A 54552-nucleotide genomic window follows, 5' to 3' on the forward strand; every position below is an offset into this window, starting at 1 on the left:
CTCGCCTAAATACCGCCTTAAAACAAATGGATTTGGAAATGCACAAACTCAAAATGCCGAATCAGCTTTCGGGCGGTCAACAACAACGGGTAGCGTTGGCTCGGGCAATGGTGACTCGTCCTGACGTGATTTTATTTGATGAACCCCTTTCCAATCTTGATGCCAAATTGCGTGAAAGCGTGCGTTTTGAAATCAAACAGCTTTCCCGTCAATATAATTTAACCAGCATTTATGTCACCCACGATCAAGCGGAAGCCTTGGCGATGTCCGATAAAATTATCGTGTTGAATAAGGGCAGTATTGAGCAAATTGGTACACCGCAAGAAATTTATCATCAACCAATTAACCGTTTTGTCGCAGATTTTATCGGGGTGGCGAATATTACGCAGGCGGACGTAGAATCATTGGGTGATAACCGTTATAAAGTGCGGTCGATTTTTGGCGAGTTTATTGCTTATTCTGAAAAAGCTCCCGAATCATCAAAAGTCTATATTTGTTTCCGCCCTGAAGATGCGGAATTATGTGATGCTAATGGTGGCGAAAATCAGTTTACTGTTGAAGTGAAACAAACTGCCTTTATGGGAAATTTAACCGAGGTACAAGCCACCTTGCCCCAACAGCCCGATTATAAGATTCGTCTGCAGTTAACCAAATTTCCCCATATTCCCGAAGATAATAAATTAACTTTTCATTTGCCACAAACGGCGATTCATTTCTTGGAGGCTGTATGAATAAATGGCGAGAAAATTTAAAGGCTTGGTTATTGCTGAGTACGGGGCTGGGTACGATTTTAGTCTTAATGGGATCAACTTTTTATATTGTGGTTTTACAGAGTTTCGGGTTACACAGCAGTTTTGGTGATGAAGTGGCTTTTACTTTGGAACATTGGCAAACCGTGTTATCGGATACAGTATTCCAAAAAGCACTATTTTATTCCATTAAAGTGTCATTGCTGGGAGCCATTCTTTCTATTATTGTCGCTTACCCAATAGCCATGTGGTTACGCAAACCATTACCTGCCAAAGTCACAATTATTACCATGTTACGGGCACCAATGCTTGTACCAGGATTGGTTGCCGCTTTCTTATTTGTCAATATGATTTCTTACCACGGTATTTTAAATGAGGCCTTGGTGTATTTGGGTATTTGGGATCAACCCCATACTTTGCAAAATGATGAATTTGGTTGGGGCGTGGTGATTCTGCAAATGTGGAAAAATATTCCCTTTGCCCTGATTCTGATTGGCGGAGCGGTGAACTCACTGAAATCCGATTTACTTGATGCGGCAGCAAATTTAGGTTCAAATCCGTGGCAACGTTTTCGTTATGTTGTGTTTCCGCTCAGTTTGGGGGCGGTACAGGTTTCATTTATTTTGATTTTTATCGGTGCGTTGGGGGACTTTGCCTTTTACAGCGTGGCAGGTCCGAGAGATACCTATTCATTAGCACGTTTAATGCAAATGACAGCCTACCAATATGATGAATGGAATCAAAGTGCGGTGATGGCGATGATGATTATGCTGACTTCTGCTTTTTTCACTATTATCGTGTCGATGTTGATTAAACCGCTTAGTCGTAAAAAAGGAGAAATCAAATGAATGACGCCGTGCAAACTAAAAATGGTAAATTAATTGGCCGTATCTCATTGATTTTCTTTGCTGTCGCCAATTTAATTTGGTTGGTTGTGCCATTTTTTATGGCAGGACTTTGGTCATTAGTTGATCCTGAACATCCGTGGAGTTACCCTGATATTTTGCCCCAATCGCTCTCTTTTGAACGTTGGGTTAATGTATGGCAGAACACCTCTTTGCCTGAAGCGATGCTTAATAGCTACACTATTGCACCGTCGGTAGCGTTAATTGCAATTACTTTGGCAATGCCAACTGCTTATGCTTTTGGACGAATGGACTTTCGTGGCAAAAAATTTGCCGAATTACTTACGTTAATTCCATTGGTGATCCCTGGGATGATCATTGCGTTGTTTTTCAGCCAAATGTTGCTCAGTTTAAAAATTACCAATCCTTTTATCGGCATTGTGGTGGGGCATACGGTAATGACTTTGCCCTATGCCATTCGGATTTTATCCGCAGGTTTTTCCGCTGTACCACAGGATTTAATTGATGCCAGTCGTGATTTGGGAGCATCAAAATATACAACCTTTAAAGATGTGTATTTGCCAATGTTAAAACCGAGTTTTTTAGCCGCCATCATTTTCTGTTTGGTAAAAAGTATTGAAGAATTTTCCATTTCTTTTGTGATTGGTTCACCTGATTTTATTACTGTACCGACCATTCTATATTCTTTCTTGGGTTACTCATTTATTCGCCCCAATGCCGCCGTGGTTTCTATCATCTTGCTTGTGCCGAATATTATTTTAATGATGTTAATCGAGAAATTGTTAAAAGGAAATTATTTATCTCAATCCACAGGCAAAGCCTAAATTAATAGGAGAAACATTATGCGTAAATTACTTACTTTTTCAACCGCACTTTCTAGCGTATTTTTCGCTAGTTCCGTGATGGCAAATGATCTGAGTCAAAAATCTTGGCAAGAAATAGAAACTCAAGCTAAACAAGAGGGGCAAGTGGTCGTTAGCGTGTGGTATTTACAACCACAATTTCGTACTTTTGTGAAAGACTTTGAAAATCAATATGGTATTAAAGTCAAAATTCCTGAGGGTACAGCAGAGGGTAATATCAGCAAATTGCTCGCTGAAAAAAGCCTAGAAAAAGGCAAAATGGACGTAGTTGCTATCGCATCAGATAGCTACCCAACTATTCAAAAAGGAAATGTGTTTGATAACATTGAATTTATTCCGAACTTCACCAACGGTAATCACTTATTACAAGGGATTCCTTTTGGCAATGAGGCCTTAGGTTTTTGGGGTAATCAAACAGGCTTTGCTTATGATCCGCAACGCATTAGCGAAGATAAATTACCACAAAGCTGGAGCGATGTAGAAAGCTATATCAATGCGAATCCGAAAAAGTTTGGTTATGCTGATCCAAGTGGTGGTTCTTCAGGTAAGGCCTTTATTGAACGAGCATTAATTAATGTGAGCGGTGATTATGATTATGCTAATCAAGAAATTAATGATGCACAGATTAATACTTGGCATAAAACATGGCAATGGTTTGCTGAAAATAAAGCAAAAATGACTCGCACTTCTTCCAATGCAGACAGTTTAACTCGTTTAAATGATGGAGAATTAGATTTAGTCTCTGCGTGGCAAGATCATTTATATAGTATGCAAAAACAAGGGGCAGTTACCCCACGTTTGAAATTCTATGTACCAAAATTTGGTATGCCAGCTGGTGGCAATGTAGTAGGGGTTGCAAAAAACACGGCTCATCCTGCAGCATCACTAGTCTTTATCAATTGGATTACATCTCCTGAATCCCAGAAAAAACTTAATGAACAATTTGGCGTTCGTCCACTAAGCAGCGAATCGGGTAAAACAGATGTATCTTTCTTCCCTGTGAAGTGGAGTAAATCAGCGATGTCCACATTTAGTAAAGAAGTAGTATCTAAATAGTGTGTTATAAAGTTAGGAATTTTTAATAGTCAAGAATTTATTGGAGGGTCGTTTATGATCAAAATATTAGCCGTTTGTGGTTTTGGTGTTGGTAGTTCTATGGTGCTGAGAATGACCTTAGAAAAGGTTGCTAAAGAATTGGGTATTGATGCGGTCGTGGATAATACCGATCTTTCATCAGCGAAATCAATGTCAGCGGATGTTTATTTTACTAGCCATGAATTACTTTCCGAGCTAAGTTCTTCGGTTAAAAATCCAGTTTATCCGATTAAAATTTATATGAATAAAGTGGAAGTTAAACAACAGCTTGAAACCTATTTGAATAGTTTAAAAGGATAAATTATGTTAGATTTTTTGAGTAATCATATTTTAAAAAATCCCCCTGTATTGTTAGGTTTAATCGCTTTTTTAGGTTTAGCTCTACAAAAGAAATCCATATCCGATATTATTAAAGGCACATTGACCGCCGCCTTTGGTATGGTAATCCTAACCACTGGCGTCAATTTAATGTCGGGTACTATTGTGCCTATTAATACTGCCTTTCAAAATCATTTAGGTCTTGAGGTTTCTCAAGGTTTATTAGGGGATAATTTTACGCAAAATTATGGTGGAACAGTAGGCTTGGCGATGTTTGTCGGGCTAATTTTGCACTTGTTAATTGCTCGTTTTACCCCTGTAAAAACCATTTTCTTAACAGGACATATGCTCTGGTGGTTTCCTTTTGTTTTTGTTGCCACAGGCGTTGAAAATGGTTTAACGGGTTGGGTACTAATTACATTTGCTGCAATTTTTTCTGCCCTTTATTGGTCATTGATGCCTTGGATAATGCGTAAATTTGTATGGGATGCCACGGGAGATGATTCTTTTCTTATAGGACACCCAACAGGTATTTTATCTTTAGTTTCTGGTTATGTTGCCAAATGGTTTGGTAATAAAGAAAAATCAACGGAAGATATTAAAGTGCCTGAAAGCCTGTCTTTTTTCCGTGAAATTTCTATTACAGGTGGTATCGTTCTCTTTTTAATCAACTTAATTGTAGGTATTTTTATTCCGACATTAACCCCTGATGGAAATAATCTAATTATGTTTTCTATCAGTGCAGGGATCTCTTTTGGGGCTGGATTATTGGTAATGCTTTATGGGGTGCGTTTATTGATTAATCAAATTATTCCTGCTTTCCAAGGTATTGCTGAAAAACTTGTTCCTGGTGCAAAACCTGCATTTGATGTGCCTATTATCTTTAATTATCGTCCAAATGCGGTGATTATTGGCTTTGTTGTGGCAATGATTACATCTACGTTATTACTCATTTTAGCCAATACCTTTAATATTTTCGGTGTGCTTATCGTGCCATTAGTGATTACCAGTTTCTTTGAGGCCGGTGGTGCAGCGGTAATTGGTGAAGGACAAGGTGGTTTAAAAGGGGCGATTATTGGTACAGCGGTAGCGTCCGTGGTAATGGTTATTCTGGTGGGAATATCAGCTGTTTTATTTAGTACCACTATTCAAAGTTGGTTATTGATTTTTGGTGGCAATGATTTTTCCTTATGGGGTAGTATCGCTCGTCTCTTTGGTGGTTTTTAATGTTTGATTACATAGAGAAAATAAGGGCAATTTTAACCTTAATTGAAGAAAAAGAAAGAATGGCGATAGAACAAACTGTTGAACTTTTTGTTCAAGCTATTACCGAAAAGCGTTCTCTTTACATTTTCGGTGCAAGTCATGCAGGAATTTTAACCCAAGAGCTTTATTATCGTGCAGGTGGATTAATGCTTATTAATCCAATTTTTGCTCGTGAAGTATTATTGGACAGAGAGCCAATTACATTTACTAGCCAAATGGAACGTTTAGAGGGTTATGGCACAGCCATTGCGAGTACGGTTAATTTCCATAAGGATGATATTTTAATTATTCATTCGGTATCAGGACGTAATGCCATTGTTTTAGATTTAGCCTTAGCAGCTAAACAAAAAGGTGTAAAGATTATTGCTTTAACTAATGTTGCTTATTCTCAATCGGTATCGAGTCGGCATGTTAGTGGTCAGCGGTTATTTGAATTAGCTGATGTGGTTTTAGATAACCACGGCGATATTGGCGATGCCACTTGCAAGATACAAGGAATAGAACAAAAAGTTGGTCCAACTTCTACGGTAATAGGTGCTACCATATTAAACACTGTTGTCGTTGAAACTTGTCGCCGCTTGGTTGAACTTGGTGTAACTTCACCGCCTATTTTTTACTCTGCAAATTTAGACGGTGGAGATGAAAAAAATAAGGAACTTTATAATGATTATAAAGAGTCTATTCATTACCAATTTTGAACCTTACACTATTTTGTTAGGGTTAAGCGAGAGTTGATTCCGTAACAGATGTAAGTGAAAGAGGATAAAAGGGATTTAAATCCCTTTTATTTAATAAAAAACTTGCATATTCAAAGCTACTCTTGTATAATCCACCGCACTTTCAATCCGAAAGTCGTTTAATGTAATCATTTATTAAACGTACTGTTACAATAGGTAACAGATAAAATGTTCCCGATTTGGGAGCTAAAATAGGTCTGCTGCACTTCCCTTTATTTAAGTTGTACAAAGGTGATGGTGTCAGTTTTTTATTAGCTAAAAATTATTGGAGCTCTGGTCTAATGCAGAACCAAAGAATCCGTATCCGCTTAAAAGCATTTGATCATCGCTTGATCGATCAATCTACGGCGGAGATCGTAGAAACAGCTAAACGTACTGGCGCACAAGTTCGTGGTCCAATTCCTTTACCAACTCGTAAAGAACGTTTTACCGTATTGATTTCACCACACGTTAATAAAGACGCACGTGATCAATATGAAATCCGTACGCACAAACGTTTAGTTGATATTGTTGAGCCAACAGAAAAAACTGTTGATGCACTTATGCGTTTAGATCTGGCTGCCGGCGTTGACGTGCAGATCAGCCTAGGTTAATTTAAGAGGTTATTACAATGATTGGTTTAGTCGGTCGTAAAGTTGGTATGACGCGTGTCTTCACTGAAGACGGTGTGTCAATTCCAGTTACCGTTATCGAAATTGAATCCAACCGTGTGACTCAAGTGAAAACTCTTGAAAACGATGGCTATTCTGCTGTTCAAGTTACTACTGGCTCTAAAAAAGCAAGTCGTGTAACTAAGCCAGAAGCTGGTCATTTCGTGAAAGCAGGTGTTGAAGCTGGTCGCGGTTTATGGGAATTTCGTACTGAAGGTGAAGAATTCACTTTAGGTCAAGAAATTAATGTTGACATCTTTGCAGATGTTAAAAAAGTTGATGTTACTGGTACATCTAAAGGTAAAGGTTTCCAAGGTGGTGTTAAACGTTGGAATTTCCGTACTCAAGATGCAACTCACGGTAACTCTTTATCACATCGTGTACTTGGTTCTATTGGTCAAAACCAAACCCCAGGTCGTGTGTTTAAAGGTAAAAAAATGGCTGGACACTTAGGTGCTGAACGTGTAACTGTTCAATCACTTGAAGTTGTTCGTGTTGATGTTGAGCGTAAATTATTATTAGTCAAAGGTGCCGTTCCAGGTGCAACTGATAGTAATGTTATCGTGAAACCAGCGGTTAAAGCGTAAGTCAGGAGATAGAGATGGAATTACAAGTTGTCGGTGCTAACGCACTCAGCGTTTCTGAAACTACCTTCGGACGTGAGTTTAATGAAGCGTTAATTCATCAAGTGGTTGTTGCTTATGCAGCAGGTGCTCGTCAGGGTTCTCGTGCACAAAAAACTCGTGCTGAAGTGTCTGGTTCAGGTAAAAAACCTTGGCGTCAAAAAGGTACAGGTCGTGCACGTTCTGGTGATATTAAATCACCAATCTGGCGTTCTGGTGGTATCACATTCGCTGCGAAACCACAAGATCACAGCCAAAAAGTGAACAAAAAAATGTACCGTGGTGCAATTAAAAGCATTCTTTCTGAATTAGTTCGTCAAGACCGTTTGGTTGTGGTGGAAAAATTCGAAATTGATGCACCAAAAACGAAGTCATTAGTTCAAAAATTAAAAGATTTAGCGTTAACAGACGCATTAATCATTACTGCAAGTTTAGATGAAAATCTATTCTTAGCAGCACGCAACTTATATAAAGTTGATGTGCGTGATGTTCAAGGTATCGACCCTGTGAGCTTAATTGCTTTCGATAAAGTGGTGGTTACTGTGGATGCAGTAAAACAAATTGAGGAGATGTTAGCATGATTCAACAAGAACGTTTGCTAAGTGTGCTTAAAGCACCGCTTATCTCTGAGAAAGCAACAAACAATGCTGAAGGCTCAAACACTATCGTTTTCAAAGTGGCATTAGATGCCAATAAAGTTGAAATTGCTAACGCAGTTGCTCAACTTTTCGAAGTGAAAGTAGATTCAGTGCGTACTGTGGTTGTTAAAGGTAAAACTAAACGCCGTGGTGCGAAAGTGGGTCGCCGTAGCGACTGGAAAAAAGCTTATGTTACACTTCAAGAAGGTCAATCTTTGGACTTCGTTGAAGGTGCGACAGAGTAATTAGGAGGAGAAACTAGAAATGGCTATCGTTAAATGTAAGCCGACCTCCGCTGGTCGTCGTCACGTTGTTAAAATCGTGAACCCTGAATTACATAAGGGTAAACCTTATGCACCTTTACTTGATACTAAATCAAGAACAGGTGGTCGTAATAATTTAGGACGTATTACTACTCGCCATATCGGTGGTGGTCATAAACAACATTATCGTTTAGTTGATTTTAAACGTAATAAGTTGGATATTCCAGCGGTTGTTGAGCGTCTTGAATATGATCCAAATCGTTCTGCCAATATTGCATTAGTGCTTTACAAAGACGGTGAACGCCGTTACATCTTAGCACCAAAAGGCTTATCAGTAGGCGATCAAATCCAAGCTGGCGTAAACTCACCAATTAAAGTGGGTAACTCATTACCAATGCGTAATATTCCAGTTGGTTCGACTGTACATAACGTTGAATTAAAACCAGGCAAAGGCGGTCAAATCGCTCGTTCTGCAGGGGCTTATGTACAAATCATCGCACGTGAAGGTAACTACGTTACATTGCGTTTACGTTCTGGCGAAATGCGTAAAGTATTAGCAGAATGTGTAGCAACCATCGGTGAAGTCGGTAACTCTGAACACATGTTGCGTGTACTTGGTAAAGCAGGTGCAAGCCGTTGGAGAGGGATTCGTCCTACCGTTCGTGGTACTGCAATGAACCCAGTAGATCACCCACACGGTGGTGGTGAAGGTCGTAACTTCGGTAAACACCCTGTTACACCTTGGGGCGTTCAAACCAAAGGTAAGAAAACTCGTCACAACAAACGTACTGATAAATTTATCGTACGTCGTCGTGGCAAATAATTTTAATTAAATAAGAGGATAAGCCATGCCACGTTCTCTCAAGAAGGGTCCTTTCCTTGACCTACACTTGTTGAAGAAGGTAGAGAAGGCGGTGGAAAGCGGGGATAAAAAACCAATTAAAACTTGGTCCCGTCGTTCAATGATCATTCCATCAATGATTGGTTTGACCATCGCAGTCCATAATGGTCGTCAGCACGTTCCTGTTTATGTTTCCGATGAAATGATCGGACATAAATTAGGCGAATTTGCACCGACTCGTACATACCGCGGTCACGCTGCGGATAAAAAAGCTAAGAAGTAAGAGGTAAAAGATGGAAACTATCGCAAAACATCGTTACGCTCGCACTTCAGCTCAAAAAGCTCGCTTAGTTGCGGATTTAATCCGTGGTAAGAAAGTAGCAGCTGCACTTGAGATCTTAACTTACACTAACAAAAAAGCCGCGGCTTTAGTGAAAAAAGTTCTTGAGTCTGCGATTGCTAACGCCGAGCACAATGACGGTGCAGATATCGATGATCTCAAAGTCGCTAAGATTTTCGTTGACGAAGGTCCTAGTATGAAACGTGTTATGCCACGTGCCAAAGGCCGTGCAGATCGCATTTTAAAACGTACAAGCCACATCACTGTGGTTGTGTCAGATCGTTAATCGTAGAGGAATAGCAAATGGGTCAAAAAGTCCATCCACATGGTATTCGCCTAGGTATTGTTAAGCCTTGGAGCTCTACTTGGTTCGCGAATACACAAGACTTCGCCGATAATTTAGAAGGCGATTTCAACGTACGTAAATTCTTGAATAAAGAATTAGCGAGTGCTTCAGTGTCACGCATCACTATTGAGCGTCCTGCAAAAAGCATTCGTGTTACTATTCACACAGCTCGCCCAGGTATCGTTATCGGTAAAAAAGGCGAAGATGTTGAAAAATTACGCAACGCAGTAGCGAAAATCGCTGGTGTGCCTGCTCAAATCAACATTGCTGAAGTGAAAAAACCTGAATTAGATGCAAAATTAGTTGCAGACAGCATTGCTTCTCAATTAGAACGCCGTGTAATGTTCCGCCGTGCAATGAAACGTGCAGTACAAAACGCCATGCGTTTAGGTGCTAAAGGTATCAAAGTTGAAGTAAGCGGTCGTTTAGGTGGTGCAGAAATTGCACGCTCAGAATGGTATCGTGAAGGCCGTGTGCCATTACATACACTGCGTGCGGACATCGATTATAACACTGCAGAAGCACATACTACATACGGCGTTATCGGCGTAAAAGTTTGGATCTTCAAAGGTGAAATTTTAGGTGGAATGGCTGCAATTGCACAACAACCAGAACAACAACCTGCCCAGCCTAAAAAGGCACCACGTGGCAAAGGTCGTAAGTAAGGAGAACTGTTAAATGTTGCAACCAAAACGTACAAAATTCCGTAAAGTCCACAAAGGACGCAACCGTGGTCTAGCCGCAGGTACTGAAGTCAGCTTCGGTACATTCGGTTTAAAAGCGGTTGGTCGCGGTCGTTTAACAGCGCGTCAAATCGAAGCGGCTCGTCGTGCGATGACTCGTGCGGTTAAACGTCAAGGTAAAATCTGGATTCGTGTATTCCCTGACAAACCAATTACCGAAAAACCATTAGAAGTTCGTATGGGTAAAGGTAAAGGTAACGTGGAATACTGGGTAGCACTTATCCAACCAGGTAAAGTACTTTATGAAATGGACGGAGTTTCAGAAGAAATCGCTCGTAGTGCATTTGCATTAGCAGCGGCGAAACTTCCAATTAAAACAACGTTCGTAATTAAGACGGTGATGTAATGAAAGCTCAAGAACTAAGAAACAAAAACGTTGAAGAGCTGAATGCTGAGTTAGTGAACCTTTTAGGTGAACAATTCAAATTGCGTATGCAAGCAGCCACCGGTCAGCTTCAACAAACCCATCAGTTAAAACAAGTGCGTCGTAGTATTGCACAAATTAAAACTGTGTTAACCGAAAAGGCGGGTGAGTAATGACTGATAAAATTCGTACAGTTCAAGGTCGTGTAATCAGCGATAAAATGGATAAATCTTTCACTATTGCGATTGAACGCAAAGTAAAACACCCACTATTGGGTAAATTTATCCGTCGTACCACAAAATTACACGTTCACGATGAAAATAACGAAGCAAGAATTGGTGATGTAGTAGAGATCAAAGAATCTCGTCCTATCTCAAAAACCAAATCTTGGACATTGGTTCGTGTCGTTGAAAAAGCAGTTGTTGCTTAATCTTCGATAATCAAAAAATGAAAAGCCTAGCGATTGCTAGGCTTTTTTGTATCAAAAATAATCATTTTTTCAAGGTAGTATACTACCTTTGCTTTATATTGACATATAAAGCAAACTAGCCTGTAAAACTTAATTTCTAAGGAGTTAAAATGAAAAGATTTTTTTTGGTACTTATTAGTGCTTTATGTGTTTTTAATACAGTTAAAGCAGAAGGGACTGCAACAGATAATATGATATGTATTAGTTATAGTCGTTTTATTGATGGTTGCGAACTTGCCTATTTACTTGACAGAGAACCGAGTTTTGATGAATGGCTGAATATGACAAAAAAAGAAGAATTATCACTTCTTGATAATTTAGTTACACATAGTGGAAAGTATTTACCAGAGTATCCGAAAACTGAAAACCGTGCTCCTAATGGCCTTATAGTTCTGAATTCTCAAGCAGTACAAAAAAAATATAGATTTGAATTCAACGAAGCTGATATGTTGAACCTAATAGAACGTATGTTTATTGAATCTAAATATGGAAAAGATTTCTATGTTAGTGAAAAGCTAGCTGAATATATTAGAAATAAGGGGGATAATAGTGGCGTGGTTGGCACTGGGTGCTATACAGACTGGGAAGAGCATTATAAACGTTTGAGTAAGAAAGAACGAGAAGCTCATCAGTCTTGGCTATCTCAAATGTGTAATGTTACTATAAAACAACTTATGCAACCTATGCTAGAACAGCTGAAAAAAGAAGGTGAACTGTAATGTTAGAAGAAATTCAATTCTGGCATATGCAAATGTTCCCTTCTGAAAACCAAGAATTTGTAGAAAATGTTCCTAGCATTCTTCAGCATAAACAAATTATTGGAATTGGCGGAAAAGAAGATGAACGCCAAATTCAAGATTTTTGCTATAAAATGCAAGTGAATGATGTTGTTGCGATTAAAAATGGGAAACAGCTAGTTGCTTTGGTGCAAGTTATTGGTGGTGAATATCTGGTTGCTAATGACGACAGTGAAATTAGCTGGATGAATTATCGTCGACCAATTCGTCTTTTAGATTGGGCGTTAGGTAATGAAATTTTACCCCATTTTCGTAATGCTTTAACTTTTTGCGATAGTGATGATGCGGAGACGACAAAAATCATTAAAGATTGGTGGCTAAGAGTAAAAAAATCTTTTATTGAGCGGAAATTAAATCCGACTGTGTAAATTTTAAAGCTCCTTATGGGGCTTTTTTATTGGAAAAATTTACGATTCTTTACTCACAATTCCCAAAGGAATTGCTCGGGGCTTTGCTCTCATTGCTGAAGCAACGTTGAAATTCCTTTGGAATTTTTCACCGCAGTTTTGGGTTAAATATCAAGAAAAATGGCATTGCAATGAGGTTATTATTTTGCCATAATGTAGTTACATCACTACTTTATTTGGGAAGGGGGAAATATGATGATGACCAGTCGAGAATTTAATCAACATTTGAGTCAAGCTCAAAAAGCCGCTCAAATTGAACCTGTGATTATCACAAATCGTGGTGAACCGAGTTATGTCTTAATGAAATATACTGACTATCAACAACAAATTAAAACCAAACCCTTTCGTAGTGCGTTATCTGCTTTAACGCCGACTATTGAAGGTGTGGGCGATATTGAGTTTGAATTACAGCCACGCAGTACCAAACAACGTCAATCTGTCAATTTTGAGGATTAAAGGATGTATTTGCTTGATACGAATATTCTCAGTGAGATCCGAAAAATAGAGAAAAACAAAGCAAATCAAGGTGTGGTGAATTGGTTAGCCACGATTTCTCAAGAAGATATTTTTATTAATCCTGTGGTATTAATGGAATTGGAACGAGGCGTATTGGCATTAGAACGTAAAGATCCCCAACAAGGGAAACTATTACGAAGCTGGTTTGAAAAAGATATTTGTCGATTTTTCCAAGATAAAACCTTAGTCATTGATAAACGCACAGCTCAAATTTGTGCCAAACTACATATTCCCGATCACGCTCCTGAAAATGATGCGTGGATTGCGGCTACGGCAATTCAATATAATTTAACGTTAGTTACTCGCAATGTGGCAGATTTTTCTCGTACAGGAGTGACGTTGTTTAATCCGTTTGATGAGAATTAATTTTGTATCATTTTTCACTGCACTTTGAATGTGTTATTTCAAGCGCAGTTTATTTCTATAAAGTTTCTGATAGCGAATATTTCCTTGAAAATCCAGTTGATTTTATCTTGCCTTTTTGATAAACTCACCGACCTACTTATCCTAAGGTAAGTAGGTTCGTCCCGCAAGGGTGTTTTTTAACTTAAACGGAGCACTAATATGATCCAGACACAGACTATGCTAGACGTTGCTGATAACTCAGGCGCTCGTAGCGTAATGTGTATCAAGGTTCTAGGTGGATCGCACCGTCGTTATGCTGCTATTGGTGATATCATCAAAATTACTGTGAAAGAAGCAATTCCTCGTGGTAAAGTGAAAAAAGGTGATGTGTTAAAAGCAGTTGTCGTGCGCACTAGAAAGGGTGTTCGTCGCCCAGACGGATCAGTCATTCGTTTCGATGGTAACGCTTGTGTAATTTTAAATAATAACACGGAGCAACCTATCGGTACCCGTATTTTTGGACCTGTGACGCGTGAACTTCGCTCTGAGAAGTTTATGAAGATCATTTCTTTAGCACCAGAAGTACTATAAGGGAGAGATAAGAAATGGCTGCAAAAATTCGTCAAAATGATGAAGTAATCGTTCTTGCCGGTAAAGATAAAGGCAAACGTGGAAAGGTAACTCAAGTGTTACCAAACGGTAAAGTTCTTGTTGAAGGTATTAAAATCATTACTAAACATGAAAAACCTGTACCTGCTTTAGGCAAAGAGGGTGGTTTAGTGAAGAAAGAAGCGCCAATTGATGCGTCAAATGTAGCGATCTTCAATCCAACAACTAACAAAGCTGACCGTGTAGGTTTTAGAATTGAAGATGGCAAAAAAGTCCGTTTCTTCAAATCTAATAATGAAATTATTTAACAAACTGGAGTAATGCGATGGCGAAACTGCATGATTATTACAGAGATCAAGTAGTGAATGAATTGAAAAATAAATTCAACTACGCATCTGTCATGCAAGTCCCACGAATCGAAAAGATTACCCTGAATATGGGTGTGGGTGAAGCATTGACCGATAAAAAATTGCTAGATAACGCAGTAGCGGATTTAGCAGCGATTAGCGGTCAGAAACCTTTAGTAACAAAAGCACGCAAATCTGTTGCTGGCTTTAAAATCCGTCAGGGATATCCAATCGGTTGTAAAGTAACACTACGTGGTGAACGTATGTGGGAGTTCTTTGAACGTTTAATTACAATTGCTGTTCCACGTATTCGTGACTTCCGCGGTTTAAGTGCGAAATCATTTGATGGTCGTGGTAATTACAGTATGGGTGTGCGTGAGCAAATCATCTTCCCTGAAATCGACTATGATAAAGTTGATCGTGTTCGTGGTTTAGATATTACTATTACCACAACAGCGAAGAATGATGAAGAAGGCCAAGCACTACTTGCTGCCTTTAATTTCCCATTCCGTAAATAAGGCAGGTTATCAATGGCTAAACAATCAATGAAAGCACGCGATGTAAAACGCGTTAAATTGGCTGAGAAGTTCTACGCTCAACGTGTAGAGTTGAAAAAAATCATTTCTGACGTCAATTCTTCTGATGAAGATCGTTGGAGTGCGGTGTTAAAGTTACAAACTTTACCGCGTGATTCAAGCCCAAGTCGCCAACGTAACCGTTGTCGCCAAACTGGTCGTCCTCACGGCGTATTAAGTAAGTTTGGTTTGAGCCGTATTAAGGTCCGTGAAGCAGCCATGCGTGGTGAGATCCCTGGTCTTAAGAAAGCAAGTTGGTAATATCCACTTTATTTTGGAATCGGAGTAAAAGCAAATGAGTATGCAAGATCCAATCGCAGATATGTTGACCCGCATTCGTAACGGTCAAGCTGCGAACAAAGTTGCGATCAGTATGCCTTCATCCAAGCTAAAAGTGGCAATTGCCAATGTATTAGCGGAAGAAGGTTACATTGAAAGCGTAAACGTTTTAGAAGGTGTAAAACCTGAATTGGAAATTACGTTAAAATATTTCCAAGGTAAACCAGTTGTAGAAAGTATTCAACGTGTAAGCCGTCCTGGTCTTCGTATTTACAAACGTAAAGACGAATTACCAAAAGTAATGGGTGGTTTAGGTGTCGCTGTGGTTTCTACATCTAAAGGTGTGATGACTGATCGTGCGGCTCGTCAAGCGGGCTTAGGCGGCGAAATCATCTGTTATGTAGCTTAATGGAGAGGTAGGAAAAATGTCTCGTGTTGCAAAAGCACCTGTAACTGTTCCTGCCGGTGTTGAGGTAAAACTTAACGGCCAGCTATTAACAGTGAAAGGTAAGAATGGCGAGTTAACTCGTACCATTCATAACTCAGTTGAAGTTAAACAAGATAATGGTGCATTAACTTTCGCACCACGTGATGGTAGTGTGGGTGCGAATGCACAAGCAGGTACTGCACGTGCGTTAGTCAATGCAATGGTTATTGGTGTTACCGAAGGTTTCACAAGAAAATTACAACTCGTCGGTGTGGGTTATAGAGCACAAGTAAAAGGCAACGTTGTTGGCTTGAGCTTAGGTTTTTCACATCCTGTCGAGCACACTTTACCAGCAGGTATTACTGCAGAATGTCCATCTCAAACCGAAATCGTGTTGAAAGGTGCTGACAAGCAATTAATCGGTCAAGTGGCAGCAGATATTCGTGCATACCGTAAACCTGAACCTTATAAAGGTAAAGGGGTTCGTTATTCAGACGAAGTTGTACGTACTAAAGAAGCTAAGAAAAAATAATTAAGGTAACACTATGGATAAGAAATCAGCTCGTGTCCGTCGTGCAGCTCGTGCTCGTTATATGATGAAAGAGCAAGGTGTCACTCGTTTAGTGGTTCACCGTACTCCACGTCATATCTATGCACAAGTAATTGCACCGAATGGTTCAGAAGTGCTTGCCGCTGCTTCAACAGTAGAAAAAGCAATTAGTGAGCAAGTAAAATATACCGGTAACAAAGATGCCGCTGCAGTAGTAGGTAAAGCTGTTGCTGAACGTGCATTAGCGAAAGGCGTGAAAGAAGTGGCTTTCGACCGTTCCGGTTTTAAATATCATGGTCGTGTCCAATCTTTAGCGGACGCTGCTCGTGAAGCTGGTCTACAGTTCTAATAGAGGAAATTGAGATGTCAAACATCGAAAAACAAGCTGGTGAACTGCAAGAGAAGCTAATCGCGGTAAACCGTGTATCAAAAACCGTAAAAGGTGGTCGTATTATGAGCTTCACTGCTTTAACAGTGGTAGGCGATGGTAACGGTCGTATCGGTTTTGGTTATGGTAAAGCACGCGAAGTTCCAGCAGCGATCCAAAAAGCAATGGAAAAAGCACGTCGTAACATGATCAACGTCGCTTTAAATGAAGGTACATTACAACATCCTGTTAAAGGTGTTCATACGGGTTCTCGTGTATTTATGCAACCAGCTAGCGAAGGTACAGGTATCATCGCAGGCGGTGCAATGCGTGCCGTATTAGAAGTGGCAGGTGTACGTAACGTTTTATCTAAAGCATACGGTTCAACTAACCCAATTAACGTTGTTCGAGCAACAATTGATGCTCTTGCAAATATGAAATCACCAGAAATGGTTGCCGCTAAACGTGGTAAAACCGTTGATGAAATTTTGGGGTAATGAATGATGGCTAAAACTATTAAAGTAACTCAAACTCGTAGCTCAATTGCTCGTTTACCGAAGCATAAAGCCACCTTGAAAGGTTTAGGTCTTCGCCATATTCGTCATACTGTTGAGTTGGAAGATACACCATCTGTACGTGGTATGATTAACCAAGTTTCATATATGGTTAAAGTGGAGGAGTAAGAGAATGCGTTTAAATACTCTATCTCCGGCTGAAGGTGCTAAGCACAGTGCTAAGCGTTTAGGTCGTGGTATTGGTTCAGGTCTAGGCAAGACGGGTGGACGTGGTCATAAAGGTCAAAAATCTCGTACTGGCGGCGGTGTTCGTCGTGGTTTCGAGGGTGGTCAAATGCCTTTATATCGTCGTTTACCGAAATTTGGTTTTACATCAATGAAAGCAGCGGTCACCGCTGAAATTCGTTTGAATGATTTAACTAAAGTCGAAGACAATGTTGTCACGTTAGATTCACTTAAAGCAGCGAACTTAATCACCAAAGATATTCAATTTGTTAAAATCATTTTAGCAGGTGAAGTGAAAGGTGCCGTCACAGTTCGTGGTTTACGTGTAACTAAAGGTGCTAAAGCAGCGATTGAAGCTGCTGGTGGATCAATCGAGGAATAATTAACAGATGGCTAAGCAACCAGGTTATCAAAGTAGAAGTACTCAAAGCGGTAAAGGTGAACTTAAAAGTAGATTGCTTTTTGTATTAGGTGCACTAATCGTTTTCCGTATTGGTTCTTTCATTCCGGTTCCTGGTATTGATGCAGCCGTATTAGCTCAGTTAATTGAACAACAAAAAGGCACCATCATTGAGATGTTTAACATGTTCTCTGGTGGTGCATTAAGCCGTGCGTCAATTTTTGCGTTAGGTATTATGCCGTATATTTCGGCCTCTATTATCATTCAATTATTGACCACGGTTTATCCTGCATTAAATGAATTAAAGAAAGAAGGTGAATCTGGTCGCCGTAAAATGAGTAAGTACACACGTTATGCAACGTTAGGACTTGCGACATTACAAGCGATTGGGATTTCAACCGGTTTACCAAGTATGTTACCAGGCCTTGTACCTAACTTAGGTTTTGGTTTCTATTTCACCGCAGTCATTAGCCTTGTCACAGGAACCATGTTCTTAATGTGGTTGGGTGAACAAATTACAGAACGTGGAATTGGTAATGGTATTTCATTAATTATCTTTGCAGGTATCGTCGCTGGTCTTCCAGCAGCGATTGGTCAAACCATTGAGCAGGCGCGTCAAGGGCAGATGCATCCGTTAGTTCTTTTATTGATTGCCGTCATTGTGTTTGCAGTCACTTATTTCGTTGTGTTCGTTGAACGAGGACAACGTCGAGTGAAAGTAGAATATGCTAAACGTCAGCAAGGTCGTCAAATATTAGGTGGGGGTTCATCCCATTTACCGTTAAAAGTCAATATGGCCGGTGTTATTCCAGCTATCTTTGCCTCCAGTATTATTTTGTTCCCAGCAACAATTACATCTTGGTTTGGTGAGGGTTCTAGTTTGGAATGGTTAACGAATTTATCGTTAATGTTACAACCAGGTCAGCCGATTTATTTGATCGTCTATGCGGCAGCAATTATGTTCTTTAGCTTTTTCTATGCTGCAATGCAATTTAATCCTCGTGATACAGCCGATAATTTGAAAAAATCTGGAGCATTCATCCCAGGAATTAGACCAGGTGAACAGACATCTCGTTATATAGATAAAATTATGACTCGTCTCACATTAGTGGGTGGTCTTTATATTGTCTTCGTATGTTTAGTTCCTTACATTATGATGTCAGCTTGGAACGTCCAATTCTATTTTGGTGGGACATCCTTGTTAATCGTTGTAGTGGTAATTATGGATTTCATCGTGCAGATTCAAAGTCATTTAATGTCAACCAAATATGAATCTGCGTTGAAAAAGGCAAACCTTAAAGGTTTTGGACAATAAGTTGTCCATTTTATAAAGAAAGGATAAGCAATGAAAGTTCGTGCTTCCGTAAAGAGAATTTGTCGTAACTGTAAAATTGTGAAACGTGAAGGTGTAGTACGTGTATTATGTACTGACCCTAAACATAAACAACGTCAAGGTTAATTGATAAATTTTTCTTGCAAAGAACCAGTTGAGCAGTTATACTGCTCAGCTCATTTATGTCCTTGGTATATTGTTTGAGTATCCTGAAACGGGCTTTTCAAGATCAATATACCAATTAGTTAAAAAATAGGAGTGCATAGTGGCCCGTATTGCAGGCATTAACATTCCTGATCATAAACATACTGTAATCGCTTTAACAGCAATTTATGGTATCGGTAAAACCCGCGCACAAGCTATTTGTGCTGCAACAGGTATTACTGAAAGCGTTAAGATCAGAGAATTGTCTGAAGAGCAGATTGATAAACTGCGTGACGAAGTTGGTAAATTTACCGTTGAAGGTGACTTACGCCGTGAAGTAACACTTAACATCAAACGTCTATTAGACTTAGGTTGTTATCGTGGTTTACGCCACCGTCGTAGTTTACCGGTACGTGGTCAACGTACTAAAACTAATGCGCGTACCCGTAAGGGTCCACGTAAGCCGATCAAAAAATAAGTCGGGGTAAAGATTAATGGCTAAAACACCAGTTCGTGCACGTAAACGTGTAAAAAAACAAGTTGTAGATGGCGTAGCTCACATTCACGCATCTTTCAATAACACAATCGTAACTATTACTGACCGTCAAGGTAACGCTCTTGCATGGGCAACCGCAGGTGGTTCAGGTTTCCGTGGTTCTCGTAAATCAACTCCGTTTGCTGCGCAAGTCGCTGCTGAACGTTGTGCTGAAGTCGTCAAAGAATTTGGCTTAAAGAACTTGGAAGTTATGGTTAAAGGTCCGGGTCCAGGTCGTGAATCAACAATCCGTGCATTAAATGCAGCAGGATTTAAAATCACGAACATTACAGATGTGACTCCGATTCCTCATAACGGTTGTCGTCCACCGAAAAAACGTCGTGTTTAATCTGACGTTAGGATAATTGGAGAAAGAAAATGGCAAGATATTTGGGTCCAAAACTCAAGCTAAGCCGTCGTGAAGGCACTGATTTATTTCTTAAATCAGGCGTGCGTGCTATCGATTCTAAATGTAAAATTGATACAGCACCTGGTCAACACGGTGCTCGCAAACCACGTTTATCTGACTATGGTAGTCAGTTACGTGAAAAACAAAAAGTTCGCCGTATCTACGGTATTTTAGAACGTCAATTCCGTAATTACTATAAAGAAGCGAACCGCTTAAAAGGTAATACAGGTGAAAACCTCTTAGTATTATTAGAAGGTCGCTTGGATAACGTTGTTTATCGTATGGGATTTGCTGCCACTCGTGCAGAAGCTCGCCAATTAGTGAGCCACAAAGCGATTGTAGTAAATGGTCGTGTTGTAAACATTCCATCTTTCCAAGTTTCCGTTGATGATGTGATTGCTGTGCGTGAGAAATCTAAAAAGCAAGCTCGTATCAAAGCATCATTGGAATTAGCAGAACAAAAAGAAAAACCAACATGGTTAGAAGTTGATTATGCAAAAATGGAAGGTGTGTTCAAACGTGTTCCTGAACGTTCTGATTTATCAGCAGACATTAACGAACATCTGATCGTTGAGCTTTACTCTAAATAATAGTTAAGCTTACAAGCAAAGAGAGGATAAAATGCAGGGTTCTGTTACAGAATTTTTAAAGCCACACTTAGTGGATATTGAGCAAATTAGCTCAACACACGCTAAAGTGATCTTAGAACCGTTAGAGCGTGGCTTCGGCCATACTCTAGGTAATGCATTGCGTCGTATTCTTTTATCTTCAATGCCAGGTTGTGCTGTCACTGAAGTAGAAATTGAAGGCGTATTGCATGAGTACAGTAGTAAAGAAGGGGTTCAGGAAGATATTCTTGAAGTACTTCTAAACTTAAAAGGCCTAGCGGTTACAGTTCAGAATAAAGATGATGTATTTCTGACACTAAACAAATCTGGAATTGGCCCTGTTGTTGCAGCTGACATCACCCACGATGGTGATGTAGAAATCGTAAATCCTGAACATGTAATTTGTCATTTAACCGATGAAAATGCGTCTGTTAATATGCGTATTCGTGTACAACGTGGTCGAGGCTATGTGCCTGCTTCCGCTCGTGTACATGCTCAGGATGAAGAACGTCCAATTGGTCGTCTGTTAGTAGATGCTTGTTATAGCCCTGTTGACCGTATTGCTTACAATGTAGAAGCCGCACGTGTTGAACAGCGTACTGACTTAGATAAATTAGTTATCGAGTTAGAAACCAACGGTACTATTGATCCAGAAGAAGCAATTCGTCGTGCTGCAACAATTTTAGCGGAACAGCTTGATGCATTCGTTGATTTGCGAGATGTTCGTCAGCCAGAAGTCAAGGAAGAGAAACCGGAATTTGATCCGATTTTACTCCGTCCTGTTGATGACTTAGAGTTGACAGTTCGTTCTGCTAACTGTTTGAAAGCAGAAACAATTCATTATATCGGTGACTTAGTCCAACGTACTGAAGTTGAGTTATTAAAAACACCTAATCTTGGTAAGAAATCACTTACCGAAATTAAGGATGTCCTCGCTTCACGTGGTCTTTCACTTGGTATGCGCCTTGAAAATTGGCCACCAGCAAGTATTGCTGAAGATTAATGGTCAGTTAGGTTAAGATTTTTCTGAGAAGGATAAGGTCATGCGCCATCGTAAGAGTGGTCGTCAACTAAACCGTAATAGTAGTCATCGCCAAGCGATGTTCCGCAATATGGCAAGTTCATTAATTGGTCACGAGATCATTAAAACAACTGTGCCAAAAGCAAAAGAATTACGTCGTGTAGTTGAGCCGTTAATTACATTAGCAAAAGTAGACAGCGTAGCAAATCGCCGTTTAGCTTTCGCTCGTACACGCAGCATTGAAACTGTTGCAAAATTATTTAATGAATTAGGTCCACGTTTTGCTCAACGTGCTGGTGGTTACACCCGTATCTTGAAATGTGGTTTCCGTGCAGGTGATAACGCTCCAATGGCATACATTGAGTTAGTAGATCGCCCTGAAGTAACAGCTGAAGCTGCTGCGGAATAATCTAAAGTTAATACCTAAAAAGCTCACGTTTAGTGGGCTTTTTCTTTTTTAGAATTGAAGTGGTTTGAAATGCGCTTTGCCGATAAAATAGGGGCAAAAATAGTGCGGTGAAAAAAGACATTTTTTTCACCGCACTTTTGCTTATTTTTTCCTATTTGCTTTATGCCCAATATTTTTTCTTTGAGGTTTTACCTAAGCCCGGATTGAAACTATTGGTTGGATCTAACTCACGATAGAATTGACGGAGAGCCGGTTTGGCCTCATATAAATGTCCCACATTATGCTCCGCTGGATATTTTGCGCCACGTTGATCGAGTAGCGCTAACATATCTTCTTCTAATTGATGGCAGTCATGGCCTTTCTTCACAATATAATCTTGATGGAAAACATGGCACATAAAATGGCCATAATAGAGTTTATGACTAATTTTCTGGTTCATCTCCTCAGGCAAGGTTTCAAACCATTGTTCATCATTACGACGTAATGCAATATCCAACGCTACTAAATCTTCTACCTCATCCGCATGAATTGCACGATAACGAATGGCCGCAGAGGCGACAGCAAAACGATGCAACATAGCAGCTTGTGTTTCTTGTGCATTACATTCAAAATAACCGCCTTTGTCGCTTTCTGCAAAATAGTGGGCTAAATATTCTTGTGCCTCCTGAATCCCCTTGCCGCCCATTTTCACAATTAAGTGATGTTCGTATTTATCACGGTATTGACGCAAACTATCAGGCAAATGCTGTGGAATAAATTTTGAGCCGAATTGCAAGAGTTTATCGCTAAAGTCCTGTAATCCTATTTTTTTCGCCAGCCGATCAACTTTGGCTTTTAGCGCAAATAGCCTTGGGAGACGATGCGTGCCAAATTTTTTAATCACCCAGAACGTATCTTTACCGTATTCTGCCGCCACATCAAAGGCATCTCGATGGATATATTCGCCCGAAATTGGCAGTTGTTGAAATTCAGCGAGTATATAGCGACGAATATCATTTAACACTTGGGTTTGATTGGTGCCAATATAAAAAACGGCGGTGTCTTTTTCTAAGGGAAAAGTATCAAGTCGCACTGCAAAAATCGCTAATTTGCCTGCACAACCCGAGGCCTCATAATGGCGGTTGGGATCCGCATTAAAACGGGCAGGACTATCTTCATTGACCTGACGTACATGATGACAATAAGCATGATCATGACCCCGTTTTTCCGTTTGATGTACTTGTTCAGGTTGATATTGTCCCGTTTGTAAATTTTGTAAAATTTCTTCTGGTGTGCTACCCAGATCAATCCCTAAATGGTTATGTAAAGTTAGCTCACCCTTTTCATCCAGTTGAGCAAACAGGGACATTTCAGTATAGGCCGGACCTCGTTGCACCAACGCCCCACCAGAATTATTACAAATTCCCCCGATCACCGAGGCGCCAATACAAGAAGAACCAATCACGGAATGCGGTTCACGTTGATGAGGCTTAAGTAATAATTCCAGTTCATTCAAGGTTGAACCAGGTAAACAGACCACTTGTTCTGCCTGATTAATCAACTGAATGCCACTAATCCGCATGGCATTGATAATCACAATATCCCGATCATAATCATCACCACTCGGCGTTGAACCGCCTGTCAGTCCTGTATTGGCGGCTTGTGAAATCACGATCACATCTGCCTCTACACAGGCTTTGAGTACCTGCCAAAATTCCACTAACGTAGCGGGACGAACGACGGCAATGGCTTTGCCAGAGCCGAAACGATAGCCACTACGATATTGCTCATTTTTGGCCGGATCGGTGATCACATAATGTTTACCGACAATTTGATGAAGTTGCTGAATAAGTTGTGTTGACATAAGGTTCCCTCGTTAAAATAATCACGGCGTATTTTATTTACTTTCCAAATCCACCCCTAAGACTTCAGGGATCAGTTTAATTTCACCATAAAGATGATGCAAGATTTCTTTATCCTCTAAATCTGCTCGTAACACCAATTTAATTTCCCCATGATATAAATCTTTGATATTCATATCTTCAATATCACAATGCTGTTGTGCAAATAAGGCTTTGATTTTATTAATACCCGCCATATCATTCAAGTGAACAGTTAGGGTCGCTTTAATGTCAGCAGGACGATGACGTTGTACATAACGCTGTACAATCGGACTTAAACGAATCGCAATGAAGATCATCATGGTAGCCAAAATTGCATCAAAAAAGAAACCCGCCCCCGAGGCAATACCAATCCCCGCCGCTGCCCAAATAATTGCCGCCGTCGTTAAGCCAGAAATCGCATCATTGCTTTTACGCAAAATTACCCCCGCCCCGAGGAAACCGATACCACTAATCACTTGTGCCGCTAATCGCATGGGATCGGTACGAATATTTTGTGATACTTCCGCATAATATTCCGCCGATTGAATCGACACAATGGTCAAAATACAGGTGGTAATTGAGATAATCACACAGGTTTTAACCCCGACAGGTTTACGTTTCAATTCCCGCTCTAAACCGATAATGCCACCGAGACACATGGCAACGCATAATTTCATTAAAATAATGAAATGTGATGAATTAATCACTGCTAAAAATAATGCTTGTATATTTTCCATTAGATCATCTCTTGTTCTATTAATCTATTCACCTCTGGCATGATACCCCGCCACAAGGCAAACGAATGAGCAGCTTGTCCTACTAACATCCCAAAACCGTCGCTCATGTTTTTCACGCTAAGGGATTTTGCCCATGCCAAAAAGGGCGTATCGCCTTGTTTTGCATATTGCATATCATAAACAGCATGCGCCAATGACAACAGTTCTGGTGCAATGGGTGCCGTTTTTCCTTGTAAGCCCAATGACGTTGCATTAATTATCACATCAAAAGGTTGCACAGAAATGTCGGTTAATTGCACCGCACTTATTTGACCATATTGGCCAAATTTATCGGCTAAATCCTGCGCTTTTTCCAAGGTTCGGTTGGCCAACACAATATGTTGCTTGGCTTGCAACAATGGTAACAATACCCCTTGGGTTGCGCCGCCAGCACCTAAAATTAATAACGTTTGATGGGGTCTTAACCAACCTAAACGTTGTAAATCACTGACTAAGCCCGCCCCGTCCGTGTTATCTGCATAGAGATCGCCATTCTCCAACTTTTTCAGCGTATTACAAGCTCCCGCTGTTAATGCTCGTTCACTGTAAACCTGAGCAAGCTGATAAGCACGTTGTTTAAAAGGGGCCGTAATATTACAGCCTTTTGCCCCTTGCGCAAAGAAGTCGAGGAGCTGTTGTTCAAACTGAACCTCATCACCAAGCAGCGCATCATATTGCATTATTTGTCCCGTTTGTTGGGCAAAAAAGTGATGAATTTGAGGTGATTTGCTTTGTGCAATAGGGTTACCCCAAACCGCATAGCGATCAACGGCGGTAGTATGAGGAGCAATAACGGTATTTTGTGGCATATTTTTATCCCTGTCTAACAATTTGATTCGTCAATAAATCTCGAATTTCTGACGGATTTTTAGCCCCACCCACCGACATATCGACCACTGGAAAATATTCACCAAATTGTGACCGCACTTCTTCGGCTGTTTTACAAGGGGGCAACCCCGTTAAATTGGCACTGGTTGACGTTAAAGCAAAGCCCGTCGCTTGGCATAATTGTACTACCGCCGGATGACGGCATAAACGCACAGCAATGCTGTCAAATTTCCCCGTGAGGAATGCGGGCACTTCGGCACGAGCTGGCACAACCCAAGTCGTTGGGCGAGCATATTGTGCTTGTAATCTTGCCCAATGTTGCGGCGTAAAATCTTTGGTTTCAATAAATGGCAAAAGAAAATCCAACTCTGGCGCCACCAAAATCAAGCCTTTCTCGACAGGGCGTTGCTTTAAAACTAACAACTTTTCCACCGCACTTTGGCTTAAGGGATCACAACCTAAACCAAACACCGCCTCGGTTGGATAAGCAATGACCTGTTCGGATTTTAATAAATTGACTAATCTGTTCATATAATTGTATTGGTTTAAATAAAAAAGAAACGCTAGCACGAACCAGCGTTTCTTTATTCACTATTGTAACTCAGAATGGTTGTTTCTATATAATAATATAATGTAATATATAAAATTCATAATTATGAATAAGTTAAGTTTATTTTAGCTAGCTTGTACACTAATATTGTAAATTAAAGCTCTTTTTTTAATGGTATTTGTTATTTATTTTTACACTTTATAGAATAGCAATAATTTTCCGTAGAAGCTAGTAAAGTTACTACAAATCTTACCACAATATAATAAAGGGTTATCTAAGGTATATCAATTCTGATAATATTTAGATCATTGTTGAAATGTGTAGTGATTGATACTCACCCAAAGGCATTGAAATGTGGAGTAATTGATACTGACAAAAAATGAACAATTTTGCATGCCTAAAAACGTTATTTTATAAAGTTTTAACCAGTCTGTACATGGCTTAAAGCGAGTTGAAAAGTGGAGTAATTGATACTGATAAAAAACGGTACATTAGATGTTCGAGAAGTATTGATTTATCAGATTAGGTTTTATCTTTTACACAAATTTTGTTATAGGCTCTTTACAAATTAAGGTAGCCTAGTTATTTAACTACTCAATCATTGTAGAACACAACCCCAACATACTTATTGACAATTTGGAATTTGTCTGTAAAATCAGCGAATAACGCTGACAGAACAAAAGGCAAGAAACACGTCTTGCCTTTTGTTCTGTCAGTCATATAAGTCAATTTTATTTTTATCGTCGCTCATTAACCGAGAATGGTTGTGGTTATTATTTAGGAGTTTGCTTATGTTAAAATGTATTGATGTAGCCAAATATTTCTTGTCATTATGCAATGCAGAAGAAAGTGGCGATTTAATATCTAATTTAAAAATTCAGAAATTAGTTTATTATGCTCAAGGCTTTTTCTTGGCAATAAATAATAAGCCACTTTTTGCTGAAAAAATCCAAGCGTGGCTACACGGTCCAGTAGTCCCTGAGTTATATGAAGAATATAAAGAATATGGTAGTGGTGCTTTACCTACTGAAAATTTAGATATTGATTTTAGTAAATTTTCGACAGGAGATAGAGAATTATTAGATGATATTTATGCAGTATATGGTCAGTTCTCAGCATGGAAATTACGAAATATGACTCATGAAGAATCGCCTTGGAAAACTTCTTATCAACAAGGTAAAAGCAATGAAATTTCTCATGAGAAGTTAAAAGAATATTTCTCTACATTAGTTCAATAGTATGCCAAAACTCAATAAAAACACGACGACAACACGTAAAGGGAAAATTAATCTTTCAAAGTCCAGTCTTATTCTTTCTGAGAATAACGATAAAAAACCACCAATGTTTTCTTTTCATCAGATTGGGAAAAGATATTGTTTAAGCTCTTGTCAGTCTGGTGAGAAAATCGATCTTATTGATACTCTTCACAAGTTGAGTCAATTGACATGGCAAGAATTAATAAATTCCAACCGACATGGGTTAGGTACAGAAAAAATTGCACACTCCGCAATAAAAGGAAGTTCTGTGCCAGATTTTATTATTGATCAAAATATTACATTAATTGCTTTTAGATTTAGCGGTAAGAAACCAATGGTTGGATATAGGGAGAATCAAATATTCCATATTCTTTGGTTAGATAGAGATTTTTCACTATATGACCATGGTTCCTAGAGTTTATAATGAGCCTATCCCATATTTTGTGTAAAAAACCATTTCACTTAAAGATGATCATTTAAACGATCACCAAATTCTAGCACAAAATGGTTCAATGTTTCTTACCCATTTCGGGTTGGCGTTAACCATTTTTAGACATATTTCAACGGACAAATGGCAACATTTATTCACCGTAAGGGGGCGTAATTGGGCTAAGAATGGACTCAAGAAATTCATTTGGAGAACACGCTCGACATAGTAAGTAGGCTTTATTGTATATATTTCTTATTTCTGCTAAAATATGTAAGATATTTCTCTAAAAAATACTTGACGCTTATAATGAAACACACTAACAATAATTTAAGCAAGCAAGCAAGCAAGCAAGCAAGCAAGCAAGCAAGCAAATCTAATCTATTTAATTGGCTCTTATTCCTTTTGGGAAATTGGGGCAATTCGCATTTTCCTACACAAAATTTTCTTTTTCCACAACAAAAAACATTAATAGCGAACGCTATTAGTGCCTTTTTCATTTCTATTTTTAACCACACTCAATGTTTTTTTCATTTTAACTCCTTAAAATATGCAAAATCCCATTAATTATAACACTTAATGGGATTTTGTCTTAGTTAGTTTGATTGTGATTGATTTTCTGAATTGTTTGTTGTGTTATCGGCATTAGCAGTGGTTGCTTTTGCATTAACATCATCTTGATTTTCAGTCTCTGCTTGTGCATTTGTGTTAGCATTTAAGTTCGATGTATCTTCTGTGTTAACTACATCTACAATATCAGACTTAGTTGTTTCAATATTTTCAGATTTACTTTTTTTCGTCATCAAATATTGTCCTTTGTAAAACATCTTAACAACGAATTTTACCAAACCCTTAGTATGGTTATCTAACTTTGGCAATGCAACATCACCAAAAACAATCGTTGTGCGTTCACGCATTGACAGTAAGGTATCGTGATAATAACCAACTGCACCACGAGCAAAAATCATTACAAAGAAAAATTGGATAATGATTTCTGCAAGAGAGAGTAGAGTATAAATCGTTTCATTATCACCCCATAATGTTACACCTCTTACAAAAACCTGACTCCATGTTGCAGTAGCCCGATAGTCATTTGTAGTAATACCAAGTAATTCAGTTACAAAAACAATCGCCACAACGGCCAGCAGCAAACCTATTGTGTATTTTTTGATTTTACTGATAAAAGCAAATTCTTTTTTAACAGTTTCTGAATCATCAACATGTTCTAAAGCTGTTTTTTGTTCTTCATTCATGAGTTGAATAGCTTCTTTTTGCCCTGTATGGTAGCCCATAAAAACTGTTTTAAAGCGTTTTTTATCTTGTCGGTCTTGAAACCAACCAAAAATACCACGCACAAATAACGTGCTACTAAATAACCAAATACCTAAATGAGATAATGATAGATATTCTTTTTCAGTATAGCGAGCATTTGTTAGTAATATTGAGTCCGCCCACATAGTGATAACTAATGATGCACCGAGTACTGCTAAGATCATAGTGGTTTTGGAATAAGTTTTTTTAGTCATTTTAAGCTCCTAAGCCATTAAATATAGTAGGATAATAACATAAAACAATTATTTTTTCAAGGTATTTATTCATAAATAATACTTCATAATTCATATTTAATACTTCATAATCATTTATTCCTCACTGAAAATTTATGTATAGGCTCAAAACATTACTTACTATCGCTTTGTTAAGCGCATTTTCAGCAACTGTTATGGCCGCAGACACGCCAACGCTATAACCCAAAGATATGGAAAAAACGGCGGTAAGCGTACCAGAAAATTCAAAAGCGACTATCAATCAATATGGTGGCTATGATAATGTTGATTCGCTCTCACCTGATCAACTTGAAAAATTACAGGCTACACCACGCTATAAAGAAGTGATGACAGGTTTGAATAACCAAATTCAAAGCTATCAAAAACAAACAGATATTGCCATGGAAACAGGTGATTTTTCTAAAATCAAACCTATCCCTGCATTAACAGACGAACAAAAATCTTTCATGACTAGCACTGAAATTAAAGGTTGGGATGAAATGAGTAAAAAATTAAGCGAGCTTAATGCCATGGTTGCTAAAATCAACGAGCGTGCAGAAGCAACTAACGCAAAAGCAGAAGCGTTGAAAGCACAAACTGGTAAAGTGACAGAAGAAGATAAAAAAGCGGCTTCAATGGAATTTATGCCAGGACAATTTGATAGCAACTTTAAGCGTGATGCAGACGGGCGTTTAGTATTCGATCCAAAAGTAGATTTAAGCAAACTCCCTGACTTTAAATTGCCTGAATCTAATTGCTATTTGCTCGATGGTAAGCTGTATAACGCTCCCCCTTGTCAAGACCACAAAACCACAAAAATTAAGATAGTTTAAGGTTACTAAAATCCAGATGTAGTTGCCTAACTAGCAGACTAATACACCTGGGCTGGGGTGCAATAATCAAGTGACTGATGCAGTCGTTCATGATTATAAAATTCAAAATATTGCTTCAAACCTGTCCTTACCCCCGCCACGGTTTCAAACTCTTGCAAGTACACACATTCATACTTCACCGAACGCCATAAACGCTCAACAAAGATATTATCCAATGCTCGTCCAAGACCGTCTATACTCACTTGAATGCCACATTCTAACAACGGCTATACAAAGCGTGGACTAGTAAACTGCGAGCCTTGGTCGGTGTTAAAAATATCACATTTCAACCCGTTATCCAATAGTCTTCCCACCGTGTCAATGCAAAAATCCGCTTCCAGTGTGGTGCTAAGCGACCAATCCAACACATAGCGACTGTACCAATCAATCACCGCTGTTAAGTACACAAAACCGTGTTTTAGGCGGATATAGGTGATGTCTGTACTCCACACCTGATTGCACCGTTTAATCGCCACATTACGCAGTAAATATGGATAAATCTGATGCTCACTAGGGGCGTGTCTATCCTGTGGCTTTGGATATACTGCTTCCAAATCCATTTCACGCAGCAACCGCCGTACTCGCTTAGGTGGGTTATCTTTTTATGCGTTGATTTTAGGTTCTGTTGCGCCTGATACACTCGAATTTTCCAGATATGATGAAACGCATTATTTTAAGCGTAGTTCACTTGTTCCACATCGTACATATACACATTGGACCTTGTTATGGTGTATTTTATTGATTGTATCTATTATCGTGTTGCAATTTACTTATTGGGGCTATGTGTTTCTAGCTTATTGTATTGGTGGTCTTTGGCATTTAGTTGGTGATCTACCAAATCCGAGCGGCATTCCCGTATGGCATCCTCGTAAACGGCGTAAATCATTAAAATGGTGGAAAAGCGGACAATACGAAACAAGCATCTTTTTTATGATGCTTATAACAACGTTGTTTGTAATGTGTTTAATGAATCAAGATAGCGTAAGTTACCATTTTACACAATTTATGCAAAATCCATTTAGTGTGTTGAAAGCCTTTTTTGATAACCTTGTGGAACGTTGTTTTTCTGAATTTTGCAATCTGATACGAAATCATAATTATGATTTCATAAGAGACATTTCATACTTCATATTCATACTTCATACCCATATACCAATTATGCCATACTGTGTTGCATGCGTTGTCCATACTCTTATGAATATTCATAAATATAAATTCATATTTATAAAAAAATAATTCATAAAATTATTGATATAAACTATTATTTATGAAATAATACTTATGAAATATGATTTAATACATGGATAAGGAGTCTTTATGATCGTAATCGTTGGCTGTAACAAAGGTAGTGCAGCTAAAACAACAACCACTAATCCAATTTTGAAAGACAAAGAGCGAGCGGAATTTTTAGAGTTTGTATCTGAATTTGAAAATTTTGGGATTTTAGAATCCATTGCGCATTACAGAAAAGTGTATCGTGATGTTATGGCTGAAGGTAAGTCTGTTATTGAAAGCAATAATGAATTAGCCAGAAATGAAGTGTTATCGTTAGTAAGTGAGGTGTTTTAATGGCTTTAAATATGAAATCAATTCGAAAATCGCCAGAACAACAAGCAGAAGAATTAGCGGTAAAACTGGCGGATAAGCCTTATGGTCAATCAGCAGAAAAGACAGTTGAAATTGAAAAAGAAAGTGAGCAAATTGTACGAACATCCTTTGCCTTACCAAAATCTGTTTTATTGCAACTTGAAGATCAGGCGTTAGCAAACAAACGAAAAGGCGTTGAACCAAAGACTGTTAGTCAGATATTGCGTGATGCCCTTGCAATGGCTGGTTACAAATAATATCTTATATTTATGAAATAATAAGTATGATTTCATATTTATTATTTTACATTATGAAATCATACTTATACATCATCAAAACAAAAATACAAAATCCTACAAAATAGGAAATTTTAGTAAAAGCAACTAAAATAAAGAAAAAACAAATAAAATTTAGCGAGCAGTATTCAAGACAAAGCTGGTGTATTTGAGCTTGATATGTTGTTTCAAGAGTTCAATATTCCGCAATTTGCTCAACGCAAAATTAAAGAACGATATGGCTTGTCTGCCTATGAAAAAATTAAACGTAATCCATATCAATTAGCAAATATTCGTGGAATTGGATTTAAGATGGCGGACGACATAGGTTTGCGTTTTGGTATCGAAGATTTAGCTTTTGAGCGAGTTATTGCTTCAATGGATGCTTTCTATCGTCTAAAAACGGAGCAATCAGGTGATACATCTATAAACTGCCGTGAATTTTTAGATGAATGGATGGCTGACATTACTTTTCCATCTATTCCTCTTGGGCAAGAGAAAGAAAAGAAAATGTTATTAGCAGCAGTAATGGTAAATGAATTTAGTAAAACAGGAAAAGATGCCCGTTTTATGCAATTTCCACGATTAGATGTTAACCATCAACCTATGATAGATGAAAATGGTAAACCTATTTTATGTTTTTCATCAGCAAGAGACATTAGTGTAGATTTAAACATTTTAGATCATCTTCGCCGCATCTATAAACATGCTAGAGCTTTTAATGAGCAACAAATTACTAAATTAAAACCACTCATTGAAAAAGTTGAAAATGCGAATGGCCGTCAAATCACTTTAGATAACAGTCAAATCAATGCGGTTTATACCGTGTTGCGTAGTCGAATTTCCTGTTTAACAGGTGGCGCTGGTTGCGGTAAAACAACTATCTTAAAACGAATTATTGATTGCGTAAGTAGTTTAGGTCTTCGTGTTGTGCTTTGTTCACCGACAGGTAAAGCAGCAAAACGAATGAGTGAATCAACAGGGCGTAACGCAATGACAATCCATAGCCTTATTCATTACAAAAGTAAAGGGGATGTGATCGCTGAAAATTATAAGGCAGTTGAAACAAATGAAGTGACTTCTGATTTCATTAAGGCAGATTGGGTATTTGTCGATGAAAGCTCAATGATTGATGCTGATTTAGCACGAGCATTGTTAGCAAAGGTACAAAATGGCACTCGAATTACTTTTATTGGCGATCCAAATCAGTTGCCGCCAGTTTCAAAGGGTTGCTTTTTTTATGACATTATTGATAGCAACAAAATTCCCGTAGCAAAATTGACAACTGTTCACCGTCAAGCTAATGGAAATGATATTAATGATGTCGCACATTTAATTTTAGGTGGTTCTCCACGTAGTCTTGAATTGGGTTCTCGTAAAAACATTATTTATCATTCGTTCGACCATTTAAAAAACACCACACAAGGTGGTAGTTATGAAAGTCGAGAAATCAGTGAAATTATTCAAAAACAAATTGTCAGTAAATTTGCAACGTTAGCCAAAGAACATGGTGTTAATGATGTGATGCTTATTACCGCTAAACGTCAAACAAGTGCATTAAGTTCTGATGTATTAAATGTTCGTATTCGACAAGCATTATATCCTAACGCAGGTACAGTGCCTTATCGTTGTTTTTTGAAAGGCGAACGCATTATGGGGATTAAGAATGTACGCCGTCAAGATGATGATTTAGACGATACCATTTTAAATGGTGAAATGGGGACTGTGATTTTGGACGATCAGAAAGAAAAGTTAATGGTTCGCATAGACGGTGAAACAGGTGTGCGCAATTTAAACGGTATTCGTGAACATTTAACATTAGGCTATGCTATGACAGTTCATAAATCACAAGGTAGTGAAGCAAAGTATGTTTTAACAACGGTAACATCAGGGGATTATGTTTTACTCAATCGGGAATGGTTTTATACAAATGTAACCCGTGGAAAACAGGAAGTGCATATTTACGGTCAAGCACCAGCAATCAATCGTGCAGTGAAACATACACAATCTCGCCGTAATACGTTGTTACGTCATTTTTTAAACGATTTAAAACCTATAAAATCGGAAATGACAGAAAACTTAACAACTCAAATCGCAAAATTACGAAAAATTGAATTGTTTAATTAGTGCTTTACGAAATTTTAGCAAAAAAACAAATTTAAAAGAAAAATATTGCATAAAATAGCAGATTGTGCTATTTTATAGTTAGGAATAAACATGTGAGGTAATCAATATGGGGCTTATTTTTTCGCCATCTAATGCAATTAAATCTGATGAAAATGGGCATTACTACTCAACAGGATTTCGTGTACAAGGACAACAGAAAGTTGTTTCCAGAATACTAAAAGATGAACAAGCTCTATTTTCAAGTCATAGCTATAATAAAGATGAAGGTTTAGATTGTTTTCATACTCAATCATATAATGATTGTGGTCATGACTATATGATTCACATCTCAACACAAGCGATTCACCCCATCGGTATTATTCACACGTCAATGTACCAAATGCCGATTGTTGGGCTTATGGCTGCATTGATTTTTATTGCAGGATTTAAATGGTTACGATTTAAAAAAGATTTGCGAGTTATTGAATGAAATTCATAATTCATAATTCATAATTCATAAAATATATTTCATAAAATATATTCGTAGTACACTGTTTTTTTCACACAAAACAAAGGAAACATCTATGACAACACAAATTAAAGGCCCTGTACGTATAACGCCTTGCTAACTAGAGGGATAAATTATGGAAATCAAAGATACTTTAATGGCAAATCAAGCTGGTATGCCTAAACAGAAAAGACGTAAAAAAGATCGGTGGGATAATGAGTTGGTAAAACTTAATATTTCATTACGTCCTGTTATCGAAGTTGAACGAATTATGATTGAAGCGTTTTCTCGTATTCCATCTAATGAATTTCCGATGTATTTAAAAGGCTTGTTAATGTTGGGCTTTAAGCAAGTGTACAACATTAAAAAAGGCAAAGAAGCGGTAACAGATAAAAACATTTATGATGTGTTTTTTGATGCCAACGATGCCATTGCTGAAATTACAGGTGAAAATGGTTATGGAGTGAATGTTGAAGAACAACATAGTACGCCTGTTGTAAACGCACAACAAGTTGTATCACCTGTTCCACAACAACAAATTCCTGCGCAACCTAATGCAGTATCACCAGCTCAACTTGAAGCAATGATGCAACAAATTCTTGCGATGCAACAAGCACAATTACAGCAACAAATTGCTTTAACAGGACAAGGGGTGTATCAGGCTGCACCACAAGCAGTTGCACCACAAGCCGTTGAGCCATCATCATAATATATGCAATAGGCGGTACAACCACAACAATTTGGACCAACCACACAAGTTCAGCCAGCACCAGAAACACAAACGATTAAGCAAGATGTTGAATCGGAGCGTGAAGCAAAATTTGCATTTTTGCGTAAGCAAGAGAAACAAAATAATGCAGAATCAGCAGGTTTTGCAGGACCTAAAATCTCATTTTAATGTAATTTTGACAAAAAACTTTAAAAAGCACAAAGAAATTCACTTTGTGCTTTTTTGGTTGGTTTTAATTTAAACTAGGTTGAAAATAATAGGAGTTTTATTATGCGTAAACATAGTTTTAAACGAAATCTAACCCTTGCTATTGGTGCAATATCACTTTTGGGCTTTGTTAGTCAAGCAAATGCCATTCTTTTAGAGCGTTCCAATCAAGGTAGTTATAACACTCGCCCTGCCCCTAAAGTCAATATTTTGATTCGTTTTCTGTATCTGTTGTGGTGATGTTTTGTTCGGTAACTTCAGCATTTTGTTGTTCTGAAACTGTTGCTGTTTCAACAGTTTCAGCTGTTTCTTTGGTTACAACCACACTTTCAAAACCAAAATTTTCAAAGCGTTTATCAAAGAAGTAAATAACAGGATAAAGCGCTGTTAATGCGACAAATAAGAAACCACGCCCATCAAGATAGAACCAAGATTCGCTGTGTAATGGATTATCTAAGTAATACACACCCGTCATAGTTGATATATCAGTTAAGAATGTAGCATTATTTTCATTGATAAACAATAAGATGTTTAAAGCGAAAGCTACAATAATGAAGAATGACCAACCTGTATGATTTAACTCTTTGCGAGTCATTTCTGTTTTAACCAATGCTTCACGGCATGTTGCGATACTACGTTTTAATGGTTTAAAGAGTAAAACTGCATAGATGACGTGCAAAACAACAGCAAAATGATAGAAATTTTGCCCTGCTGGTCGGCCAACAATTTGATTGATTAATGGTTCATCATCTTCCCATTTGTTAGTTTGAAAGAAAGCACTAATTTTAGAGATATAATGCAAGGAATCATAACTATCTCCCCAAATGGTAAAGTTATACCCTAATGTACATAAAAAGAGCATTGTACCTAAAAAAATGAATAGAGCGTGTTTGCGATTTTGTTTGTCTGCAAGTACCTTTAACATACTTCACTCCTAGAAATTTCGTGTAACGGCAATTTTCTTTGCCAAAAGAGAATCAATAACTTCATCGGTTTGCTGAATCAACTGACTGTCAATCATAGCTTTTATTACACTAAGATGACTCACGTTAAAGAGATCGATAAATTCATCAGCAAGCATTACAGCAGTTTCATAATCAATATTGTGCGTAATAACAATTTTCAATGATGTTGCTTCTGTAAGTGCAAGATAGACTTGTTTATCAAAATACTCCACACCGATAGTGAACTCAATCGCTTTCTGTTCAAATGTTGTTAGCGCAGAAATGAGAGCATAGTAATTTTCATCATAATGGCAACGTGGAATATAACGCTGTTCCAAATCAAAAAAAAGCTTTCTTGCTTCTTTATCATATTCTAGCGTTATCTTTCGTAACGGCACCATTGTTGATTGAGATTCTGAAAGTGTTATAACCACTCCCTCGTATAGATGTTAAAACTGATTGATGATGCAAAAGTGTGTGTGAATATGCGTCCATCTAAATAGAAGGAAAATCATCAATCAACCTAGCATTAGCCTACCAAAAAGTTCATAAATGTCAACCTATTTCATCTATATAAATAGAGAAAAATAGAGAGAAAGGGTAAAAAAAACAATAAAAAAACAGATTTCAATCTAGTGGTTTACTATTTTCCACGCTAATAAAGTTCTTTGGCGACTTTTATATGTTTTTTTAGATTTATTAACTTATATATATCTTATAAAAAGATGTCTTAGTGCGCTCATTTTTCGATTTTACGATTTTATACTAAAAAACAGGAAATTTTAGGAAAATGATTTTTTGTGTTTGTGGGCGATACTGGAAATAGGTTAAAAAACAATGTTAAATCTCGCATTTCAGACCATTCCGCTAGATAGAATGCGATAGAAAAATCACAAAACAATGAGCTGATGTGTGTTTTATGGTTGGTTTAGCTTATTTAATTATGTAGTAGACTGATACATTAAAAGTGAAAAAGAAAGCAGAATAAAACTACAAATATTTATTGCGCACGATAATACATAAAGAAAAAAGAGTTTTAGTTGGTTATTACAGTGGTTAAATTTTTACATCTACAACAATTCCTAAAGCAATAAAAATGAATAGTGTAAATGTCATATGATACATACATAAAAGCAACTGTGAAATACATTCATATTTACTGATGAATAATTTTTATATTCTTCCGTTGTTATAGAAAGAGTCAAATCATTAATTGTAAAATCATCTGGTAGCTTATTAATAAGCAATGTAATTAAAATGGTTTCCTTATTGGTTAAGTCATATTTACTTACCAAAGTTTGATTTTTTATATTTGCTATTAGACTGGACATTTTACCCCCTTGTTTTAGAGAACCCATACTAAAATTCTTGTATAGGCTATTTTAAAAATCGGTATTTACACAAATTTTATTATAGGTTGACAGATTTCTACCTACCTTGTCGATTAACAGCAACTATCGGTTTATTCAATTCTTCTTCAGTCATACCGTGCATATAGCTATTATATTGCCATACAATAAATTGTTGTTTATATCGCTCATTAATTTCTTCTAATCGTTGGATTTGAGCTTTTAGGCTCTTTACCTGTTTAATGAGATAATCTATGTTTATATTAGGTATAGGTTCGACCTTATGTGTCTCTTTTATTTTTAACTTTTTTTTACTAAATGCTTGTTGTATATCAGGATAATTGGCTAAGGATTGTCTTTCTATACTTTTAATGTTAAGTAATTGTGCAACTTTTTCGCACAATAAATCCCATGTTAATTTTCCTTCCCATGTATTAATTAAATATATAACTTCTTCTAAATTTTCTTCTGTTATAAGAATCTTAGGCATATTATAACTCCATTAAACGATATAATTCATCATTTAATTTTACTGTTTCTGGCTTGGTAACCTCTATATCCATACCTTTTTCTAATAAAGCTAATTTTGTTGGAGATGGATCATATTCATCAGGCATTCTTAATAATGTATTGTTAGGAATGTTTTCATTTTCTAAGAAAGCTATTTTGTTTCTTATATGTGTTAATCGCCAACCTAAATGACTGATCCAACGATCTACTCCGAAAGTACCCATTCGGTGATGTTTCGTTGCTCGCTCAAATTGTTCAGTAAGCTGAATTTCACGTTTTTTCAAAATTTCTAATGATGAATTGAGCCCTTTTACACAAACAAGTTCTTTACATGTTTCACAATCACCATAGCGTGAGCATGGTGACATGGCATAATCATGCTCACAAATGCCTATTTCTGTAACAATAGCAACCCCCAATTTATTTTTGCCTAATTCTTCATAGGTAACGGGAAGATTGAGATGAATTTTATCTAGAATTGATACATGTTCTGGAATAAGTAAGTTTCTAGCTTCCTCACTTTTTTCTGTTTCTGTTCTATGGTCGTAAGCCTTGTTATCTGTAATTCTGGCTCGCCCAGCCCAATTAGCGAGAGTGAGTTCATCCATTCCTCCACTTTCAGCCTTGGTACTTAACCAATGACGTGCATTATGAGAGGGTAACCATACAAATTCACCTTTTTGTGTAACTATACCATGTTTTTCCCATAATGATTTTTTGGGTTTTGTTTCAGAATAACAAAATCTATCATTAATTTGATTAACGGTTGGTAAGATAAATGAGAAATTTTTAGGTAAAAAGTCGTCATGAAATTCATTTTCCCTAAATAACAGCAATGCTTCTGACGCTTTTACAAGTTTATTCTTATCAATATATGGCCAATAGTTAAATCTTGAGGTGTATTTTTGATAGATAAATTTACCTAGTGCATTTAAAGTAATAGCGCCATTATTTTCTTCTAGTAAAGATTTAAACCATTTTGTTCTGATTCCATAATTTCCGTTAAATGCTAACAACTTTCCAATTTGATTTTCATTTAATACTTGATTCGGATCGTAGGTTTCTGATGATTCTAACATTAATTGATAGGGATGTTCTTCTGCAAATTTAGCCGCAGTTCTAGCAGGTGCACCAATATTTATTAAGCGATTCACTGCTTCTACAATGACTTCTTGCATACTACTAGGTACCCATTTTAATCCAATCTTTCCATTCTTAGCAGGTTGCCATTTTATCCCCAGTTGCTGATTACCTACACTATCTTCTTCCCATTCTAAACAATTTATGGATAAGCTCATTAATTCTGAACACCGAGAAGGCGCAACCATTAATAAGGCCATAATGGCAGTATAATATTCAGTTTCTTTATCCAAATTAGGTGCATCATGAAATAATTTGGCTACTAACATCATTTCTTCATCAGTAGGCATTTTACTTGAGCGATATTCTTTCCCTTTTTCATTCAGTAGAATAGTAAGATCTCGAGGTCTTTTATAAGGGCTTTTCCATAAAGGTAGGTCTGGCGTAATCTGACTTTCTCTACAAAAATCAAATAATCTTTCTAATTGATAGCCTAACTTATTCACGGACTCAGTATTTTTCTTATATTTTGTAGATACAATATTTTTTACTTCATGAATGACTAAGTAATCGAGTTGTAATATATTTGCGTTTTTTTTAACATTATATAAAGCCATTTCAACTATACGCAATGCTTCTATATGCCTTGCTAATTGACGAATTGGGCGTATTGAATAAGTATATCGAATATACCCTTTAGCAAATTCGATAAAAGTGGGTGATAGAGGTTCATATTTATAAGGTGTAGAAGGAACCCGATCAGTAGAGAAACGAACTTGAACCGAATTTACACTTAATTGCGTTTTCCATTGATTTTGCGGCCAACAGTCTGGCCCAAAAGCAGTTAGTTTATTTTTACAAAATGTAATAAATTGATCTAAGTTACATTTAGGATTATTAGAGGTCGGAGCAAAAAGGATATTTTCCATAACTAATGAACTCCATGAGTATTTTTAATTTCTTCACAAGCCTGTACTACATATTCAACAGCCAAAATAATACGATCTTTTGAATTAGCATAGTCAATATTTTTAGATGTCTTAATTCGTTCTTCTTTCTCTTTATATAATTTATTCAATATTTCTTGATGAGGTCCGTCAAGTAATGGTCTAAATTTAGAGCATAAATAGCATGCCTCATGCCCTTTGATACAAAAGTCATTAGTACCACAAGCGCCAATGGTACTCTTACCATCATTTGTTATAAATGATTTAGGATCATAACCTCTTTCACTTTCGCTTAAATTAGAAATTATCTTACCTGTAAATGCTTGAGCTAGTTTCCCCATATCAGCCCCCATAACTCGATCGATATACTGTACTGTATCAGCAGTATTTTCGGTATATACTTTTACATTTTGTGTATCTGAATGATCTAAAAGTTCGGCTATAATTACGGCACCAACCCCTTTTCTTCCTAAATTAGTTCCTCGGGTATGGCGAAAACGTCTTGCGTTTACATGTATAATATCTCCTGTTCTTTCTGAAATAGCTTCTTGTTGGATACAGAATGGCTTTAATATATTATACTCTAGAGAGTTAGATGAATGATGAAAAATGTCTTTATCTAATAAAGAAATATCAAAACACTTATTTTCTATATTTTCTTTTAAGCAATGCCAGTCTATGAATATAGGTAGTTTCATTTTATGAGCAGAAATAACGGATTTTTCAACTAATTTAAGTAGTTTTTCATATTGATATTCTATGAAATTTAATAAAATTAAGTATAAATCTTCAGTGATTGACAGAGTTTTAAATGAATATCTAAAAGAACCATTTCTTTTTTTAGCAGAGGGAATATCTAGATAATAGTTCCATGTGTTATTTGACATTTCTTTTCTTAGATCTTTGAATTTTAGGTGGCGAAATTGGATAGGGCGTCTTGCCGTAGATTGCAGTAAATTAATATACACATATGTTTCAAATGTAATTAGGTTTTCTTTCCACAGTCTATTTAATTCAGACATTAAAGCCAAAATTTCATTATTAGTAAATGCTCCTGTATAGGGACATCGCATTAGCACAGCTTTACCTTTAGTATTCCCACTTAACTTGAAACTTTCAAGTAATAATACAACTGATTTATCAATACCATAATATCCATATTCATACCAAGATAATAAGAATCCTTTTAAAGCACCTAAGTACCATTCATATTCTTTACCTAAAGAAGATTTCCAATTTAAAATGGAAGATGTATCAATATTTCTAGAATTATTGTTAATTACTAATCTTTGAAACTGCTGGTACATGTGAGTAACATGGGAGCTAGAATATTTTTCTGCATATATAGCTAATGTTTTTTTAAATCCATGTAATAGAGGTTTATCTAGTTTAAGAATATACGAAGAGAAGTTGATTACATGATCTTTACTTATACGCCAAGAATTTTCATCTTCATAAAATTCATATCCATCTTTTGATTGTCTAGCAATTTTTACTTGATTCATAGTTTTTCATCCTATCTTGAAATTCAGTTTGGATTTCTAATGATATTTGATTGGCTTTTTCTCTAATATAACGTTGATTGTAAATATTACCAGATTTCTCAGATGAATGCCCCATAATATCTTGACGAATTTTGGCTTCTTTTTCAGGGGAAATAAAATTCTTATGAGATTTATTATTATTCAAACTATTATTATTTTTATCAATTTTTCTGGAAAAATCTAAATTCCATGCATGGCGAAAAATATGTGGATGAATAATTGAAAACCTAGAATCCATTCTTTTCATCGTGGGTACAATAATATTATCAAATGAACTTGTACTAATGGGGTGTCCCTGAGTTTTACCTTTCCTATGTGTAACGAATAAATATGGATGTTTATTGGCGTAAGGAATTTTAGAACGAAAATTCATAATATAATCATTTATAAGTTGGGCTGTTGAATGTGAAATTGGTAAACGTCTTTCTCTCGTTTTACTTACTGCTTGAACTTTCCTTGTATCTAATTTATCATCATGCGTCCGACGGATTAAAATTGATGGTTTAGATGTTCCTATATCAATAAATGGGATCTGAATAGAAAGTAGCTCTCCCCTTCTAATTCCTAATTCTCTTAATAATATAAACATTAATTGATTTCTTTTTCTGATACCCGTGTCTTGAAATGGATTATTAGGATTAGAATAGTTAGCAATAGACATAAATTCATCTAATAGCCCATCAGGTAACTCATTCTCTTGTTTGTAGGATAATGAATGATTAGTTTTGTATCTTATTCCCTTAATTTTTGAAATCAATTTGATAACTTTTTCTTGGTATACATCACTAATATTCATTATTTTTGCCAGAAATAGAATATAGTCAGAAAGGGTAGTTAGTCTATTATATTGATGATTTGCAGAAACAGATGAATAGGTATCAATAAATTGGGGACGGGGACCACCGGCCCAAATTTTCTTTTTCGTATTACGATTATTTTTTTGTTTGGTCGCATTAATTCTCATATGTTGAATGAGAGACTCTAATGTAGCATCTGATAATATTTCGTTATTCTTAATTACTTCACTAAGCATTAGATTATTAGCTTTCTCCCATTTCATTAACCAAAGAATGGTATTCAATTTATTTCTAATTGTATTTACTGCGCTTTGATTACGTAGCTCAATTGTTACCCATAAGCTAGAGTAAAAATCAGGAATCCCTGTTTTTCTATTGATAAGTAATGGATAGCGTTCTCCATCAGAGAAAATAAGTGTTTCTAGTTTATACATTACATTTATTTTTACATAATTAATATATGTAAATACTACTCCTATTTAATAGAGGGTGTCAATAATAATGTAAAAAAAGAGAAGTCTTATGGGATAAGTCTTCTCTCAGTTTTTTTGATCTATATTTTACAGTTTAGGATTATACGGAATTCAGAATGGAATATCATCATCAAACCCATCCATTGGCGGTTCGTTAGATGATACTACATTTTCTGTTTTCTTAGGTGGGCGTGGTGTTTGAGTTGGGCGTGAGTAGCCACCAGATTGTTGTCCAGCAAACCCGCCATTATCTTGATTAAATCCACCTTGGTTAGCATTACGGCTATCCAACATTTGCATAACATCACCTTGAATTTCCGTGGTGTAACGATCTTGCCCGTTTTGGTCTTGCCATTTACGGGTTTTTAAACGTCCCTCCACGTAAATTTGGGAGCCTTTGCGTAAATATTCACCGACCACTTCGGCTTGACGGCGATAAAACACAATGCGGTGCCATTCCGTGACTTCACGGCGTTCGCCGGTATTTTTATCGTTCCAACTTTCACTGGTGGCGACGCTGATATTCGCCACGGCTTCACCATTTGGCATTGTCCGAATTTCAGGGTCATTTCCTAAACGACCCACAATAATAACTTTGTTTACTCCAGCCATAATTTCCTCGATTGACTATTAAATTACTCTGTATTTTGCCCTAAAATAAAAAAAAAATCTAGATTTTTTACTGGTTATTTTAACAGATTCTTAATTTTGTGATATGCTTTCCAAAATTTCACTTTTTATTGATACTCACAATGAACAAAATCGACATCCGAGGGGCAAGAACCCATAATTTAAAAAATATTAATCTGACTATTCCACGGGATAAACTGATTGTCATTACGGGGTTATCTGGTTCGGGGAAATCCTCCCTAGCTTTTGATACGCTTTATGCAGAGGGACAACGCCGTTATGTGGAAAGCCTATCGGCTTATGCCCGTCAATTTTTATCCTTAATGGAAAAGCCTGATGTAGATAGCATTGAGGGGCTTTCGCCAGCGATTTCTATTGAGCAGAAATCCACTTCCCACAACCCCCGTTCTACGGTGGGGACAGTCACGGAAATTCACGATTATTTACGCTTATTATTTGCCCGTGTCGGTGAACCTCGCTGCCCAACCCATAACGAACCGCTGACAGCGCAAACTATTTCGCAAATGGTGGACAAGGTGTTGAGCTTGCCCGAGGAAAGCAAAATGATGTTGCTCGCCCCTGTGGTGCGAAACCGCAAAGGGGAACATGTTAAATTGCTCGATCAAATTGCGGCACAAGGCTATATTCGAGCCAGAATTGACGGTGAGATTTGTGATTTATCGGATCCGCCAACCTTAGAATTACAGAAGAAACATACGATTGAAGTGGTTATCGACCGTTTTAAAGTCCGAGCAGATTTAGCCACTCGCTTGGCAGAGTCTTTTGAAACGGCACTGGAACTATCAGGCGGTGTTGCCGTTGTGGCCAGTATGGATGACGATAACGCCGAAGAACTGGTATTCTCGGCCAATTTTGCCTGTACACATTGTGGTTATTCCGTGCCAGAATTAGAACCGCGGTTATTTTCTTTCAATAATCCAGCGGGGGCTTGCCCAACTTGTGATGGTTTGGGCGTGCAACAATTTTTTGATGAAAAAAGGGTGGTACAAAATCCGTCTATTTCCTTGGCAGGCGGAGCAGTGAAAGGCTGGGATCGCCGTAACTTCTATTATTATCAAATGCTCACCTCTTTGGCGAAACATTATCATTTCGACGTGGAAATGCCGTTTGAAAAATTGCCTAAAAAAGTACGTGATATTGTGTTGCATGGCTCTGGCAAAGAAGAAGTTGAGTTCACGTATTTAAATGATCGTGGTGATACGGTGGTTCGCCGTCATGCCTTTGAGGGTATTTTAAACAATATGGCACGCCGTTATAAAGAAACGGAATCCATGTCAGTACGAGAAGAATTGGCGAAAAATATCAGTACACGTCCTTGTGTGGATTGTTGCGGATCCCGTTTACGCCCTGAGGCTCGTCATGTTTATATCGGACAAACTAACTTGCCTGATGTGTCAGAGATGAGTATTGGCGAGGCCTTGGCCTTTTTCGAGAAAATGGCGTTAGTCGGGCAAAAAGCCCAAATTGCCGAGAAAATTCTCAAAGAAATCAAAGAACGCTTGTCTTTCTTAGTCAATGTTGGCTTAAATTATCTTTCCCTTTCCCGTTCCGCTGAAACCCTGTCAGGCGGTGAGGCCCAACGGATCCGTTTGGCCAGTCAAATCGGTGCAGGTTTAGTGGGCGTGATGTATGTGTTAGATGAACCCTCTATCGGTTTGCATCAACGAGATAATGAACGCTTGCTTAATACCTTGATTCATTTACGAAATTTAGGTAACACGGTGATCGTAGTGGAACATGACGAAGATGCGATTCGGGCGGCGGATCATATTATTGATATTGGCCCCGGCGCAGGTGTTCACGGCGGTGAAGTGATTGCGCAAGGCACCGCCCAAGAAATTATGGCGAATCCGAATTCCATTACAGGGAAATATTTATCGGGAACGGAAACGATCGAAATTCCGAAAAAACGCACCGCACTTGATCCCGATAAGCTCCTCCGTTTAAACGGTGCGACGGGCAATAACCTAAAATCGGTGAATTTAGAAATTCCCGTTGGCTTGTTTACTTGTATCACAGGCGTGTCTGGTTCGGGTAAATCCACCTTGATTAACGATACCTTGTTCCCATTGGCACAAAATGCGTTAAATCGGGCAGATAATATTCATTTTGCCCCTTATGAATCCATTGATGGTTTGCAGTATTTCGATAAAGTGATCGATATTAACCAAAGCCCGATTGGACGTACCCCACGTTCAAACCCAGCGACTTATACGGGGTTATTTACCCCTATTCGTGAGCTTTTTGCGGGCGTACCCGAGGCCCGAGCAAGGGGCTATAACGTGGGGCGTTTTAGCTTTAACGTACGAGGTGGACGCTGCGAGGCCTGTCAAGGGGATGGTGTGTTAAAAGTGGAAATGCACTTCTTGCCGGATGTCTATGTGCCATGCGATCACTGCAAAGGCAAACGTTACAACCGTGAAACCTTGGAAATTCGTTATAAAGGCAAAACCATTCATCAAGTGTTGGATATGACGGTGGAAGAGGCTCGGGAATTTTTTGACGCTATTCCAGTGATTGCTCGCAAATTGCAAACGTTGATGGATGTGGGATTGTCTTACATTCGCTTAGGGCAATCTTCTACTACCTTATCAGGTGGTGAGGCTCAACGAGTGAAGTTAGCCACTGAATTGTCTAAGCGAGATACAGGCAAAACCTTGTATATTTTGGATGAACCCACTACGGGCTTGCATTTTGCTGACATCAAACAGTTGTTGGAAGTCCTACACCGCTTACGTGATCAAGGCAATACGATTGTGGTGATTGAGCATAATTTAGACGTGATCAAAACGGCTGACTGGATTGTGGATCTCGGGCCTGAGGGCGGTAGTGGTGGCGGTGAGATTATCGCTGTGGGGACACCAGAGCAAGTGGCGAAAGACAAAAAATCCCATACGGCGAGATTTTTGAAAGATATTTTGAAAACTGCCTAGTGATAATAAATAAACTGGTTAGTAAAAAAGGGATTAAAATCAAATTTTAATCCCTTTTTAAGATTACATATTAGATTAATTCTAACGCTTTCTGCACAATATGCTCTGCCGTTAAACCATATTCTTGCATTAAAAAATCCTGTGTTCCCACTTGTCCATAACGCTGTTGAATCCCGATTCTTCGCATTGGTGTTGGACAATGTTCTGCCAATACTTCTGCGACCGCTGAACCTAATCCATTGGTAATGCTATGGTTTTCGCAAGTGATAATTTTACCTGTACGTTTGGCACAATCAATCACACAATTCACATCTAGCGGTTTTAAGGTGAACATATCCACCACCGTGGCTTCAATGCCTTGTTCTGCCAATTTATCGGCGGCATCTAAGGCTTCGGCGACCATAATGCCATTGGCAATGAGCGTAATATCCTTGCCTTGGCGTAACACTTTGGCTTTGCCGATAGTAAATTGTTCATCCTCTGCATAGAGTTTGACTGCTTGTTTACGAATCGTACGTACCCAATAAAAGCCGTTTAAATCCATTAATTGATTAATGATAGCTTTCATCATTGTGCCGTCTGACACTTCCAATACGGTGGAATGAGCCAAACCACGCACAATGCCCATATCTTCAAAAGACATATGTGTACCGCCATTATGCACCGCAGTTACCCCTGCATCCGAAGCAATCACTTTGACATTGGCTTTTTGATAATCCAACGCCATAAATAATTGATCAAAACAACGGCGACTGGCGAATGCGGTAAAGCTATGCACAAAGGGGATCATACCTGCTAAGGATAATCCTGCTGCCATACCGACTACATTGGCTTCCATAATACCGCAGTTAATCACCTGATTTGGCAAGATTTTTTGCACTTTATCCATTGTCATACAACTCATCAAATCCGCTTCTAATTGCACGATATTGGGATTTTTTTGCATGGCATTGAGCATGGTTTCCGCATAAATTTTCCGCATTTCTTGCGGATCTTTTTCTCGCTTACTCATCGGCTCATCTCCAACTGTTGAATGGCATTTTCAATTTCCGCCCGACTTTGTTGATCTAAACGCAAATGGTGGCAATTTGGCAAATTCTCCAAATAAGGTACACCTTGCCCTTTTTTGCTGTCTAAAATCAAGGCTAATGGTCGATCCGTTTTTTGTGTTAGCACTTGATAAAGTCGTTCAATATCCGTCCCTTTTACGGTTTCCACGGCAAACCCAAAACTACGGAATTTTGCTTCCAAATCAAAGGGATTGATAATGTCACAAAGCGAACCATCTAACTGTTGTTTGTTGTAATCGACAATGACGGTTAAATTGGTTAACTTACGGTGAGCGATAAATTGAAAGGCTTCCCAGCATTGCCCTTCGTTGAGTTCGCCATCCCCCACAATACAAAATGTGCGGTTTGGTAGTTGACGTAATTGGTGCGATAAGGCAATACCTGTGGCAATGGAAATCCCTTGCCCGAGCGATCCTGTGGTGGCATCGACTCCAAGAGTTTTTAAGCGATCAGGGTGGCTCGGAAAATTGGTGCCGTTTTGGTTTAAGGTCAATAAATCCTGTGCAGGGAAATAGCCTTTCAATGCCAATGTGGCATAAAGGGCAGGACCGCCGTGTCCTTTGGATAGCACGAAATAGTCCCGTTCTTGCCAATCAGGGCGTTTTGGATCAATTTTCATCACGCCACCATAGAGTACTGCTAACACATCTGCAATGGATAGACTACCGCCGAAATGCCCGAAACCAAGATGCGTGAGTGATTTAAGCAAGGCGATGCGAATGTCTTTCGCCAACGCCTGCATTGCTTGCGTGTTCATTTACGCTCCTTTTTTGCTGGGTTTGACAGCATAGTTGTACGCCACCAACGCCACAAAGATCGCCACAATCACGCCCATAATCATTTCTTTAGACAAATATTGTGCCATATAGCCTAACAAAATACCGACCCCACCGAAGTCTGCATCACTGAACGTGGTGTTGGCAAAGCCGAGATTGCCTAATACTGGCAATAAGAATACAGGCAAGAACGTAATCAATAAACCGTGTGCAAATGCTCCAAGCACAGCCCCCCGTCTGCCCCCGGTGGCATTACCAAATACGCCTGCAGTTGCACCACAGAAGAAGTGTGGTACGACACCAGGTAAAATCAACACCCAATTCAATTGACCTAACAACGCCAAGCCGACAATACCGCCTACAAAGCTAGAAAGGAAACCGATTAACACCGCATTCGGGGCATAAGGGAACACAATCGGACAGTCCAACGCTGGACGTGCATCGGGAACGAGTTTTTCAGAGAACCCTGTAAAGGCTGGCACGATTTCCGCTAAAATTAAGCGAACCCCTTGTAAGATAATGTAAACACCAGCGGCAAAGGTAATGGCTTGAATAGTGGAGTACACTAAGAAATGTTGACCGCCACTTAAGTTTTGTTCCACATATTGACTGCCTGCAGAAATCGCTAAAATGAAATAAATGACCAACATTGTCAATGAGATAGAAATGGAACTATCACGCAAGAAACTCAAGTTTTTCGGTAAATTCATTTCTTCCGTCGATTTGGAATTTTTGCCCACTGCTTGACCAATCACCGCAGATAAGAAATAACCGAGCGAGCCGAAATGCCCAAAGCCCACATCATTGCTGCCCGTCACTTTTTGCATATAACGGTGCATTAAAGCAGGGAAGAACGCCATCACCAATCCTAACGCCAATGAGCCAACAAACACCAGTTGCACGCCTTCAAAACCCACCACGGTTAAGATAATACCGATCATACAAGCCATATAGAATGTGTGATGACCTGTTAAGAAGATAAATTTTAACCGCGTAAAGCGAGCCACGATAATATTTGCCGCCATACCAAACGCCATAATTAACGCTGTCGCTGTACCGTATTTTTCAATCGCCATTGACACAATGGCCTCGTTGTTTGGAATAATGCCTTGCACATTAAAGGCGTATTCAAACATACCGCCAAGTGGGGCGAGAGATCCCATTAACACAGTGGCACCGCCACCCAAAACTAAGAAACCTAAAATCGTTTTTACGGTGCCTTTAATAATATCAGGCGCAGATTTTTTCTGAGCGATTAAACCGACCAAGGCAATCAAACCCACCAATACAGAGGGTACTTTAAGAATATCTAAAACAAAAAAGAGTACGCTGTCCATCATAACCTCCTAACGGTTAAAATATGCGGTTAATTTTTCTTCAAATTCGTTTAATCCCACGATATTTTTTACAACGATAATCCGTTCGGGATCAATACTACTGCTGGCGGCAATATCACTTGCCATCACAAATACATCGGCATCATTCGGGGTGACCGAAGATAAATCCGTATGATTCACCTCCGCTTCAATACCTAATTTTGCCAACACTTTTTTGATGTTCATTTCCATCATAAAACTGCTGCCCAACCCTGAGCCACAGACTGCCATTATTCTCATAGGAAACTCCTTAGTTAATAAAAATCAGTGTCACTATATAATTCAATGTTAACGCTATCAATAAGCAAATTTCAAAATTGTGATAGCGTTAACATTTTTTCTTAAATTTATGTTCAAAAATGTGATCTTGATCACAAAATATCAGTAAGAAAAAAATGAATTTCAGCAAAATCGATGGCTTTTCTGTATAATACCCAAGACAAAATTAGGGTAATAACATGGCAGAAATAACAAGATCACGTAAAACAACAGGAAAAGTCACTTTAGCCGATGTGGCAAAAGTCGTGGGTGTCGGGCAGATGACAGTTTCACGAGCGTTACGTCAGCCAACGTTGGTTTCTGAGGAAATGCGTGAGAAAATTGAGCAAGCCGTGCAACAACTGGGCTATGTGCCGAACTTTGCCGCTCGCCAATTAGCCTCTGCCACCTCTCGTAATTTGGTTGTGGTGACGCATTCCTTGATTTCTCGTGAAAATGCCTTGATTTTATCCGCACTTCAAGAAAATATTCGTGATTTAGATGTGCAATTAGTGATTCTGATTGCAGATAATAAACACTGGCTACGAGAGTTAATTAATCATTCTCCGTTAGCGATTGTGTTGCTGAATTTAACTTGCCCAGACAATGCTAAGGAATGGATTACACAAAGTGGCATGCCTTGTTTAGAAATTGGTTCTATCCAACAAGATCCCTTGCATATTAATGTCGGTATTGATAGCAAACAAGCCATGAAAAAAATGGTGACTTTCTTGGTTGAAAAAGGCTATCAAGAAATTGCGTTGTTATCAGCAACCCAAGAACTGGCTATTTTTCAGCAATACCTTGCCAGTTGGCACACGACGCTGTTAGCCAAACATATCAACCCCCATTTAATGTTGCACAGTGCTGAACCGATTTCATTTTCCGCAGGAGGAAAATTATTCAGCGAATCCTTGTTGTTATGGGGAAAAATTGATGCCTTAGTCTTTGTGTCGGATGAATTGGCTTGTGGCGCCCTATATGAGGCACAACGACGTCATATCTCCGTACCACAAGATATTGCTATTGCCAGTCTTGGTGGGCTAGACGTGGGAACGGTATCTTATCCAAGACTTACGACGATTTCGATTCCTTATGAACAAATTGGCTATCAGGCAGGTAAAATGCTTAAACGTTTATTACAGGATGATGTGCCGAGTTCTCAGACAAAAGTGATTGAAATACCAACAAAATTGGCGGTAAGAGAGAGCTGTTAATATTGTCTCTCGATCCCATCGTAAAATCATTCTTTAATGAGATTCATACCTCAAAAGCCCAAAAGATGATTTAATTCTGTCTTTATACTAATTTTCACTGTAATTACTGTCGATTTTTTGGTACATTACGCATAATTTTTCTATCTCTTATTTAACGAACATTTTATTAGCGGAATTCTTATGTTATTCAAAAAAATTCGGGGATTATTCTCCAACGATCTCTCTATTGACTTAGGGACAGCCAACACTTTAATTTATGTGAAAGATCAAGGGATTGTACTTGATGAACCCTCTGTGGTGGCTATTCGTCAAGGGCGTGCGGGGCAGCGTAGTATTGCGGCAGTGGGTAAAGATGCCAAAATGATGCTCGGTCGTACTTCAAACAATATTGAAGCCATTCGCCCAATGAAAGACGGTGTGATTGCGGATTTCTTTGTGACTGAAAAAATGTTGCAATATTTCATCAAACAGGTGCATAGCGGTAACTTTTTACGTCCAAGCCCACGTGTATTAATTTGTGTGCCAGCCGGAGCAACCCAAGTAGAGCGTCGTGCGATTAAAGAATCGGCTATCGGTGCCGGTGCGAGAGAAGTGTATTTAATTGAAGAACCGATGGCGGCAGCGATTGGTGCGGGTTTACCTGTATCTACACCAACGGGATCAATGGTGATCGATATTGGTGGTGGTACCACTGAAATTGCGGTCATTGCGTTGAATGGTTTAGCCTATTCTTCTTCCGTGCGTATTGGGGGGGATAAATTTGATGAGGCGATTATTTCTTACGTGCGTAAAACCTTTGGTTCAATCATTGGTGAGGCGACAGCAGAGCGTATCAAGCATGAAATTGGGGCGGCCTATATTGAATCGGATGCTGATGTGTTGGAATTGGAAGTGCATGGTTTAAATCTTTCTGAGGGCGTGCCTCGTCCATTCACGTTGACTTCTCGTGATGTGTTAGAGGCGATTAGCCAACCGTTAAAAGGGATTATTGATGCCATTCGTTCGGCCTTGGAAGAATGTAAGCCTGAACATGCTGCCGATATTTATGAATACGGTATTGTGTTAACGGGTGGTGGCGCCTTATTGCGTAATATTTCGCATTTAGTCAGTAAAGAAACGGGCGTGCGTGTGGTGGTGGCCGATAATCCATTAACTTGCGTGGCCTTAGGCGGCGGCGAGGCCTTGCATATGATCGATATGCACGGTGGCGATATTTTTAGTGATGATATTTAATAACCTGTGATAAAAAAAGTGCGGTGATAAATTTTCCATTTTTGCACCGCACTTTTTGCTTTGTATTGGACTGGCAATGAAACCTATTTTTGGAAAAGCTCCTCCCCTTGGACTGCGTTTATTTTTCGCCGTGATGGCCTCTATTGCGCTGATTCTGTCAGATGGGCAAAGTCACGCTATGATTAAAGTGCGTAGTGCCATGGAAACCTTGGTGGGCGGCTTATATTATTTAGCCAACACCCCTCATACGGTGCTAGATAGTGTTTCAGATAATTTAATTGATACCAATAAATTACAAATTGAGAATCGAGTTTTAAAAGATCAATTACGAGAAAAGAATGCGGATTTGTTATTATTGGATCAGTTAAAAGTGGAGAATCAACGCTTGCGTTTATTGCTTAATTCGCCCTTACGCACGGATGAATACAAAAAAATTGCCGAAATATTAACCGCAGAAAGTGATACTTATCGTCAGCAAGTAGTGATTAATCAAGGACGTGGTGCGGGTGTGTATGCCGGTCAGCCGGTGATTGATGAACGTGGCGTGGTGGGGCAAATTATTTCCGCCGGTGAAGACACCTCTCGTGTGCTATTGTTGACGGATGTCACGCATTCTATTCCTGTGCAAGTGTTGCGTAATGATGTGCGAACCATTGCCAGTGGCACGGGCCGAGCGGATGAACTGAGTTTGGATAATGTGCCACGTTCGGTCGATATTGTGAAAGGCGACTTGTTAGTCACCTCGGGTTTGGGCGGACGTTTTCCCGAGGGGTATCCCGTTGCGGTGGTGGACAAAGTTTCTCGTGATGGTTCCAATTATTTTGCCACGATCAGTGCCAAACCCTTGGCCTCATTGGAGCGTTTACGCTATGTGTTGTTAGTTTGGTCCAGTGCGGAAGATATGCACAAAGTGCAAGCCTCATCACCAGAAGAAGTGCGCAATGCGGTACAACAACGATTACGCAATATACCACAGAAAAAAGAAAAACCGCTTGAAGAACAAGAACAAGCAGCCCCCCATGCAACGGAAGAAAATGGCACGGAAACCTTACCTGTGGAAATGAACTCAAATGATACGCAACCAGATCCAGAGTTAAAAGAACATCGGGAGGAAGATTAATGAATACCCGTTTTATCATGCAAGTGATGACGTTGCTATGTATTTTTGTGGTGGCATTGGTGTTGGAAATTGCCCCTTGGCCGGCCGGTTTTCAGAGCTTTAAACCTGCTTGGCTAGTATTAGTCTTAACTTACTGGTCATTATCCATCCCCGAAAAAGTCAGCATTGGATCGGCTTTTGTGTTAGGGGTCATTTGGGATTTAGTGCTGGGTTCGGTGATGGGTATACATGCCTTGGTTCTCTCGGTTTTTATGTATGTAGTAGCTAAAAATCATGCGTTACTCAGAAATTTATCCCTGTTACAGCAGAGCTTGTTGATCGTGCTATTGGTGTACTGCATTCGATTAGGTATTTTCGTGATTGAGCGCTTAATTCACAATGCCACTTTCCAATGGCAAGAAATTTTTGGTGCCTTAATCAGCGGACTACTTTGGCCTTGGGTGTTTTTATTATTACGTAAAATTCGCCTGAAATTACAAATTAATGAATAGCCGTAAAATGGGATAAGGTAAAATTTATCCTATTTTTTAGCCTATTTCATCGAAATGTATTGGCAAAATAAACAAAACTCGCTTAGAATTCCCGTTAACCCATAAAAATAGATAACTGAGAGGAAACCCCACGATGTCAAGACCACTTAATTTTGTCATGATTTCTCCCCATTTTCCCACTAACTTCGAAACCTTTGCGGTGCGAATGAAAGAAAAAGGGATTAATACCTTAGGGATTGCAGATACCCCTTATGAACAACTGAGCG

At 38.5% G+C, this 54552-nt stretch carries 71 protein-coding genes and 1 pseudogene (2 of these 72 running past the window's edge); 55 read left to right on the top strand and 17 right to left on the bottom strand.

Going from position 1 to position 54552, the window contains the following annotated elements:
- From ACTG7X_RS08085 to rplQ, 39 genes are all read left to right on the top strand, one after another.
- Positions 1-731 carry the 3' portion of an ABC transporter ATP-binding protein gene (locus tag ACTG7X_RS08085; protein WP_439258006.1) on the top strand. It extends 334 nt beyond the left edge of the window, so 731 of the gene's 1065 nt are visible here — the last part of the coding sequence; the start codon falls outside the window, past its left edge; it ends in the stop codon at positions 729-731.
- Positions 728-1597 carry an ABC transporter permease gene (locus ACTG7X_RS08090; RefSeq protein ID WP_439258007.1) on the top strand — a complete coding sequence of 290 codons (870 nt, stop codon included), beginning with the start codon at positions 728-730 and terminating at the stop codon, positions 1595-1597. The genes ACTG7X_RS08085 and ACTG7X_RS08090 overlap by 4 nt, the downstream gene beginning before the upstream one ends.
- Positions 1594-2439 (top strand): ABC transporter permease, encoded by an 846-nt coding sequence (locus ACTG7X_RS08095; protein WP_439258008.1) that lies wholly within the window; start codon positions 1594-1596, stop codon positions 2437-2439. Before ACTG7X_RS08090 ends, ACTG7X_RS08095 begins: the two co-directional genes overlap by 4 nt.
- Positions 2440-2457: 18 nt before the next feature.
- The gene (locus ACTG7X_RS08100; protein ID WP_439258009.1) at positions 2458-3534 is read left to right on the top strand and encodes an extracellular solute-binding protein; all 1077 of its coding nucleotides are present in this window, start codon (positions 2458-2460) and stop codon (positions 3532-3534) included.
- Positions 3535-3588: 54 nt separating this feature from the next.
- Entirely contained in the window at positions 3589-3873 is a 285-nt protein-coding gene (locus tag ACTG7X_RS08105; protein WP_439258010.1) for a PTS sugar transporter subunit IIB, read from the top strand.
- 3 nt (positions 3874-3876) lie between these two features.
- Positions 3877-5118 (top strand): PTS ascorbate transporter subunit IIC, encoded by a 1242-nt coding sequence (locus ACTG7X_RS08110; RefSeq protein ID WP_439258011.1) that lies wholly within the window; start codon positions 3877-3879, stop codon positions 5116-5118.
- Positions 5118-5855, top strand: coding sequence for a sugar isomerase domain-containing protein (locus ACTG7X_RS08115; RefSeq protein ID WP_439258012.1), 738 nt, complete (start codon positions 5118-5120; stop codon positions 5853-5855). Before ACTG7X_RS08110 ends, ACTG7X_RS08115 begins: the two co-directional genes overlap by 1 nt.
- Before the next feature lie 320 nt (positions 5856-6175).
- Positions 6176-6487, top strand: a complete 312-nt coding sequence (gene rpsJ / locus ACTG7X_RS08120) for a 30S ribosomal protein S10 (RefSeq protein ID WP_001181005.1) — start codon at positions 6176-6178, stop codon at positions 6485-6487.
- Positions 6488-6504: 17 nt separating this feature from the next.
- Positions 6505-7131, top strand: a complete 627-nt coding sequence (gene rplC, locus ACTG7X_RS08125; protein ID WP_386687933.1) for a 50S ribosomal protein L3 — start codon at positions 6505-6507, stop codon at positions 7129-7131.
- Between the two features lie 14 nt (positions 7132-7145).
- Positions 7146-7748, top strand: coding sequence for a 50S ribosomal protein L4 (gene rplD, locus ACTG7X_RS08130; RefSeq protein ID WP_386691562.1), 603 nt, complete (start codon positions 7146-7148; stop codon positions 7746-7748).
- A complete protein-coding gene (gene rplW, locus ACTG7X_RS08135) occupies positions 7745-8050 on the top strand; it encodes a 50S ribosomal protein L23 (RefSeq protein WP_439242696.1) in 306 nt (101 codons plus the stop codon). The genes rplD and rplW overlap by 4 nt, the downstream gene beginning before the upstream one ends.
- A gap of 19 nt (positions 8051-8069) precedes the next feature.
- The gene (rplB, locus tag ACTG7X_RS08140) at positions 8070-8891 is read left to right on the top strand and encodes a 50S ribosomal protein L2 (protein WP_439242698.1); all 822 of its coding nucleotides are present in this window, start codon (positions 8070-8072) and stop codon (positions 8889-8891) included.
- Between the two features lie 25 nt (positions 8892-8916).
- Complete coding sequence (rpsS, locus tag ACTG7X_RS08145; protein ID WP_005539416.1) at positions 8917-9192, top strand: 30S ribosomal protein S19; 276 nt, start codon at positions 8917-8919, stop codon at positions 9190-9192.
- Between the two features lie 10 nt (positions 9193-9202).
- Positions 9203-9535 (top strand): 50S ribosomal protein L22, encoded by a 333-nt coding sequence (rplV, locus tag ACTG7X_RS08150; protein WP_012072223.1) that lies wholly within the window; start codon positions 9203-9205, stop codon positions 9533-9535.
- 17 nt (positions 9536-9552) lie between these two features.
- Positions 9553-10260 (top strand): 30S ribosomal protein S3, encoded by a 708-nt coding sequence (gene rpsC / locus ACTG7X_RS08155; protein WP_132299970.1) that lies wholly within the window; start codon positions 9553-9555, stop codon positions 10258-10260.
- A 13-nt stretch (positions 10261-10273) separates the two neighbouring features.
- The gene (gene rplP / locus ACTG7X_RS08160) at positions 10274-10684 is read left to right on the top strand and encodes a 50S ribosomal protein L16 (protein WP_386687911.1); all 411 of its coding nucleotides are present in this window, start codon (positions 10274-10276) and stop codon (positions 10682-10684) included.
- Positions 10684-10875 carry a 50S ribosomal protein L29 gene (gene rpmC / locus ACTG7X_RS08165; protein WP_078239930.1) on the top strand — a complete coding sequence of 64 codons (192 nt, stop codon included), beginning with the start codon at positions 10684-10686 and terminating at the stop codon, positions 10873-10875. The genes rplP and rpmC overlap by 1 nt, the downstream gene beginning before the upstream one ends.
- A complete protein-coding gene (rpsQ, locus tag ACTG7X_RS08170; protein ID WP_386695009.1) occupies positions 10875-11132 on the top strand; it encodes a 30S ribosomal protein S17 in 258 nt (85 codons plus the stop codon). The genes rpmC and rpsQ overlap by 1 nt, the downstream gene beginning before the upstream one ends.
- 149 nt (positions 11133-11281) lie before the next feature.
- Positions 11282-11890: a hypothetical protein gene (locus ACTG7X_RS08175; protein WP_439258013.1), complete on the top strand. Its 609-nt coding sequence runs from the start codon at positions 11282-11284 to the stop codon at positions 11888-11890.
- Positions 11890-12336: a pyruvate kinase gene (locus tag ACTG7X_RS08180; protein ID WP_439258014.1), complete on the top strand. Its 447-nt coding sequence runs from the start codon at positions 11890-11892 to the stop codon at positions 12334-12336. The genes ACTG7X_RS08175 and ACTG7X_RS08180 overlap by 1 nt, the downstream gene beginning before the upstream one ends.
- Before the next feature lie 231 nt (positions 12337-12567).
- Complete coding sequence (locus tag ACTG7X_RS08185; protein ID WP_439258015.1) at positions 12568-12831, top strand: type II toxin-antitoxin system Phd/YefM family antitoxin; 264 nt, start codon at positions 12568-12570, stop codon at positions 12829-12831.
- Positions 12832-12834: 3 nt separating this feature from the next.
- Positions 12835-13257: a type II toxin-antitoxin system VapC family toxin gene (locus ACTG7X_RS08190; protein ID WP_439258016.1), complete on the top strand. Its 423-nt coding sequence runs from the start codon at positions 12835-12837 to the stop codon at positions 13255-13257.
- A gap of 198 nt (positions 13258-13455) precedes the next feature.
- Positions 13456-13827, top strand: coding sequence for a 50S ribosomal protein L14 (gene rplN, locus ACTG7X_RS08195; protein ID WP_132302868.1), 372 nt, complete (start codon positions 13456-13458; stop codon positions 13825-13827).
- Positions 13828-13841: 14 nt separating this feature from the next.
- Positions 13842-14153, top strand: coding sequence for a 50S ribosomal protein L24 (gene rplX, locus ACTG7X_RS08200; protein ID WP_439242719.1), 312 nt, complete (start codon positions 13842-13844; stop codon positions 14151-14153).
- Positions 14154-14170: 17 nt separating this feature from the next.
- Positions 14171-14710, top strand: a complete 540-nt coding sequence (gene rplE / locus ACTG7X_RS08205; RefSeq protein WP_132302870.1) for a 50S ribosomal protein L5 — start codon at positions 14171-14173, stop codon at positions 14708-14710.
- A 12-nt stretch (positions 14711-14722) separates the two neighbouring features.
- Entirely contained in the window at positions 14723-15028 is a 306-nt protein-coding gene (gene rpsN / locus ACTG7X_RS08210; protein ID WP_132302871.1) for a 30S ribosomal protein S14, read from the top strand.
- Between the two features lie 34 nt (positions 15029-15062).
- The gene (rpsH, locus tag ACTG7X_RS08215; RefSeq protein ID WP_439242721.1) at positions 15063-15455 is read left to right on the top strand and encodes a 30S ribosomal protein S8; all 393 of its coding nucleotides are present in this window, start codon (positions 15063-15065) and stop codon (positions 15453-15455) included.
- 16 nt (positions 15456-15471) lie between these two features.
- On the top strand, positions 15472-16005 hold the full coding sequence (rplF, locus tag ACTG7X_RS08220) for a 50S ribosomal protein L6 (RefSeq protein ID WP_439242723.1): 534 nt from the start codon (positions 15472-15474) through the stop codon (positions 16003-16005).
- A 13-nt stretch (positions 16006-16018) separates the two neighbouring features.
- Positions 16019-16372: a 50S ribosomal protein L18 gene (rplR, locus tag ACTG7X_RS08225; protein WP_439242725.1), complete on the top strand. Its 354-nt coding sequence runs from the start codon at positions 16019-16021 to the stop codon at positions 16370-16372.
- A 14-nt stretch (positions 16373-16386) separates the two neighbouring features.
- Positions 16387-16887 (top strand): 30S ribosomal protein S5, encoded by a 501-nt coding sequence (gene rpsE, locus ACTG7X_RS08230; RefSeq protein ID WP_132302875.1) that lies wholly within the window; start codon positions 16387-16389, stop codon positions 16885-16887.
- Between the two features lie 6 nt (positions 16888-16893).
- Entirely contained in the window at positions 16894-17073 is a 180-nt protein-coding gene (gene rpmD / locus ACTG7X_RS08235) for a 50S ribosomal protein L30 (RefSeq protein WP_132302876.1), read from the top strand.
- A gap of 4 nt (positions 17074-17077) precedes the next feature.
- On the top strand, positions 17078-17512 hold the full coding sequence (gene rplO, locus ACTG7X_RS08240) for a 50S ribosomal protein L15 (RefSeq protein ID WP_439242727.1): 435 nt from the start codon (positions 17078-17080) through the stop codon (positions 17510-17512).
- A gap of 7 nt (positions 17513-17519) precedes the next feature.
- Positions 17520-18845, top strand: coding sequence for a preprotein translocase subunit SecY (gene secY / locus ACTG7X_RS08245; protein WP_439242729.1), 1326 nt, complete (start codon positions 17520-17522; stop codon positions 18843-18845).
- 30 nt (positions 18846-18875) lie between these two features.
- Complete coding sequence (gene rpmJ, locus ACTG7X_RS08250) at positions 18876-18989, top strand: 50S ribosomal protein L36 (protein ID WP_012072236.1); 114 nt, start codon at positions 18876-18878, stop codon at positions 18987-18989.
- Positions 18990-19128: 139 nt separating this feature from the next.
- A complete protein-coding gene (gene rpsM / locus ACTG7X_RS08255) occupies positions 19129-19485 on the top strand; it encodes a 30S ribosomal protein S13 (RefSeq protein WP_439258017.1) in 357 nt (118 codons plus the stop codon).
- Between the two features lie 16 nt (positions 19486-19501).
- Positions 19502-19891, top strand: coding sequence for a 30S ribosomal protein S11 (gene rpsK / locus ACTG7X_RS08260; protein ID WP_132302881.1), 390 nt, complete (start codon positions 19502-19504; stop codon positions 19889-19891).
- 29 nt (positions 19892-19920) lie between these two features.
- The gene (gene rpsD / locus ACTG7X_RS08265; RefSeq protein ID WP_439258018.1) at positions 19921-20541 is read left to right on the top strand and encodes a 30S ribosomal protein S4; all 621 of its coding nucleotides are present in this window, start codon (positions 19921-19923) and stop codon (positions 20539-20541) included.
- A 31-nt stretch (positions 20542-20572) separates the two neighbouring features.
- Positions 20573-21562 carry a DNA-directed RNA polymerase subunit alpha gene (locus tag ACTG7X_RS08270; protein WP_439242732.1) on the top strand — a complete coding sequence of 330 codons (990 nt, stop codon included), beginning with the start codon at positions 20573-20575 and terminating at the stop codon, positions 21560-21562.
- 40 nt (positions 21563-21602) lie between these two features.
- Positions 21603-21989, top strand: a complete 387-nt coding sequence (gene rplQ / locus ACTG7X_RS08275) for a 50S ribosomal protein L17 (RefSeq protein WP_439258019.1) — start codon at positions 21603-21605, stop codon at positions 21987-21989.
- 160 nt (positions 21990-22149) lie between these two features.
- On the opposite strand, the gene dld is transcribed toward rplQ, so the two are convergent.
- Genes dld through ACTG7X_RS08295 form a run of 4 tightly spaced genes read right to left on the bottom strand, consistent with a single transcriptional unit; the run spans position 22150 to position 25986 of the window.
- The gene (gene dld / locus ACTG7X_RS08280) at positions 22150-23832 is read right to left on the bottom strand and encodes a D-lactate dehydrogenase (protein WP_439258020.1); all 1683 of its coding nucleotides are present in this window, start codon (positions 23830-23832) and stop codon (positions 22150-22152) included.
- 33 nt (positions 23833-23865) lie between these two features.
- A complete protein-coding gene (locus ACTG7X_RS08285; protein ID WP_439242738.1) occupies positions 23866-24588 on the bottom strand; it encodes an MgtC/SapB family protein in 723 nt (240 codons plus the stop codon).
- Complete coding sequence (gene aroE / locus ACTG7X_RS08290; protein ID WP_439258021.1) at positions 24588-25436, bottom strand: shikimate dehydrogenase; 849 nt, start codon at positions 25434-25436, stop codon at positions 24588-24590. Before aroE ends, ACTG7X_RS08285 begins: the two co-directional genes overlap by 1 nt.
- 4 nt (positions 25437-25440) lie before the next feature.
- On the bottom strand, positions 25441-25986 hold the full coding sequence (locus ACTG7X_RS08295) for a Sua5/YciO/YrdC/YwlC family protein (RefSeq protein ID WP_439258022.1): 546 nt from the start codon (positions 25984-25986) through the stop codon (positions 25441-25443).
- Between the two features lie 810 nt (positions 25987-26796).
- On the opposite strand from ACTG7X_RS08295, the gene ACTG7X_RS08300 reads away from it, so the two are divergent.
- Positions 26797-27243, top strand: a complete 447-nt coding sequence (locus ACTG7X_RS08300; RefSeq protein WP_439258023.1) for a Panacea domain-containing protein — start codon at positions 26797-26799, stop codon at positions 27241-27243.
- Position 27244: 1 nt separating this feature from the next.
- Positions 27245-27676: a hypothetical protein gene (locus ACTG7X_RS08305; RefSeq protein ID WP_439258024.1), complete on the top strand. Its 432-nt coding sequence runs from the start codon at positions 27245-27247 to the stop codon at positions 27674-27676.
- Positions 27677-28284: 608 nt separating this feature from the next.
- Here the strand turns inward: ACTG7X_RS08305 and ACTG7X_RS08310 are convergent.
- Positions 28285-29214, bottom strand: a complete 930-nt coding sequence (locus ACTG7X_RS08310; protein ID WP_439258025.1) for a hypothetical protein — start codon at positions 29212-29214, stop codon at positions 28285-28287.
- Between the two features lie 230 nt (positions 29215-29444).
- Between ACTG7X_RS08310 and ACTG7X_RS08315 the strand changes: the two genes are divergently transcribed.
- On the top strand, positions 29445-30065 hold the full coding sequence (locus ACTG7X_RS08315; RefSeq protein ID WP_439258026.1) for a hypothetical protein: 621 nt from the start codon (positions 29445-29447) through the stop codon (positions 30063-30065).
- 38 nt (positions 30066-30103) lie between these two features.
- Here the strand turns inward: ACTG7X_RS08315 and ACTG7X_RS08320 are convergent.
- Positions 30104-30691, bottom strand: a pseudogene (locus ACTG7X_RS08320) (IS3 family transposase); the annotation flags it as partial.
- Between the two features lie 22 nt (positions 30692-30713).
- Between ACTG7X_RS08320 and ACTG7X_RS08325 the strand changes: the two are divergent.
- The 7 genes from ACTG7X_RS08325 to ACTG7X_RS08355 all read left to right on the top strand — a co-directional run bounded on the left by ACTG7X_RS08325 (position 30714) and on the right by ACTG7X_RS08355 (position 35757).
- On the top strand, positions 30714-31340 hold the full coding sequence (locus ACTG7X_RS08325) for a metal-dependent hydrolase (RefSeq protein WP_439258027.1): 627 nt from the start codon (positions 30714-30716) through the stop codon (positions 31338-31340).
- An 81-nt stretch (positions 31341-31421) separates the two neighbouring features.
- Positions 31422-31673, top strand: a complete 252-nt coding sequence (locus ACTG7X_RS08330) for a hypothetical protein (protein ID WP_439258028.1) — start codon at positions 31422-31424, stop codon at positions 31671-31673.
- Between the two features lie 11 nt (positions 31674-31684).
- Positions 31685-31948: a hypothetical protein gene (locus ACTG7X_RS08335; protein ID WP_439258029.1), complete on the top strand. Its 264-nt coding sequence runs from the start codon at positions 31685-31687 to the stop codon at positions 31946-31948.
- Positions 31949-32146: 198 nt separating this feature from the next.
- Positions 32147-34093 carry an AAA family ATPase gene (locus ACTG7X_RS08340; protein WP_439258030.1) on the top strand — a complete coding sequence of 649 codons (1947 nt, stop codon included), beginning with the start codon at positions 32147-32149 and terminating at the stop codon, positions 34091-34093.
- Between the two features lie 106 nt (positions 34094-34199).
- Positions 34200-34562, top strand: a complete 363-nt coding sequence (locus ACTG7X_RS08345) for a hypothetical protein (RefSeq protein ID WP_439258031.1) — start codon at positions 34200-34202, stop codon at positions 34560-34562.
- A gap of 154 nt (positions 34563-34716) precedes the next feature.
- Positions 34717-35289, top strand: a complete 573-nt coding sequence (locus tag ACTG7X_RS08350; protein ID WP_439258032.1) for a hypothetical protein — start codon at positions 34717-34719, stop codon at positions 35287-35289.
- Positions 35290-35580: 291 nt separating this feature from the next.
- Complete coding sequence (locus ACTG7X_RS08355) at positions 35581-35757, top strand: hypothetical protein (RefSeq protein WP_439258033.1); 177 nt, start codon at positions 35581-35583, stop codon at positions 35755-35757.
- Here ACTG7X_RS08355 and ACTG7X_RS08360 read toward each other — a convergent pair.
- From ACTG7X_RS08360 to ACTG7X_RS08390, 7 genes are all read right to left on the bottom strand, one after another.
- The gene (locus ACTG7X_RS08360; RefSeq protein WP_439258034.1) at positions 35720-36442 is read right to left on the bottom strand and encodes a hypothetical protein; all 723 of its coding nucleotides are present in this window, start codon (positions 36440-36442) and stop codon (positions 35720-35722) included. The two genes, ACTG7X_RS08355 and ACTG7X_RS08360, sit on opposite strands and share 38 nt — an antisense overlap.
- Positions 36443-36451: 9 nt before the next feature.
- Positions 36452-36895 carry a hypothetical protein gene (locus ACTG7X_RS08365; protein ID WP_439258035.1) on the bottom strand — a complete coding sequence of 148 codons (444 nt, stop codon included), beginning with the start codon at positions 36893-36895 and terminating at the stop codon, positions 36452-36454.
- A 994-nt stretch (positions 36896-37889) separates the two neighbouring features.
- A complete protein-coding gene (locus ACTG7X_RS08370; RefSeq protein ID WP_439258036.1) occupies positions 37890-38300 on the bottom strand; it encodes a hypothetical protein in 411 nt (136 codons plus the stop codon).
- A 1-nt stretch (position 38301) separates the two neighbouring features.
- Entirely contained in the window at positions 38302-40329 is a 2028-nt protein-coding gene (locus ACTG7X_RS08375) for an integrase (RefSeq protein WP_439258037.1), read from the bottom strand.
- 2 nt (positions 40330-40331) lie between these two features.
- On the bottom strand, positions 40332-41852 hold the full coding sequence (locus ACTG7X_RS08380) for a site-specific integrase (RefSeq protein WP_439258038.1): 1521 nt from the start codon (positions 41850-41852) through the stop codon (positions 40332-40334).
- Positions 41830-43122, bottom strand: coding sequence for a site-specific integrase (locus tag ACTG7X_RS08385; protein WP_439258039.1), 1293 nt, complete (start codon positions 43120-43122; stop codon positions 41830-41832). Before ACTG7X_RS08385 ends, ACTG7X_RS08380 begins: the two co-directional genes overlap by 23 nt.
- A 150-nt stretch (positions 43123-43272) precedes the next feature.
- Positions 43273-43773 (bottom strand): single-stranded DNA-binding protein, encoded by a 501-nt coding sequence (locus ACTG7X_RS08390; RefSeq protein ID WP_439258040.1) that lies wholly within the window; start codon positions 43771-43773, stop codon positions 43273-43275.
- Positions 43774-43913: 140 nt separating this feature from the next.
- Here ACTG7X_RS08390 and uvrA point away from each other — a divergent pair, with 140 nt between their 5' ends.
- Positions 43914-46745: an excinuclease ABC subunit UvrA gene (uvrA, locus tag ACTG7X_RS08395; protein ID WP_439258041.1), complete on the top strand. Its 2832-nt coding sequence runs from the start codon at positions 43914-43916 to the stop codon at positions 46743-46745.
- Positions 46746-46815: 70 nt separating this feature from the next.
- On the opposite strand, the gene ACTG7X_RS08400 is transcribed toward uvrA, so the two are convergent.
- From ACTG7X_RS08400 to ACTG7X_RS08415, 4 genes are read right to left on the bottom strand one after another with little or no spacing between them, the layout of a single operon-like run.
- The gene (locus tag ACTG7X_RS08400) at positions 46816-47757 is read right to left on the bottom strand and encodes a transketolase family protein (protein ID WP_439258042.1); all 942 of its coding nucleotides are present in this window, start codon (positions 47755-47757) and stop codon (positions 46816-46818) included.
- Entirely contained in the window at positions 47754-48572 is an 819-nt protein-coding gene (locus ACTG7X_RS08405) for a transketolase (RefSeq protein WP_439258043.1), read from the bottom strand. The genes ACTG7X_RS08400 and ACTG7X_RS08405 overlap by 4 nt, the downstream gene beginning before the upstream one ends.
- A complete protein-coding gene (locus tag ACTG7X_RS08410; protein WP_439242752.1) occupies positions 48573-49928 on the bottom strand; it encodes a PTS ascorbate transporter subunit IIC in 1356 nt (451 codons plus the stop codon).
- Positions 49929-49937: 9 nt separating this feature from the next.
- On the bottom strand, positions 49938-50207 hold the full coding sequence (locus ACTG7X_RS08415; RefSeq protein WP_439258044.1) for a PTS sugar transporter subunit IIB: 270 nt from the start codon (positions 50205-50207) through the stop codon (positions 49938-49940).
- A gap of 218 nt (positions 50208-50425) precedes the next feature.
- On the opposite strand from ACTG7X_RS08415, the gene ACTG7X_RS08420 reads away from it, so the two are divergent.
- From ACTG7X_RS08420 to ACTG7X_RS08440, 5 genes are all read left to right on the top strand, one after another.
- On the top strand, positions 50426-51442 hold the full coding sequence (locus ACTG7X_RS08420) for a LacI family DNA-binding transcriptional regulator (protein WP_439258045.1): 1017 nt from the start codon (positions 50426-50428) through the stop codon (positions 51440-51442).
- Positions 51443-51622: 180 nt separating this feature from the next.
- Positions 51623-52675 (top strand): rod shape-determining protein, encoded by a 1053-nt coding sequence (locus ACTG7X_RS08425; RefSeq protein ID WP_439242758.1) that lies wholly within the window; start codon positions 51623-51625, stop codon positions 52673-52675.
- Positions 52676-52751: 76 nt separating this feature from the next.
- Positions 52752-53795, top strand: a complete 1044-nt coding sequence (gene mreC, locus ACTG7X_RS08430) for a rod shape-determining protein MreC (protein WP_439258046.1) — start codon at positions 52752-52754, stop codon at positions 53793-53795.
- Positions 53795-54286 carry a rod shape-determining protein MreD gene (mreD, locus tag ACTG7X_RS08435; RefSeq protein WP_439242762.1) on the top strand — a complete coding sequence of 164 codons (492 nt, stop codon included), beginning with the start codon at positions 53795-53797 and terminating at the stop codon, positions 54284-54286. The genes mreC and mreD overlap by 1 nt, the downstream gene beginning before the upstream one ends.
- 133 nt (positions 54287-54419) lie before the next feature.
- On the top strand, positions 54420-54552 hold the start of the coding sequence (locus tag ACTG7X_RS08440; protein ID WP_439242764.1) for an ATP-grasp domain-containing protein. 1046 nt of this gene lie beyond the right edge of the window; 133 of the gene's 1179 nt are visible here — the first part of the coding sequence; its start codon is at positions 54420-54422; its stop codon lies off the right edge, out of view.

The sequence above is a fragment of the Lonepinella sp. BR2271 genome (genome assembly GCF_051851515.1).
Taxonomy (GTDB): domain Bacteria; phylum Pseudomonadota; class Gammaproteobacteria; order Enterobacterales; family Pasteurellaceae; genus Lonepinella.

Excerpts from the sequence above, each read along its gene's own strand:
- ACTG7X_RS08090 (WP_439258007.1), top strand. The coding sequence starts at position 728 with ATGAATAAATGGCGAGAAAATTTAAAGGCTTGGTTATTGCTGAGTACG.
- ACTG7X_RS08095 (WP_439258008.1), top strand. The coding sequence starts at position 1,594 with ATGAATGACGCCGTGCAAACTAAAAATGGTAAATTAATTGGCCGTATC.
- ACTG7X_RS08100 (WP_439258009.1), top strand. The coding sequence starts at position 2,458 with ATGCGTAAATTACTTACTTTTTCAACCGCACTTTCTAGCGTATTTTTC.
- ACTG7X_RS08105 (WP_439258010.1), top strand. The coding sequence starts at position 3,589 with ATGATCAAAATATTAGCCGTTTGTGGTTTTGGTGTTGGTAGTTCTATG.
- ACTG7X_RS08110 (WP_439258011.1), top strand. The coding sequence starts at position 3,877 with ATGTTAGATTTTTTGAGTAATCATATTTTAAAAAATCCCCCTGTATTG.
- ACTG7X_RS08115 (WP_439258012.1), top strand. The coding sequence starts at position 5,118 with ATGTTTGATTACATAGAGAAAATAAGGGCAATTTTAACCTTAATTGAA.
- rpsJ (WP_001181005.1), top strand. The coding sequence starts at position 6,176 with ATGCAGAACCAAAGAATCCGTATCCGCTTAAAAGCATTTGATCATCGC.
- rplC (WP_386687933.1), top strand. The coding sequence starts at position 6,505 with ATGATTGGTTTAGTCGGTCGTAAAGTTGGTATGACGCGTGTCTTCACT.
- rplD (WP_386691562.1), top strand. The coding sequence starts at position 7,146 with ATGGAATTACAAGTTGTCGGTGCTAACGCACTCAGCGTTTCTGAAACT.
- rplW (WP_439242696.1), top strand. The coding sequence starts at position 7,745 with ATGATTCAACAAGAACGTTTGCTAAGTGTGCTTAAAGCACCGCTTATC.
- rplB (WP_439242698.1), top strand. The coding sequence starts at position 8,070 with ATGGCTATCGTTAAATGTAAGCCGACCTCCGCTGGTCGTCGTCACGTT.
- rpsS (WP_005539416.1), top strand. The coding sequence starts at position 8,917 with ATGCCACGTTCTCTCAAGAAGGGTCCTTTCCTTGACCTACACTTGTTG.
- rplV (WP_012072223.1), top strand. The coding sequence starts at position 9,203 with ATGGAAACTATCGCAAAACATCGTTACGCTCGCACTTCAGCTCAAAAA.
- rpsC (WP_132299970.1), top strand. The coding sequence starts at position 9,553 with ATGGGTCAAAAAGTCCATCCACATGGTATTCGCCTAGGTATTGTTAAG.
- rplP (WP_386687911.1), top strand. The coding sequence starts at position 10,274 with ATGTTGCAACCAAAACGTACAAAATTCCGTAAAGTCCACAAAGGACGC.
- rpmC (WP_078239930.1), top strand. The coding sequence starts at position 10,684 with ATGAAAGCTCAAGAACTAAGAAACAAAAACGTTGAAGAGCTGAATGCT.
- rpsQ (WP_386695009.1), top strand. The coding sequence starts at position 10,875 with ATGACTGATAAAATTCGTACAGTTCAAGGTCGTGTAATCAGCGATAAA.
- ACTG7X_RS08175 (WP_439258013.1), top strand. The coding sequence starts at position 11,282 with ATGAAAAGATTTTTTTTGGTACTTATTAGTGCTTTATGTGTTTTTAAT.
- ACTG7X_RS08180 (WP_439258014.1), top strand. The coding sequence starts at position 11,890 with ATGTTAGAAGAAATTCAATTCTGGCATATGCAAATGTTCCCTTCTGAA.
- ACTG7X_RS08185 (WP_439258015.1), top strand. The coding sequence starts at position 12,568 with ATGATGATGACCAGTCGAGAATTTAATCAACATTTGAGTCAAGCTCAA.
- ACTG7X_RS08190 (WP_439258016.1), top strand. The coding sequence starts at position 12,835 with ATGTATTTGCTTGATACGAATATTCTCAGTGAGATCCGAAAAATAGAG.
- rplN (WP_132302868.1), top strand. The coding sequence starts at position 13,456 with ATGATCCAGACACAGACTATGCTAGACGTTGCTGATAACTCAGGCGCT.
- rplX (WP_439242719.1), top strand. The coding sequence starts at position 13,842 with ATGGCTGCAAAAATTCGTCAAAATGATGAAGTAATCGTTCTTGCCGGT.
- rplE (WP_132302870.1), top strand. The coding sequence starts at position 14,171 with ATGGCGAAACTGCATGATTATTACAGAGATCAAGTAGTGAATGAATTG.
- rpsN (WP_132302871.1), top strand. The coding sequence starts at position 14,723 with ATGGCTAAACAATCAATGAAAGCACGCGATGTAAAACGCGTTAAATTG.
- rpsH (WP_439242721.1), top strand. The coding sequence starts at position 15,063 with ATGAGTATGCAAGATCCAATCGCAGATATGTTGACCCGCATTCGTAAC.
- rplF (WP_439242723.1), top strand. The coding sequence starts at position 15,472 with ATGTCTCGTGTTGCAAAAGCACCTGTAACTGTTCCTGCCGGTGTTGAG.
- rplR (WP_439242725.1), top strand. The coding sequence starts at position 16,019 with ATGGATAAGAAATCAGCTCGTGTCCGTCGTGCAGCTCGTGCTCGTTAT.
- rpsE (WP_132302875.1), top strand. The coding sequence starts at position 16,387 with ATGTCAAACATCGAAAAACAAGCTGGTGAACTGCAAGAGAAGCTAATC.
- rpmD (WP_132302876.1), top strand. The coding sequence starts at position 16,894 with ATGGCTAAAACTATTAAAGTAACTCAAACTCGTAGCTCAATTGCTCGT.
- rplO (WP_439242727.1), top strand. The coding sequence starts at position 17,078 with ATGCGTTTAAATACTCTATCTCCGGCTGAAGGTGCTAAGCACAGTGCT.
- secY (WP_439242729.1), top strand. The coding sequence starts at position 17,520 with ATGGCTAAGCAACCAGGTTATCAAAGTAGAAGTACTCAAAGCGGTAAA.
- rpmJ (WP_012072236.1), top strand. The coding sequence starts at position 18,876 with ATGAAAGTTCGTGCTTCCGTAAAGAGAATTTGTCGTAACTGTAAAATT.
- rpsK (WP_132302881.1), top strand. The coding sequence starts at position 19,502 with ATGGCTAAAACACCAGTTCGTGCACGTAAACGTGTAAAAAAACAAGTT.
- rpsD (WP_439258018.1), top strand. The coding sequence starts at position 19,921 with ATGGCAAGATATTTGGGTCCAAAACTCAAGCTAAGCCGTCGTGAAGGC.
- ACTG7X_RS08270 (WP_439242732.1), top strand. The coding sequence starts at position 20,573 with ATGCAGGGTTCTGTTACAGAATTTTTAAAGCCACACTTAGTGGATATT.
- rplQ (WP_439258019.1), top strand. The coding sequence starts at position 21,603 with ATGCGCCATCGTAAGAGTGGTCGTCAACTAAACCGTAATAGTAGTCAT.
- dld (WP_439258020.1), bottom strand. The coding sequence starts at position 23,832 with ATGTCAACACAACTTATTCAGCAACTTCATCAAATTGTCGGTAAACAT.
- ACTG7X_RS08285 (WP_439242738.1), bottom strand. The coding sequence starts at position 24,588 with ATGGAAAATATACAAGCATTATTTTTAGCAGTGATTAATTCATCACAT.
- aroE (WP_439258021.1), bottom strand. The coding sequence starts at position 25,436 with ATGCCACAAAATACCGTTATTGCTCCTCATACTACCGCCGTTGATCGC.
- ACTG7X_RS08295 (WP_439258022.1), bottom strand. The coding sequence starts at position 25,986 with ATGAACAGATTAGTCAATTTATTAAAATCCGAACAGGTCATTGCTTAT.
- ACTG7X_RS08300 (WP_439258023.1), top strand. The coding sequence starts at position 26,797 with ATGTTAAAATGTATTGATGTAGCCAAATATTTCTTGTCATTATGCAAT.
- ACTG7X_RS08305 (WP_439258024.1), top strand. The coding sequence starts at position 27,245 with ATGCCAAAACTCAATAAAAACACGACGACAACACGTAAAGGGAAAATT.
- ACTG7X_RS08310 (WP_439258025.1), bottom strand. The coding sequence starts at position 29,214 with ATGACTAAAAAAACTTATTCCAAAACCACTATGATCTTAGCAGTACTC.
- ACTG7X_RS08315 (WP_439258026.1), top strand. The coding sequence starts at position 29,445 with ATGGAAAAAACGGCGGTAAGCGTACCAGAAAATTCAAAAGCGACTATC.
- ACTG7X_RS08330 (WP_439258028.1), top strand. The coding sequence starts at position 31,422 with ATGATCGTAATCGTTGGCTGTAACAAAGGTAGTGCAGCTAAAACAACA.
- ACTG7X_RS08335 (WP_439258029.1), top strand. The coding sequence starts at position 31,685 with ATGAAATCAATTCGAAAATCGCCAGAACAACAAGCAGAAGAATTAGCG.
- ACTG7X_RS08340 (WP_439258030.1), top strand. The coding sequence starts at position 32,147 with ATGTTGTTTCAAGAGTTCAATATTCCGCAATTTGCTCAACGCAAAATT.
- ACTG7X_RS08345 (WP_439258031.1), top strand. The coding sequence starts at position 34,200 with ATGGGGCTTATTTTTTCGCCATCTAATGCAATTAAATCTGATGAAAAT.
- ACTG7X_RS08350 (WP_439258032.1), top strand. The coding sequence starts at position 34,717 with ATGGAAATCAAAGATACTTTAATGGCAAATCAAGCTGGTATGCCTAAA.
- ACTG7X_RS08355 (WP_439258033.1), top strand. The coding sequence starts at position 35,581 with ATGCGTAAACATAGTTTTAAACGAAATCTAACCCTTGCTATTGGTGCA.
- ACTG7X_RS08360 (WP_439258034.1), bottom strand. The coding sequence starts at position 36,442 with ATGTTAAAGGTACTTGCAGACAAACAAAATCGCAAACACGCTCTATTC.
- ACTG7X_RS08370 (WP_439258036.1), bottom strand. The coding sequence starts at position 38,300 with ATGCCTAAGATTCTTATAACAGAAGAAAATTTAGAAGAAGTTATATAT.
- ACTG7X_RS08375 (WP_439258037.1), bottom strand. The coding sequence starts at position 40,329 with ATGGAAAATATCCTTTTTGCTCCGACCTCTAATAATCCTAAATGTAAC.
- ACTG7X_RS08380 (WP_439258038.1), bottom strand. The coding sequence starts at position 41,852 with ATGAATCAAGTAAAAATTGCTAGACAATCAAAAGATGGATATGAATTT.
- ACTG7X_RS08385 (WP_439258039.1), bottom strand. The coding sequence starts at position 43,122 with ATGTATAAACTAGAAACACTTATTTTCTCTGATGGAGAACGCTATCCA.
- ACTG7X_RS08390 (WP_439258040.1), bottom strand. The coding sequence starts at position 43,773 with ATGGCTGGAGTAAACAAAGTTATTATTGTGGGTCGTTTAGGAAATGAC.
- uvrA (WP_439258041.1), top strand. The coding sequence starts at position 43,914 with ATGAACAAAATCGACATCCGAGGGGCAAGAACCCATAATTTAAAAAAT.
- ACTG7X_RS08400 (WP_439258042.1), bottom strand. The coding sequence starts at position 47,757 with ATGAGTAAGCGAGAAAAAGATCCGCAAGAAATGCGGAAAATTTATGCG.
- ACTG7X_RS08405 (WP_439258043.1), bottom strand. The coding sequence starts at position 48,572 with ATGAACACGCAAGCAATGCAGGCGTTGGCGAAAGACATTCGCATCGCC.
- ACTG7X_RS08410 (WP_439242752.1), bottom strand. The coding sequence starts at position 49,928 with ATGGACAGCGTACTCTTTTTTGTTTTAGATATTCTTAAAGTACCCTCT.
- ACTG7X_RS08415 (WP_439258044.1), bottom strand. The coding sequence starts at position 50,207 with ATGAGAATAATGGCAGTCTGTGGCTCAGGGTTGGGCAGCAGTTTTATG.
- ACTG7X_RS08420 (WP_439258045.1), top strand. The coding sequence starts at position 50,426 with ATGGCAGAAATAACAAGATCACGTAAAACAACAGGAAAAGTCACTTTA.
- ACTG7X_RS08425 (WP_439242758.1), top strand. The coding sequence starts at position 51,623 with ATGTTATTCAAAAAAATTCGGGGATTATTCTCCAACGATCTCTCTATT.
- mreC (WP_439258046.1), top strand. The coding sequence starts at position 52,752 with ATGAAACCTATTTTTGGAAAAGCTCCTCCCCTTGGACTGCGTTTATTT.
- mreD (WP_439242762.1), top strand. The coding sequence starts at position 53,795 with ATGAATACCCGTTTTATCATGCAAGTGATGACGTTGCTATGTATTTTT.